Here is a 55,491-nt window from a genome sequence, read left to right as displayed (position 1 = left end):
CAACAGGCTCTGCCCAGTTCAGGTAGACATCGGCGTGACGGGCGGCCACGTCCAGCGCCGGGTCGGAGAAACCGGAGAAGTACACGCCGGGTTTGCGTTCGTTGCCCAGGTGCGGCGGCAGGGCGCCGTTCTCCAGGCGGTAGATGTTGCCGTTGTAGGAGAAGCGTTCGTTGTTCCACAGCCCTTGGATGATGTCGAGGAACTCGCCAGTGCGCTGGTAGCGCTGGTCGTGGTCGAGAAAGTCGCCCTGGGCACGCTGGCTGGCCGGGTTGCCGCCGGTGATGATGTTCCAGTCCAGGCGCCCGTGGCTCAGGTGCTGGAGGATCGCTGCCTGCTGGGCGGCGTAGGCGGGCAGGGTCCAGGTGGCCTGGAAGGCGATCAGAAAGCGCAGCCGGCGGGTTTCCCGGGCCAGGGCCGCGGCGGCGATCCACGGCTCGGGGCCGGTGGGCAACAGCGCGCCTTCGAAGCCTGCAAGTTCCGCGGCCTTGGCCACCTGGGCGATGTAGTCGATGTAGGTGAAACCGTCGGCGCTGCCGTCCTGCAGCAGGCCGGGGGCGATATGCCCGGGCGTGCGGCTGAAGCTGCCGCGGTTGTGTTTGTCGGTGCTCAGTTGCGGGCCGTCGGTGCCCAGGGGCAGACGCCAGAAGAATTCGGTGCTCATGGCTGTTCCTCGGTGAATGTAAGGACAGTGGTGCAACGCCCATGCCACGCCGCGCGGGCCCGGAATCACTGGGGGTTGAGGGCAGGGGTGTTGCCAGGGCAGCAATCGGTCAGCAGTGGCTGCGGCGGTTGCAGCACAACAGCATCGCTGGCAAGCCAGCTCCCACAGGTTTGGTGTACACAGATCCACTGTGGGAGCCGGTCTTGCCGGCGATGGAAGGCAAAGCCTTCCTGCTTGTCAGCAAGCTTCCCCCTGTAACTCGGCACTGTGCTGATAGCGCCGGTACAACGCTGCATATTCGCCACCCTTTTCCAGCAACTGCTGATGCGGCCCTTGTTCCACCAGCTTGCCCTCGCGAATCAGCACGATCCGCTCGGCATCGCGGATGGTCGCCAGGCGGTGGGCAATGATGATCGCCGTGCGCCCCTCGCACAGCCGCCGCAGCGCTCGCTGGATGCGCCGCTCGGTGTGCACATCGACCGCCGAGGTGGCCTCGTCGAGCACCAGCACCGCCGGGTCGGCCAGGTAGGCGCGCACCAGGCACACCAGCTGGCGCTGGCCCTGGCTCAGGTGGCTGCCCAGCGGCCCGACCTGGGTGTCGTAGCGATGCGGCAGGCGCTCCAGCACCTCGTCGGCACCGAGCTCGCGCACCGCAGCAATCAGGGTTTGATCATCAGCAGCAGGTGCGGCCAGGCGCAGGTTGTCGAGAATGCTGCCGTTGAACAACACGTTGTCCTGCAGTACCACGCCTACATGCCGGCGCAGTTGCTGCTGGCTGAGCTGGCGGATATCGACGCCATCCAGGGTCACGCGGCCCTGGTCGACTTCGTAGAAGCGCGTGAGCAATTGCACCAAGGTACTTTTGCCATGCCCGGACGGGCCGACAATGGCCAGCACTTCACCGGCATCGATGTGCAGGTCGAGGCCGTCGATCACCGGGCGGGTGGGTTGTGGCAGATAGGCAAAACGCACCTGCTGGAAATGCACCTCGCCACGGGCCCGGGGCAAGTCAACCGGCTCAAGCGGGTCGAGGATCTGCGGCGCCGTGTCGAGCAACAGGAAGATCCGCTGGGCCGAGGCGGAACCGGTGGCATAGCGTTCGAACAGGTCGGTCAGCTCTTGCAAGGGGCCCAGGAACAGCATCACGTAGAACAGGCTCTCGCCCACCTGGCCGACTGTGACGGTGTCCGCGGCCAGGCTGTAGCCGCCGACCAGCACCAGCACCGCCATGCCGGCCGCGGTAAGCAGGGCGGTAAAGGGCGCGAACCAGCCCGAGCGCACACTGCCGACGATCAGCGCGTTGTTGAAGGCGTGCAGCAACTGCTGGTAGCGCGCCAGGTTCGGCGCTTGCTGGCCGGTCTGCTGCAACAGGCGCACGCCGCTGACGCTCTCGACCAGGTGCGCGGTAAAGCGGCTGCGTTGTTCGGCGACCTTCGCCCAGTTGCGCTGGGCGATGCGTTTGAAGGCCCAGGTCGCCGCCAGCAGCAAGGGCACGCTACCGATCAGGCTGAAGAAGAACAGCGGTTCGATCAGCCACAGCATCACGGCCGCCAGGCTACAGCGCAGCAGGGCGCCGAGCAGCTCGGGCGGGCCCTGGATGAGTAGCGGCTCCAGGGCATCGACGTCGCGGTCGGCGCGGGAAATGATGCGCCCGGCGCGGGTGCGATCGAAGTAGCCGACGCTCAAGGCCTGGACATGGGCAAACACCCGCACCCGCAACTGGTTGAGCACGCCGATGGCGGCGCTGCCGGCAATGTACTGCAACACCCCGGCGAGCAAAAAGCGCCCCAGCCAACTGGCCGCCAGACCCAACCCCAACCACAGCACCAGCGGCTGGTCGAGCAGCCAGCGGTTGCCGTCGTGGATCAGGCCGCGGTCGAGCAGTTCACGGACGAACCAGGGGCGCAGGAACACGGTGAACACCAGCACCAGCTCCAGGACAATCACCCAGGCGATCTGCTTGCGCACCGGCCGCAGCAACGGCAGCAGGCGCTGGAACATGCTGCGGTCGAGGGCTTTTTTGGCCAGCAGTTCTTCGATTTCGATATCGCTCAGGGCGTTGCCCGGCAGTGGCTTAGCCATGGTCGATCCCCAGCAGGTCACGGTAGGTCGGATTGCGTTGCAACAGTTGCGCGTGGGTACCGCTGTCGGCGATGGCGCCGTTGTCGAGCAGCAGCACGCGGTCGGCGCGTTGCACGGTGGAAACCTTGCTGGCGATCAACAGCAGGGTGGTGGCCTGTGGTTGCCGGCGCAGGTTGTCCAGCACCCGGCCTTCGCTGTGCGCGTCGAGCGCGCTGGTGGCGTCGTCCAGGCAGAGGATGGCGGGCGCTGCGAGCAATGCCCGGGCCAGGCACAAGCGCTGGCGCTGGCCGCCGGAGAGGGTCACGCCGCGATCGCCGAGCGGGCTGTCGAGGCCATCGGGCAGGCGTTCGAGGATATCCTCGGCGGCGGCCTGGTGCAGGGCCTGGAGCAGTTGCTCATCGCTGGCGCCGGGTGCGCTCAGGCGCAGGTTGGCGGCCAGGCTGTCGGCGAACAGGAAGCTCTCCTGGGGCAGTACGTGCACGCGCCGGCGCAGGTCGCTCAGGTCCAGTTCGCGAATGTCCTGCCAGCCTGACTGCGGATTGCCCAGCAGTACACGCCCCCCGGCAACGTCGGTCAGGCGCGGCAGCAGGCTTGCCAGCAGGCTCTTGCCGGTGCCGGTGGCGCCGACCAGGGCGACGGTTTCACCCGGCGCCAGCTGGAAAGAGCAGTGGCGCAGGATCGCCTGGCCACCGCCGGGGGCGGCAACGCTGACGTTTTCCAGCTTCAGCCCCAACGGTCCTTCGGGGAGGCGCTGACGCCCCCCGACAATCAGCGCCGGTGCATCCAGCAACTGCCAGATACGCCCGGCCGAGGCGCGGGCGTCGGCGAAGGTCTGTATCACCCGGCCTACGCCTTCGATGCGAAACACCAGGGTGGTGGCGATCAGCAGCGAGGTCACCAGTTCGCCAATGCCGATCCGGCCTTCTGCGACCAATCGTGCACCGATCACGAGTATCCACACATGCCCCAGCGCCACCACCGCCTGCGGCAGCGGAATCCGCGAGCTGGCATAGGCCAGGGCCTGGCGCGCCAGGGCGCTGAACTGCACAACCTGGCGCTCGAAGCCGTCGATGCGCTGGGCCTGCAGGCCGAACGACTTGATCACCCGCACCGCGCCAATGCCTTCGGCCAGGTCCTGGTTGACCCGGTCGTAGGCGGCGCCGACCGCGCGGTCGAGGTTGACCAGGCGCTCGGTCTGCAACACGAAAATCCACACCCCGACCACCGTCAGCAGCAGCGGCCCGAGTGCCAGCAACGGGTCGTACCAGGCCAGCAGGCCGACGGTGGCCAGTATCACCAGCGGCGTTTCGACCAGTTGCCGCCAGAAGCTCACCAGCGCATCGCGAACCTTGTCGGCATCGCGGGTGGTGCGGGTGACCATCTCGCCCATGCCGTGTTGCCAGTGATAACCCAGGTGCAGGCGCAGCACTTGTTCGAGCAGGCGCTCGCGCAGGCGCGTCAGCAACGCCTGGCCAAGGATCAGCGAGCCGATGGCGGCGGCGTACTGCAACAGCGCCCGGCCCAGGGCCACGCCGAGGATCAGCCAGAACCAGCCCCAGGCGCGCTGGCCGTCGAGGCTGCCATCGGCCAGGCGCTGCACCGCCGTGCCGGCGCTGACGTCGTTGAGGGCGTGGCCGATCAGCCATTGCTGCCAGACCAGCCCGAGGTTGATGGAAACGAACAGCCCGGCGACCAGGGCGAAACGCCAGGGCATTTCGCGGTAGATCGCCAGGCTGCGCAGCAGCGGGTGTCGAGGGCTCATGAAGGACTCGCGGCAGAAGGAAAGTGTGTGCTCAGCGGCTGGCGCCGGCCTTTTGCTTGGCATTGAGGATGGCGGTGTATTCGCCCGGGTCGATGCCGTTGAGGTAGTAGTTGCCGACGTGGTGCAGGCGCCAGCGGATCGGGTCGTGGGTGGTGTGCACCCGGGCGTTGCGCCAGAAGCGGTCGAGGTTCCACTTGCTCAAGGAGGAGCTGGCACCGAGCAGCGAGAAAATGTCACTGGAGATCTTCAGCGAAGCGCCATCGGAATGGGCACGGGCGGTGGCCACCGAAAGGATCAGCTCATCTTGCAGGGCCTTGTTGTCCGGGTCCTGCTCATGGGCGTCGAAGGTCCGCGCGGCGTCGCGCAGCAACGATTCGGCGGCGCGCAGGGCCACCGCGTACTCGCCGATCTGGCGGATGATATGGGGCTCTTCACTGGCCCGTTCCACCTCGCTCTCGACCCACGGCCGGGCGTGCTGGTTGAGGTAGTCGATGCCGGCCTGCAGGGCACCGGCGGCGATGCCGGTGTCGATGGCGGCGTGGAGGATCTGCGGGAAGGTCAGGCCGGTGCGCTTCATCGGGCCCTGGCGGCGCAGCACGTAGCGCTCGTCCAGTTCGATGTTGTCGAAGATCACCGTGCCGCTGACCGAATTGTTCTGGCCGAAGGCGTCCCAGTCGTCGACCAGGGTCAGGCCGGGCGTGTCGCGGTGCAGCAGCACGCCGGCGCCGCCGTCATCGCTGGCGGCGGTCAGCGAAATCCACTCGGCGAGATAAGAGCCGGTGGAGTAGAACTTGCTGCCGTTGAGGATCAACTTGCCGTCGGCGCGGCGCTCGACCCGGGTCTTGAGGGCGAACTTGTTCTTGCCACCGACCTCGGCCAGGGCATTGCCCAGGCGTTTGCCGGCCAGCACGTCGCTGACGACGCGATCGCGTACTTCGTCCGGATAGCCGCTGAGCACGCCGCGCAGCATGACGTTGTGAATCTGCAGCAACTGGCCGACGCCGCCGTCGGCGCGGGAGATGATGCGCACGGTTTCAACGATGGTTTCTACCGACGCGCCCAGGCCACCCAGCGCTGCGGGTACACCGATGGCGGTGATGCCGCTGTCGGACAGCAACTGCGCCTGGCGCCGGGGCAGTTCGCGGTTGAGCAACGGGTCGGCGGCGAGGGCGGCGATTTCCTCGGCAATCTCATGGGCCGCGGCGATGGCCTGGGCGGGGCTGTGCAGGCGACGGGGCAGAGTACTCACGATAGGGCTTCCTTGAATGAACGGGTACCCAGGGCCTTGAGCAGGTTCTGTGCCAGTGGCCGCAAAGCCCCGTGCAGCAAGGCTTACGCCGAATTTGCCGAAGGCGGGTGTTGCTGGGGCAGCAATCGGCTGCCGATTGTTGCTCTGGCAGCAGCAGGGCTGCGCCAGCACTGCTGGCAGATCAGCAGTCAACCTTCACGCAAAGGCGCAAAGCCCAATGAATTCAGGGCTTTGCCGAGTTGGCACGGGCGCTGCAATACCTCAGGCAAAGGCCAGCCGGCCGATTCGATCCGCTTGATGGAGCATGCCCATGACAATCGCCGCCACCTTGCCGCTGCCCACCGCAACGGCGCTGGAGCAACTCTGGTTCACCCGCTGCCCGGTGCCGACCGCTTCCGGTATCGCCTACACCCTGGGCTGGCTCACGGCAGAGTTCGCCGCCGACGGCCTGCCGGTGGAAACCCTGCAGGAAGCCCGGCAGCTGGGCCATCACCACTACGATCACCAACTGCCCGGGCTGTTTCGCGAGGGCGGTAATGTCCCGGCCCTGGCGGCGCGCGCTGCTGGCGCCCCGAGCCGGCTGATCGGCCTGACCTGGATCGAGGAATGGCAGACTATCCTGGTTCGCCCCGACTCAGGCATTCGCAGCGCCGCCGACCTTAAAGGCAAGCGTCTGGCCCTGCCGGCCTGGGGCGCCAACCGCCCCGGCAGCATCGCCCGGGCCATGAGCCTGCACGGCTACAAAGGCGCCCTGAGTCTGGCCGGGCTGAGCTTCGATGATGTCCAGCTGGTGGAAGTGGCGCTGCAATCCCAGGACGATGCGCCGACCCCGCAGCAGGGGTTGCAGCGTCTGTGGTCGGGCCTGGATTACCTGGTGCGCGGGGAGGTCGATGCGGTCTACGTCAAGGGCGCTGCCGCCGCCGATGCGGCCCGGCGCCTGGGCCTGGTGGTGGGGATCGACCTGGACCAGATCGCAGACCCGCGCTTGCGCATCAACAACGGCACGCCACGGCCGATCACCGTGCACCAGAGCCTGCTCGACGATCACTTCGACCTGGTGGTGCGCTTTCTCGCCCAGACCCTGCGCGCCGCCGACTGGGCCCGCGACAACCGCGACGGCCTGCTGCGCATCCTTCAGGACGAAACCCGCGCCGGCGCCCAGGGCGTCGATCAAGCCTACCGCGGCGACTTCCATACCACCCTGGCCCCGGACCTCTCGAGCGAGCGCCTGGCGTTTCTCGATATCCAGAAAACCTTCCTCAACCTGCACGGCTTTCTCGAAGCCGATTTTGCCCTGGCCGACTGGGTCGACCCGCGCCCACTGCAAGCCGCCCAGCAACTGCTGGCCGAACGCCGCGCCCGCGCTTAAAGGAGCAATGCCATGACCGTACTGACTACCGAGCACCTGATCGATGCCGCGCTGAACACCTTCATCGAGCAGGTGATCAACGAGGCCGACCAGGCCTTCACCGTGTTCCGTGAAACCAACACCATCACCGCCAACGGCACCGTCGGCTTTATCGAACGGGTACCGGGCCGCGAGTTGCTGGTATCGGTCAACTACCCGGGGCCGTGGGAGTACCGCAAGCCGCTGCAGGCCACGGTCAGCGACCTGGCCGGCAACCTGGTGCATGGCCAGGGCAAGGGTGGCCTGGGCCGTTACGCCAAGCTGTTTCGCGAACAACCGCAGATCACCACGGTGTCGCATGTGCACTCGCCGTACCTCGGTGCCTGGGCCCAGACCCAGCGTACCTTGCCGTTCAACTACGTGCCGGTGCAGCGCTTCCAGCTGGCCCGCGAGCTGCCGACCTACATCGACCGGCGCCAGGACGAGGTGGATTTCATCCTCGAACGCCTGGCCGAGAACCCGTTCACCCCGGCCATCCTCGAAGCCAACGGTGGCGCCACGGTCTGGGGCCAGCAGGGCTTGCGCGCGACCGCCGAGTTCATCGTGCTGCTGGAGGAGGGGGCGCAACTGCAACTGCTGGCCGAAGCCATCGGCGGCTCGCGGCCCTTCGGCCCGGGCGTGCTCACCCAGCAATGGCGGATGAGCAAGCTGATCGACAAGGCCAACGAGCTGGGCCTGATTCCCGCCACCGACCGCATTCGCGCCTGAGGAAAGACCATGGCTGTCAAGATTCTCTGGTACCTCACCAGCCCCGATGGTCCCTATCCGTGGGAGCCGCAAGGACGCTGGAAAACCGATTTCGCCCACCTCAAGCAACTGGCGGTGGCCAGCGACCGCCTGGGCTATTACGGCTCGCTGCTGGGCTCGAGCCCCAACGAGAGCCTGGCGGTGGCCGCCGCGCTGATCGACGCCACCGAGCGCCTGCGCTTTCTGGTGGCCCAGCATCCGGGCGAGTTATCGCCGGCGGTACTGGCCAAGTGGGCGCTGACTTTTGATGAGTTCTCCAACGGCCGCCTGTTGTTCAACGTGGTCAACGGCAGCGACGCCGGCCTGGCCACCCTGGGCGTGCATTATCCGCACGATGAGCGCTACCAGTTCAGCCTGGAGTACTGGCGCGCCTTCCAGAGTATTTATGCCGGTGAAACCGCAGGCTTTGACGGCCAGTACGTCAAGCTGGCGCCACGTCCGGCTGCGGCGGCACGTCACCCGCTGGGCGGCTGGCATCCGCCACAACGCGCCTCCGTGCCGCTGTGGGGGGCGGGCACTTCCGGCCCGGGCGTGGCCCATTCGGTGCAGTTGCTGGATGTCTACCTGAGCTTCGCCGACACCCCGCCAAGGCTGGGCGAGAAGTTCCGCCGGGTAGCGGCAGAGGCCGCGAAGATCGGCCGCGAACTGAGCTTCGGCACGCGCCTGCAGATCATCGTCCGCGAAACCGCAGAAGAGGCCTGGGCCCACGCTGAAAAGCTGCTGCAACAGACCTCGCTGGCAACCGCCCGCGCCGCCATTGAACGCCAACTGCCTGCGGGCCAGACCCTGGAGACCTTCAGCAGCGACAATCCGCAAATCCAGCGCAATGTGCAGAGCATCCGCGACGGCCGCCTGCCCACGGCCCGCGAGCTTGAGATCTACCCCAACGTCTGGACCGGCCCGAGCCTGTTCGGCTTCAACATCCTCGGTCCTGCGGCCGGCACCTACCTGGTCGGCAGCGCCGAGCAGGTGGCCGCACGGATTCGCGAGTACGAAGCCCAGGGCACCTCGGCGTTCATCCTCTCGGGTTTCCCGCTGATCGATGAAGCCCACCGGGTCGCCGACCTGCTGTTCCCCTTGCTCGACCTGGACCACGGTTTCGACATTCCGCGCCTGAGTGCGCGCACGGTTGCCGAACCGGCTTAAGGAGTTGCCCATGCCAAACGAATTTTCCCGCCGGGTGTTCCTCGGCAACAGCCTGGCCGTCGGTGGCGGCCTGTTGCTCGGCTCCAGCCTGCTCACAGGTTGCGGCGGTGCTGAACCGGCCGCAGGCGCAGCCATCGCCCGGCCGACCCAGCCGGTGCGTGGCGGGCGCCTGCGCGTCGGCATCATCGACGGCGACCAGACCGGCAACCTCGATGCGCACAAGCCGTCTGGTGGCGGGATCATTCGCGGCTGGGCGCTGTACAGCAAGTTCTGGGAGTGGAACGACGACGTCAGCACGCGCCTGGGCCTGGCCGAATTCGCCGAGCCCAACGCCGATGCCAGCGCCTGGACCATCCGCATCAAGCCGGGCCTGGAGTTCCACCACGGCAAGAGCATCACCGCCGATGACATGCTGTTCTCGATCCTGCGCCTGACCGACCCAAAACTGGCCTCGCCGTTTGCCGGGCTGGTCGGCGCCATCGACCGCCAGGCCTTGCGCAAGCTCGACGAGCGCACCATCGAGATCCGCTTCAAGCAGGGCCGCAGCTTCTTCCCGCTGGATGAAACCCTGATCGCCTTCGGCGGCATCGTGCCGACCGATTACGACCCGGTGAGCAACCCGGTGGGGGCGGGGCCGTACCGGCTGAAAAGCTTCGTGCCGGGCCAGCGCGCGCTGTTCACCCGGTTCGAGAACTATTTCAAACCCAACCAACCGTATGCCGACGAGCTGGAGATCATCGAATTCAAGGACCAGGTGTCGCGGGTTGCGGCGTTGCGCGCCGGGCAGATCGACGTTGCCAGCGGCGTGCAGGCCGAGCACAGCGCCTTGATCAAGGCCGACCCGCGGCTGCAACTGGTGGTGTCGCCGAGCACTTCGTTCAGCGGCTTCAACCTCAACACCGCCAAGGCGCCGTTCCAGGACGAACGGGTACGCCAGGCCTTCCGCCTGCTGGCCGATCGTCAGGAGCTGATCGGCCGTGGCCTCAATGGCTTCGGGCGCATCGCCAACGACCTGTACTCGCCGCAGGACCCGACCTACAACCACGCCATTGCCCAGCGCGGCTATGACCTCGACCAGGCCCGCTCGCTGTTGCGCCAGGCCGGCGCCAGCGACCTGCGGGTCGAGCTGACCACCACCGCCAACGAAGTCAACGCCGCCCTGGTGTTCGCCCAGCAGGCGAAGAAGGCCGGGGTCGAGGTCAAGGTCACCCCGGTGGACAGCTCGGTGTTCAACGGCCCGCAGAAAGAGCAGTGGCTGATGTCGCCAGGCTCCACGCCGGCCCGTGGCTTCCTGGCCACCGGCCTGCACAACGACGCGCCGCTGGCGATCTACAACCGCAGCAATTTTCGCGACGAGCGTTTCTCTGAGCTGTTCACCCAGGCCCTCGGCCAGCCTGACCTTGAGCGACGCAAGCAACTGGTGCACGAGGCCCAGACCATCCAGCACCAGCGCGGCGGCTTGCTGATCTGGGGCTTTACCGACGTGCTCGATGCCGCCTCCAGCAAGGTCGGCGGCTTGCACGGCGAACAGACCACTTTCGCCTCCTGGCGCTTTGACAGCCTGTGGTTGAACCATGCCTGAACCTTGCGCACGCACTTCCCGACTCCCTGCCTGGTTGCCGTGGTTCATCGGCCGCCTGGGCTACGGCCTGCTCACCGCCTGGGTCATCAGCCTGGTGGTGTTCATCGCCACCCAGGCGCTGCCCTCGGACCCGGCGCGGGTCATCCTCGGCCCCGAGGCACCGCTGGAAAGCGTGCTGACCCTGCGCGAGCAACTGGGCCTGAACCGACCGATCCTGGTGCAGTACTTCAGCTGGCTCGGCCAGGTGCTGCGCGGCGACCTGGGGATTTCCCTGGACTCCAACCAGCCGGTGGCGGCGATCATCTTCAGCCGCTTCGGCAATACCCTGGCGCTGCTGGCCGGGGTGCTGGTGCTGGTGGTGCCGCTGGCCTTGAGCATCGGCGTCAGCCTGGCCCTGCGCCGCGACAGCCGCCTGGACCGCTTTGGCCTGTCGGCGCTGATTTTCCTCAAGGCCACGCCGGGCTTTCTGCTCGCCATCGGCCTGGTGCTGCTGTTCTCCATGCCCCAGGTCAACCTGCTGCCGGCGGTGTCGATCCTCGATCCGGACAAAGCCCTGTGGCAGCAGCTTGAATACCTGTTGCTGCCGATCTTCGCCCTGAGCCTGTCGTCGCTGCCGTACCTGGCGCGCATGGTCCGCGCCTCGATGATCGAAGCGCTGGACTCGGATTACGTCAGCGCGGCGCGCCTGCGCGGCATCGCCGAATGGCGCATCGTCTGGCGCCACACCTTGCCCAATGCCCTGGTGCCAGCGATCCAGGGCGTGGCCCTGACCCTGCGCACGCTGATCGGCGGCGCCTTGCTGGCCGAGGTGATCTTCAGCTACCCGGGCATCGGCACCCAGCTCAACAGCGCGATCCAGATGCGCGACCTGCCGCTGGTGCAGGGCGTGGTGCTGGTAATCACCCTCGGGGTGGTGCTGATCAACCTGGTGGCTGACCTGCTCACCGTCTTGCTCACCCCGAAACTGCGCACTGCCCGCCGCGCCACGCTGATCCAGCGCAACCGCCGCGGCATCCAGAGCTGGTGGCGGCGCCCGGCGGCCAAAGCCCCTTGAGAGGAGTAGTCCATGTTCAATGCACGCTGGTGGCGTGAGCCACAGATTCGCCGCGGCGGCCTGGTGACCCTGGCCATCGTCCTCCTGGCCCTGGTCGGTCCCTGGCTGGCGCCCCATGCCCCCACCGACATGGTTGGCGGGGTGTATGGCGCCCCCGCCGGCGACGCACCGCTGGGCCATGATTTTCTCGGCCATGACGTGCTGTCGCGGTTGCTCAATGGCGGGCTGTCGATCTTGTGGATGTCGCTGGCGGCGGCCGCCATCGCGCTGATTGCCGGTACCGTGCTGGGGCTGCTGGCCGGTTTGTCGCGCCAGCGCCTGGATCAGGCGATCACTTGGCTGGCGGATGTCTGGCTGGCGTTTCCCGACCTGATCCTGGTGCTGTTGATTGTCTCGATGCTGGGCCGGGCGCCGTGGCTGATCGTGCTCACCGTGGCCATCGCCTTCACCCCCGGGGTGATCCGCCTGGCTCGTGGCAGCGCGGTGGCGGTGGCCAGCCAGGAGTTCGTCGAGGCAGCGCAGATGATGGGTTTCTCGCGCACGCGCATCCTCTTGCGCGAGATCCTGCCCAACGTGTTGACGCCGTTGCTGGTGCACTTTGGCAACATGCTCACCTGGGGCATCGGCATGCTCTCGGGGCTGAGCTACCTGGGTTACGGCGTGGCGCCACCGGCCGCCGACTGGGGCCTGATGATCAATGAAAACCAGGCTGGCCTGCTGGTCCAGCCCTGGGCAGTGTTGGCCCCGGCGCTGCTGATCGGGGTGTTCGCCTACGGCACCAATATCTTCGCCGAAGGCATTGCCCGGCACAGCGCGGGAGAACGTCGATGAACTCATATGCCCCACTGGCCCCATCGCTGGCAAGCCAGCTCCCACAGGATCCTTGGCCTGCTGCCGAACCTGTGGGAGCCGGTCTTGCCAGCGAGAGGCCGGCCCTGCAAGTGCAAAACCTGCGGGTTGAACTCAACACTAGTGCCGACATCATCGACCACATCAACTTCACCCTGGCCCCCGGCGAAATCCTCGGCCTGGTCGGTGAGTCCGGCTCGGGCAAGACCACCCTGGCCACCGCCTTGCTGGCCCATGCCCGGCGCGGTGCGCGCATCGCCGCAGGCCGCATCCAGGTCGCCGACGCCAGCCTGCTCGAGCTGCGCGGCGAGGCCCTGCGCCAAGCCCGTGGCGGGCTGATCGGCTATGTCGCCCAGGACCCGGCGCAAGCCCTGAACCCGGCCCTGCGCATCGGGCCTTTATTACTGGAAACCCTGCACGCCCATGAACCGCAGTTGCAAAAAAATGCGCAGCAACAGCGCCTGCAACAGACCCTGATCGACGTCGGCCTGCCCGGCGACGCGGAATTCCTGCGGCGCTTCCCCCATCAACTGTCCGGCGGCCAGCAGCAGCGGGTGATGCTCGCCCTGGCGTTCGTCCTGCGCCCGCGGCTGATTGTCCTCGACGAACCGACCACGGCACTGGACGTCAGCACCCAGGCGCACATCCTGCAAACCCTGCGCCGGCTGTGCAAGGAGCAGGGCGTGGCGGCGGTGTATGTGTCCCACGACCTGGCGGTGATCAAGGACCTGGTCGACCGGGTGATGGTCATGTACGCCGGGCGCATCGTTGAAGTCGCCAGTCGCCAACGGCTGTTCGCCCGTCCCAGCCATCCCTACACCTTGGGCTTGCTGGCGGCGATCCCGGATGTTGCCCGCCAGCACCCGCTGCAGGCGATTCCCGGCCATGCCCCGGCGCCGGGCCAGCGCCCCAACGGCTGTGCTTTCGCGCCACGCTGCCCGCGGCGTACGGCGGCCTGCGAGCAGGCTGAGCCGGGCCTGCAAACACTTGAGCCCCATCAGCAAGTGGCTTGCCTGCATCCACAGCTTGAGGCGCCGGCGCCCACAGCGGCGCTGCAGGTACGGGCGACGCGGGTGGATCAGGCGCCATTAATGGTGATCAGCAACCTGAACCTGACCTACGACCGCCAGGTGCTGTTTGACCTGGCCCTCGAAGTACAGGCCGGGGAATGCCTGGCAGTGGTCGGCGAGTCTGGCTCGGGCAAGACCAGCCTGGCTCGCACCCTGGCAGGCCTGGGCGACAATGCCAGCGGTGAGCTGAGCTTCGAGGGCCAGCCGCTGAGCCTGCTGGCCCGGCAACGTCCCGGCACAACCCGTCATCGCATCCAGTACATCTTCCAGAACCCGTACCGGGCCTTGAACCCCCGGCAGACTGTGGCCCAGTGCCTGCAGGCACCGCTGGAGCACTTCTTCAAGCTCAAGGGCCAGGCGTGCCGGGCGCGTATCGAGGCGGCGCTGCAGCGGGTGGCCTTGCCGGTTTCGGTGGCCGCCAAGTATCCCCATCACCTCTCCGGTGGCGAGCGCCAGCGGGTGGCGATTGCCCGCGCGCTGGTGTGCGAACCGAGCGTGCTGATCTGCGATGAAGTGACTTCGGCACTGGACGTTTCAGTCCAGGCGGCGATCCTGGCCCTGCTCAAGCAATTGCAAGGTGAGGGCATGACCCTGGTGTTCGTGACCCACGACCTGGGTGTGGTGCGGGCGATTGCCGATCGGCTGGTGGTGATCAAGCAAGGACGGATTGTCGAGCAGGGCCCTGTGGATGAGGTGCTGGACCGGCCCGTCGACCGCTACACCCAGAGCCTGCTCGCCCATACGCCGAGATTGGCAGCAGCGCTTTAGCGGCTGCGCCAGGGCGCGCCGTTGGCAAAACGCGCCTCGATCCACTGCTTGAAGGCGAGGGTCGCGGCACTGTTGTAGCGGGCGCCCGGGCGCACCAGGTAAATGCCGGCGTCGGCATCCAGTTGCCAGTCGGGCAGCACCGGCAGCAGGCGGCCGCTGTCCAGGTCGTGCTGCATCAGCCAGTCACCGCCGGCGAGGATGCCGACCCCGGCGCGGGCGGCGGCCAGTAGCGCTTCGTTGTCGTTGCTGACCAGCGAGCCGCGCACCTTCACCGTCTGCTGCTGGCCCTGGCTGGCCAGGCGCCATTCCGGGTACGAGCGCAGCCCGGTAAACCCCAGGCAGTTATGGTTGGCAAGGTCGGCCGGTGTCTGCGGCTGGCCGTGCTGTTGCAGGTAGGCCGGCGCCGCGCAGAGGATGCGCCGATGCTCACAGAGCTTGCGCGCCACCAGGCGGCTGTCGGCCAGTTCGCCAATGCGGATCGCGGCATCGAAGCCTTCGGCGACGATATCGACAAAGCGTTCGGCGTATTCGGTCTCCAGCTGTACCTGGGGAAACGCCAGGGCAAACTCGGCGAGCAGCGGGCTCAGCCACAGGCGGCCCATGGATGAGGGCAGGGCGATGCGCAGCCGCCCGCGAATCTGCGTAGCGCCTTGGGCTGCTTCGCGTTCGGCCTCGCTGATCAGGCTCGCGGCCTGGCGCAGGCGCTCCACCAGCCGCGCGCCTTCATCGGTGAAACGCAACTGGCGGGTGGTACGCTCGACCAGGCGAATACCCAGGCGCTGCTCCAGTGCGCCAAGGCGCTTGGACAGCACCGAGGGATGGCGCTGCAGCAGGCGCCCGGCAGCGGCAAAGGAGCCTTGCTCGAACAACGCCAGGAGGGTGGCAAGCTCATCGGCCTGGCGACTGTCGAACGGGTCCATGGGGGTTACCTCGGTGGGTCAGGGCGTCAGGATGACCGCGCCCTGTGAGCGTCCTTGTTGCAAGTCGTCATGGGCCATGGCGGCGTCGGCCAGTGCATAACGCTTCCAGATCTGCGGCCGAATGATACCTGTCGCCACCGCCGCCAGCACCTCCCCGGCACGTTGCTGGTACTCGCCGGCAGTTGCCGTGTGCGCGGCCAGCGACGGGCGGGTGATGAACAACGAACCCTTGGCGTTGAGGGTACTGAGCTCGATGGCCGGCGGCGCGCCCGAGGCCATGCCGCAAGACACCAGCAGGCCGCGCGGCCGCAAGCTGTCCAGCGAAGCCTCGAAGGACACCCGGCCGATCGGGTCGTAGACCACATCGAGTTTTTGCCCGTGGGTCACGTCCAGCACCTGCGCGGCCAGGGTGGCGGCGTCGAACACCAGCACTTCATCGCAGCCGGAGGCGCGGGCGACACTTTGCGGCTTCGATACCACGCCGATGACAAACGCGCCCAGATGTTTGGCCCAGGGCACCAGCAACTGCCCCAGCGCGCCTGCCGCGCCGTAGATCATCAGCCGCGTGCCGGGCCCGACCGGGTAGGTGCTGTGAAGCAGGTAGTGGGCGGTGATGCCCTTGAACAGCAGGGCGGCCGCTTCGTCCAGGCCGAGATTGTCCGGGAGTTTGACCAGGCGCTCGGCGGGGTACAGCCGGGCGCTGGCGTAGGCGCCGAGCGGGCCGGTGGCATAGCCGACGCGGTCGCCGACATTGATCCCGGTGACCTGTGCGCCGATTGCGGCCACGGTTCCGGCACCTTCCAGGCCAAGGCCCGAAGGCAGGGCGATAGGCACATCGCCCTTGCGCTGGCTGACGTCCAGCGGGTTGACGCCGATGGCCGCCTGTTCGAGCCAGACCTCGCCGGGGCCGGGTGCTTGCGCGCTGGTCTGTTCGAGGTGCAGGACGGCGGGGGCACCGGTTTGCTGAAGGCGGATTTGCATGACCATGATCGGGTTCCTGGAGCACAGTGTGAGTGTGGTCGAGGGTATTGATCCGGTCATGGCGCAGCAATCGGGTTGGTTGCAGATCATTGCTGCACCTGATGCATGGGTTGTGACCCTATCGCGGGGCAAGTCGAAGCCCCGCGATGCTCAACCCAGCACCTCGACAATCCGCCGGGCAATGTGCGCCGCATGGGTCTCCAGGGCAAAGTGGCCGGTATCCAGCAGCTCCACCACGGCGTTGGGGTTGTCACGCTTGTAGGCCTCAGCCCCTGGTGGAATGAAGAACGGGTCATGCTTGCCCCAGATGATCAGCGACGGCACCGGATACTCGCGGAAAAACGCCTGGAACTGCGGGTAGCGCCCAAGGTTGTTGGCGTAGTCGAGGAACAGGTCGAGCTGGATCTCCTTGTTGCCCGGGCGCTCCAGCAACAGTGCATCGAGGGTGTAGGACTCCGGGGCGACCAGGGTCGGATCGGCCACGCCATGCAGGTACTGCCAGCGAGTGCCTTCCAGATGCAGAACCGCATCGCCAACGGTCTTGCGGTTGGCTGCCGACGGGTCAGCCCAGTACTGGCGAATCGGCGCCCAGGCATCGCCCAGTCCTTCGAGATAGGCGTTGCCATTTTGCGACACGAACCCCGTGACCCGCTGCGGGTGCGCCACGGCCAGGCGCAGGCCGGTGGGCGCGCCGTAGTCGAACACATACATTGCATAGCGCTTGAGGTTCAGCGCATCGACAAAGGCGCCCAGGGTCTGCGCCAGGGCATCGAAGCTGTAACGGTACTCGCGTTCGGCCGGTACTTCAGTGAAGCCGAAACCCGGCAGGTCCGGGGCGATCAGGTGAAAGTGCGCGGCCAGCAGCGGGATCAGGTCGCGAAACTGATGGGATGAACTGGGGAAGCCATGCAGCAGGAGCAACACCGGGGCACCGGGCTCGCCGGCTTCACGGTAGAACACGCGAACGCCGTCGGCGTCGACGAACTGGTAGCGCACGGTTGGGGCAGGAGTGCTCATCGGACTGGTCCTCTGTAACCGGGTAAATTGATTTATTAGGTTACTGCGCAAACAAATCTTGCATGGAGTTTGTAACCTGTCAAATATAATTTAAGAGGTTACCATGGTGCGGTGATGATCGGCCGTGTAACTTGAACCGCTGAAAATAAGGGTTACCATGGAGCAACGCCCGCTGCCGAGAACGGCCATGACCGACGCCATCACCGAACCCTATGTCCTTGCCGACCACCCGGTGCTGGACATGCTCAACACCGTCGCCATCGTCGACGGCCAGCGCACCGATTTCTGGCACAGCGATGCCGACGTACTGGCCTGGCTGCAACGTATGGGCGTGCTAGAGGGACCCGCGCCACGCCTGGCCAAGGGCGCGTTGCTGGAGGCGGCAGTGACCTTGCGCGAGTCGTTGCGCGCGCTGGTCGAGCAACGCAAGGCGGGCGGCCGCGGCGATCCGGCTACCCTGAACCGCTTCCTGGCCCAGGGCGCCAGCCATGCGCAACTGGTGTGGGACAAGGACGACCAGCCGAAGCTGAGGCGAGTGGCCGAGCAGCGTTCGGCCGAGCAACTGTTGGCGCCCCTGGCCGAGCAAGCAGCCGAGCTGCTGGCGGGCGGCGACTTCAGCCTGGTCAGAACCTGCGAACACCCGGACTGCATCCTCTGGTTCTACGACCGCACCAAATCCCACCGCCGGCGCTGGTGCAGCATGGCGGTGTGCGGCAACCGGCATAAGGTCGCCGAACACCGTAAGCGCCTGCGCCAGGAGTAGCCGCCCGTAGGCAGGGTCTGATGCCCAGGTTTAAACACGCGGCAACCGGGCAGCGCTAAACCGGTGCATGCCCGCTGTTTAAACAAACCCCTCCAGCGCGCCATCTTGGCCCGCTATGTGCTTTGCCTCACCCATCGATTACTGATCGATTGGTCAAACCTGCACGTCGCCGCATTCGCTTGAGCGCGCAGGTTGTTTCTTGCAAATGCGTCTGCACCCGGAGAGGTGCAGCGTTTACTGGAACCTGAGGCATGTCGCTCCCCGAAACCCCCGACCTGGTCACCGCTGACGCCGGCTGGCGCGCCGAGCTGAGGCTGCGTTTCGTCCGGGGCGAGACCAGGACCTGTATTGGTGCGCGGCGGCATTTCGGTCCTCTTTTGGTGCAGCGACCGTTCTATCCCGAGGGTGCGCCGTGCCACGTCTATGTACTGCACCCGCCTGGGGGTGTGGTCGGTGGCGACAAACTGCTGCTCGATGTGCACCTGGAGCCAAGTAGCCATGCGCTGCTGACCATGCCCGGGGCGACCAAGTTCTACCGCAGTGGCGGCCCGACCTCGGTCCTCCAGCAGCATTTTTACCTGGGCGAAGCCAGCATTCTCGAATGGCTGCCCCAGGGCAGCATCTGCTTTGCCGGCGCCAGAGTGCGCCTGGAAAACCGTTTTACCCTCGCGCCCGGCGCCCGCCTGCTGGCCTGGGAGACCCTGTGCCTGGGCCGCCCGGTGATGGGTGAGACTTTCAGTCACGGCGCGCTCGACAGCCGCCTGCAGATAGAAGTGCCCGATGACCCGGGCCTGCACGAGCGCCTGCGCATCGAAGGCGGGCACCTGGAAAAACTCGCCGGCTTCCCCCTGCAAGCGACCTTTTGCGCCTATCCGGCCAGTACCGAACTGCTTGAGCAGAGCCGCGCACTGATTGAAGACCTTGGCGCCCCCGCCGGCGCGACCCTGCTCGGCCAACTGCTGGTGGTGCGCCTGCTCGACCACGACAACCAACGCCTGCAATCCACCTTGCAGCGGCTCTGGTATGCCTTGCGACCCGCCGTGGTCGGCCTGGCGCCATGCCCGCCGCGTATCTGGGCCACTTGAGAGAGCACCATGGAGCTGACCCCGCGAGAGAAAGACAAACTGCTGCTGTTCACCGCCGCGCTGCTGGCCGAGCGGCGCCTGGCCCGTGGCCTGAAGCTCAACTACCCGGAGGCGGTGGCATTGATCAGCGCCACGGTGATGGAAGGCGCCCGCGATGGGCGCACGGTGGCCGAGCTGATGAACCTGGGCCGCGAGGTGCTGCGTCGCGACCAGGTGATGGCCGGGGTCAGCGAAATGATCCCCGATGTGCAGGTGGAAGCGACCTTTCCCGACGGCACCAAGCTGGTCACCGTCCATGACCCGATCGTCTAGGAGCACAGGATGATTCCCGGAGAAATACAGGTTGCCGACGGCGACATCGAACTCAATGCCGGCCTGGCGCTGATCAGCGTCACCGTCGCCAACCACGGCGACCGTCCGGTGCAGGTCGGCTCGCACTATCACTTTTTTGAGGTGAACAACGCCCTGGTGTTCGAGCGCGAGCCCACCCGCGGCTTTCGCCTGGACATCGCCGCCGGTACCGCCGTGCGTTTCGAGCCGGGTCAGGCGCGCACCGTCAACCTGGTGCCGTATCGCGGCAAGCGCGAGGTCTACGGCTTTCAGGGCAAGGTCATGGGCAAGCTGGAGGCGCAGGCATGAGCCGGATTTCCCGCAGGGCCTATGCCGACATGTTCGGCCCCACGGTCGGCGACCGCGTGCGCCTGGCCGACACCGAGCTGTGGGTCGAGGTCGAGAAGGACTTCACGATCTATGGCGAGGAGGTCAAGTTCGGCGGCGGCAAGGTCATCCGCGACGGCATGGGCCAGGGCCAGATGCTCGCCAGCGAGGCGCTGGACCTGGTGTTGACCAACGCGCTGATCATCGATCACTGGGGCATCGTCAAGGCTGATATCGGCATCAAGAACGGGCGCATCGTCGGCGTCGGCAAGGCCGGCAACCCCGATGTGCAACCGGGAGTGACCCTGCCGGTGGGGCCGGGCACCGAGGTGATCGCCGCCGAAGGCAAGATCGTCACCGCTGGCGGCATCGATTCGCACATTCACTTCATCTGCCCGCAGCAAGTTGAAGAGGCGCTGACCTCGGGCATTACCACCTTCATCGGCGGCGGCACCGGGCCGGCCACGGGCACCAATGCCACCACCTGCACCTCCGGGCCCTGGTACCTGGCGCGCATGCTCCAGGCCGCCGACCAGTTGCCGATCAATATCGGCTTGCTGGGCAAGGGCAACGCCTCGCGGCCCGAAGCCCTGCGCGAGCAGATCGAAGCCGGGGCCGTGGGCCTGAAGCTGCACGAAGACTGGGGGTCGACCCCGGCGGCCATCGACTGCTGCCTGAGCGTGGCTGAAGAACATGACGTGCAGGTGGCGATCCACACCGACACCCTCAACGAGTCCGGCTGCATCGAGGACACCCTGGCGGCCATCGGCGATCGCACCATCCATACCTTCCACACCGAAGGCGCCGGCGGTGGCCATGCGCCGGACATCATCCGCGCCGCGGCCTTTGCCAACGTGCTGCCGTCCTCGACCAACCCGACCTTGCCCTACACCCAGAACACTGTCGATGAGCACCTGGACATGCTCATGGTCTGCCACCACCTGGACCCGAGCATTGCCGAAGACGTGGCCTTCGCCGAGTCGCGCATCCGCCGCGAGACGATTGCCGCCGAAGACATCCTCCATGACCTGGGCGCCTTCTCCATGACTTCGTCCGACTCCCAGGCCATGGGCCGGGTCGGCGAAGTGGTGCTGCGCACCTGGCAGGTGGCCCACCAGATGAAACTGCGCCGTGGGCCCCTGGCACCGGATAGCGCACGCAGCGACAACTTCCGGGTCAAGCGCTACATCGCCAAGTACACCATCAACCCGGCGCTGACCCATGGCATCGCCCACGAAGTGGGTTCGGTGGAGGCTGGCAAGCTGGCCGACCTGGTGCTCTGGGCCCCGGCGTTCTTCGGGGTCAAGCCTGCGCTGGTGATCAAGGGCGGGATGATCGCCATGGCGCCCATGGGCGATATCAACGGTTCGATCCCGACCCCGCAACCGGTGCATTACCGGCCGATGTTCGGCGCCCTCGGTGCCGCGCGCCATGCCACGCGCATGACGTTTCTGTCCAAGGCGGCGATCGACCGTGGCGTGCACCGGCAACTGGGGCTGCACAGCCTGATCGGCGAGGCCCGGGGCTGCCGCACGGTGCGCAAGGGCGACATGGTCCATAACGGCCTGTTGCCGATGATCGAGGTCGACTCGCAAACCTACGAGGTGCGCGCCGACGGTGAACTGCTGGTGTGCGAACCCGCCACGGTGCTGCCGATGGCCCAGCGTTATTTTCTGTTTTAAGGAGCGAGCATGATCCTGTTGACCCGTCGCCTGAGCGACGCCGCCACGGTAAGCGGCACCGTCACCCTCACTGTCGACACGCGCATCAAGAGCCGTGTGCGCGTCACCCTCGACGATGGCCGCGAGGCCGGCTTGATGCTTGAGCGCGGTCAGTTGCTGCGCGGTGGCGAACTGCTCGGCGAGGCGCAGGGCGGCGAGGTGATCCGCGTGCTGGCGGCGGCCGAGCAGGTGTCCAGCGTGCGCTGCGCCGATCCGCTGTTGCTGACCCGCGCCGCCTATCACCTGGGCAACCGCCATGTACCGCTGCAGATCGAGGCCGGGCTGGTGCGTTATCAGCACGACAATGTGCTGGACGAGATGGTCCGTGGCCTGGGCCTGCAGGTGACGGTCGAGCAGGCGCCGTTCGAGCCTGAAGCCGGTGCCTACCAGAGTGCACCGCACAGCCACGCCCACAGTGACCACCTGTTCGTTCGCGTCGCTCACCACTGATTACTGATAAGGAGATTGCCCCATGAAAAAACTCGTCCCCCTCGTACTGCTGCTGGTGGCCGTACCGGCTTTCGCCCACCCTGGCCATGACGCCAACCCGCTGCAGGACGGTTTGCTGCACCCGCTGACCGGCCTTGATCACCTGTTGATGCTGCTCGGTACCGGCGTGCTCGCAGCCCTGACCGGGCGCACCCTGGCACTGCCGTTGCTGACCTTGGGCGCGATGTTCGGCGGGGCGCTGATGGGCCACCTGTTCGGTGGTGTGATCGGCATGGAAGCAATGATCATCGGTTCACTGTTGGTGGCCGCCGCCGCGCTGCTGTTGCCCAGCCGTCAGGTATTGCTGGCCTTGGCCATGCCGCTGTTTGCCCTGTTCCATGGCTGGGCCCATGGCGTTGAAGCCAGCCCGGGTGCGTTCTGGGTGTTCGGCGCAGGTTTCGTCACTGTCAGTGGCTTGTTGCTGCTGGTCGGCTTTGGCGCCGGTTGCCTGCTGCGCCGGCACCAGGGCCTGCAGAAAGCCTTCGCTGGCGGGCTGCTGGCCGGTGCCGCGTTCGTGCTGGCTGGCTGATGGGCAACGACCTCAAGCTGCTGCGCCTGCTGCAACTGGCCAGCCCGAGTCTGCCGGTGGGTGGTTTTACCTATTCGCAAGGCCTGGAGTGGGCGGTGGAGGCCGGCTGGGTGCAGGGCGCCGAAGGCTTTCGCGCCTGGCAACGCCAGCAGGTCGAGGACACCTTGTGCCACCTCGACTGGCCGCTGCTGGCGCGGCTGTATCAAGCTTGCCTCGATGACGATGCCGAGGCGTTCGCGCGCTGGAGCCGCTTTTTGCTGGCCAACCGCGAAACCGCTGAACTGCGCCTGGAAGAGCGCCAGCGTGGCATGGCCCTGACCCGCCTGCTCGATGGCTGGCAACTGGGCCAGGCGCCCGAATGGCGTGCGTCGCTGGAGCTCAGCCAGCTTGGCGGCATGGCCTGGCTGGCGGTGCACTGGCGGCTCCCGTTGCCTGATCTGGCCCTCGCTCACGGCTATGCCTGGCTCGAAGGTGCAGTGATGGCCGGGGTCAAGCTGGTGCCGTTCGGCCAGCAAGCGGCGCAAACCCTGTTGCGTGATCTGAGCGAAGCCTTGCCCGATGCCCTGGCAACCGCCCTGGCCCTCGGCGATGACCAGCTCGGCGGCGGCCTGCCGTTGCTGGCCATCGCCTCGGCGCGGCACGAAACCCAATACACCCGATTGTTCCGATCCTGAGGAAAGCCCCATGCAAAGCTATCAGCAACCCCTGCGCGTCGGTGTCGGCGGCCCGGTCGGCTCCGGCAAGACCGCGCTGCTCGAAGCGCTGTGCAAGGCCATGCGCGACCATTATGAAATCGCCGTGGTGACCAACGACATCTATACCAAGGAAGACCAGCGCATCCTCACCGAGGCCGGCGCCCTGGAGCCGGAACGTATCGTCGGGGTGGAAACCGGCGGTTGCCCGCATACGGCGATCCGCGAAGACGCCTCGATGAACCTGGCGGCGGTGGAAGCGCTGGCGCGCAAGTTCGGCAACCTCGAAGTGATCTTCGTCGAGAGCGGCGGCGACAACCTCAGCGCCACCTTCAGCCCGGAACTGGCGGACCTGACCGTGTATGTGATCGACGTCGCCGAGGGCGAGAAGATCCCGCGCAAGGGCGGGCCGGGCATCACCAAGTCGGATTTCCTGGTGATCAACAAGATCGACCTGGCACCTTACGTCGGTGCTTCGCTGGAGGTGATGGAAAAAGACACCCAGCGCATGCGCCCGGAACGGCCGTGGACGTTCACCAACCTCAAGACCGGGCAGGGCTTGCAGCGGGTGATCGATTTCATCGTCGAGCGGGGGATGTTGAAAGTGCCGGTGTAGCCAAAAGCATCGCGGGGCCGCGCAATCCTGTGGGAACGGGCTTGCCCCGCGATAAATCTATCTACGCCCCAGAAACGGCAACAACATCCCGACCTTGCGCTGATACTGCCGATACTGCTCGCCAAACAACTGCACCAGGTCCTTCTCCTCCAGCAGCGTGCCAATCAGGATGTACAAGGTACTCACCCCGGCAAACAGCAAGTGGCCAACCGTCATGTGCGGTGTCGCCCAGAAGGTCATGACAAATCCCAGGTACAGCGGATGACGCACCAGCTTGTACAGCCAGGGCGTCTTGAAGGTGCGGGATTCACCCCGGTGCGGGCGAAACACGTCCAGCGCCTGCTTGAGGCCGAACAGTTCGAAGTGGCTGAGCAGGAAGGTGGCCAGCAGGGCGATGATCCAGCCGAGCCAGTAAAGGCCGTTGATCAGCCCGCGCGCCGCAGGTGTCTCGATATCCCAAAGGGTCAGCGGGATCGGTTGCCAGAGCAGGAACATCAGGCTCAGCGCCAGGCTGCTGAACAGCACATAGGTGGCCCTTTCGATGGGGGCCGCTACCCATTGCAACCAGAATGATTTGAAGCTTTTGCGCGCCATGCCACTGTGTTGCAGAGCGAACAGGCTGATCAGCGCTACGTCGATCAAAGCCGCGAAATACCAGGCAGTCGCCGGTCCCGAGTCGATGTCCTTGGGCACCTGCGGCGGCCCGATGAAGCCCACGAAATACACCAGCACCAGCATCGAGTAGACATAGCAGAACAGGCTGTAGAGCAATCCGAGGCATTTATGCAGCAGCGGTTTCTCGTCCATGAGGCATTCCTTTCAATGAGCACCTGGGCGTCCTGCGCAGGTGGGTTGCAAGGGCTGAACCTTTAACCATAGACCAGAAAACCGGCGGCTTGCCGAGTAGGGCAATTAGCCGCAGCTCAACATTGCGCTGCCGGCCTGATAAAGTCGCCCCCCTGATGACTCGACCCATTGCAGGAGGCAGCTTTGAACACGTGCAGTCAGTGCGGCAAGGACCATGCGGATGACCTGGGGGAACTGGCGTTTCGCCGCCCCGATGCGCTATTCGAACTTTCCCCCGAAGAACGCGAGCACAACGTCAAGCAAAGCAACGACTGGTGCGTGATCGCCGGCGAGCGGTTTTTCCTGCGGGCATTACTGCCACTGACCGTGGTGGAGCTTAACGACAGCTACTGCATCGGCATCTGGGTCGAACTGCAGCCGAGCGCCTTTGAGCGCGTCTGCGAGCTGTGGCGCGATGAACGCCAGGCGGCCGAGCCGCCCTTTACCGTACGCCTGGCCAACAGTATCCCGACCCTGCCACAGACCCTGGGGCTCGAAGGCCTGCTGCAATTGAGCGGCCCGACCTCGCGCCCCAGTGTGACGCTGAGCACCAGCAGCCACCCGTTGGCCGTGGAGCAGGCCAAGGGCATTTCCCTGCACCGCGCTCATGAGTACAGCGTGGTGTTCGCCTGAAGGGCTCAGGCCTTTAGCGTGGCCATGTCAATCACGAAGCGGTACTTCACATCGCCGGCAATCATGCGGCTGAAAGCCTCGTTGATGTTGCCGATATCAAGCATCTCGATATCGCAGATGATGCCGTGTTCGGCGCAGAACTCCAGCACTTCCTGGGTTTCAGCGATGCCGCCGATCAACGAACCGGCCAGTACCCGGCGCTTCATTACCAGGTTGGCCGCATGCAGCGCCGGGTCGACCGGTTCGATCAGGCCGACGAGGATGTGCACGCCGTCGAACGTGAGGGTTTCCAGGTAGGGGTTGAGATCGTGCTGGACCGGGATGGTGTCGAGGAGAAAATCAAAGCAGCCGGCGGCGGCCTGCATCTGCGCTGCGTCAGTGGACACGATCACATGGTCGGCACCCTGGCGCCGCGCTTCTTCGGCCTTGCCCGGTGAACGGGTGAAGAGGGTGACCTCGGCGCCCATGGCCTTGGCGAACTTGATGCCCATATGGCCCAGGCCGCCCATGCCGAGGATGCCGACGCGGTCGCCGGCCTTGACCCCGTAATGCTTGAGCGGCGAGTAGGTGGTGATGCCGGCGCAGAGGATCGGCGCGGCGCTGGGCAGGTCCAGGCCTTGCGGAATGCGCACGACGAAGTGCTCGCTGACCACGATGCTGCTGGAGTAACCGCCCATGGTGTTGCTGCCGTCGACCCGGTCGGGGGTGGCGTAGGTCATGGTCGGGCCTTCCAGGCAGTATTGCTCAAGGTCCGCCTGGCATGCTTCACAGTGACGGCAGGAGTCGACCATGCAGCCGACGCCGACCAGGTCACCGACCTGATAGCGGCTGACGTTGGCGCCGACGGCGGTGACCTTGCCGACGATTTCGTGGCCGGGCATCAGCGGGTAGACGGCGATGCCCCATTCGTTGCGGGCCTGGTGAATGTCGGAGTGGCACACGCCACAGTAGAGAATCTCGATCGCCACATCGTCGGCACGCGGGCTGCGGCGCTGGAAGGTCATGGGCGCCAGGGGCGCGGTGGCAGACTGGGCGGCGTAACCGATGGCTGTGTACATAGGGCCTCAAAAACGGTGATCAGTGAAGGCTGCGCATTCTGCGCATCAAGCGCCGCGCCGCCCATCGTCATTCCTCCGCCTGTCATGCCTAAAACTCCGTAGTTGGTCGCCGGGCCCTGGCGCCTGGCTGTGAAGCTGCGATGATGTCAGTGTCCAATCCTCCGTGCGGTTCTTCATGCAGCTCACTCGCCACTCCGATGCCAACGCCACCCTGTGCTCCCTGATCCGCTCCCTGGCGCTGCGCCCGGGCTTCGTCGACACGCGCCTGGCGCAGGTGCAGGTGCTGTCGGCCAGTCACTACGTGGCCAGCAGCCCGCAGATCTACGAACCGAGCCTGATGATCCTCGCCCAGGGCAGCAAACTGGCGCGCCTCGGGCCGCGTACCCTGGAATACGGCGCCGGGCATTACCTGGTGCAGGCGCTGTCGGTGCCGTTCATGTGCGAGACCTTCGCCACCCCGCAAGAGCCGTTGCTGGGGGTGTCGGTGGCCATCGACCGGATCGTCCTGGGTGAGCTGGTGCAGAGCATGGGCCTGGCGCCGGACCGGGCGATCAAGGCGCAGACCCCGGAGTCGATGACTTCGGCGGCGCTGGATGAGGCCATGCGCGACAGTGTCGAGCGTTTGCTGCGCTGCCTGCACGACCCGCTGGACTGCCAGGTAATGGGCCAGGCGCGGGTGAGGGAAGTGTTGTATGTGGCCTTGCGCGGGCCGCAATCCGGGGTGTTGCGGGCCCTGGTGGAGCAGCAGGGCCACTTTGCCCGCATCGCGGCGGCGCTCAGCTACTTGCGCGAGCACTATGCCGAGCCGCTGAGCGTCGAAGCCCTGGCGGCGTGTGCAAACATGAGTGCCTCGACCTTTCACGAGCATTTCAAGCGCAGCACCTTGCTGTCGCCGATGCAGTACCTCAAGCGCCTGCGCTTGCTCAAGGCCCAGCAGATGCTGATTGGTGAAGGCCTGGGCGTGGCCCAGGCGGCGCACCGGGTGGGCTACCAGAGCACGTCGCAGTTCAGCCGCGAGTACAAACGCCATTTCGAGCGCAGCCCGGGGGAAGAACAGCTGTATCGGTAGCGCTTCACCTGTGGGAGCGGGACTTGCCCGCGATCGAGCGCGAAGCGGTCGCAATCCAGGCGACAGATGATGTGCTGGTTGCACGGGCCTCATCGCGGGGCAAGCCCGCTCCTACCCATCAGTCATAATGCACGGCGAGCCACACCGTGGCCTGGGTGCTGTCGGTCCACTCCACCCGATGCCGGCAGTGCGCCGGAATCTCGACAAAATCCCCCGGCCGCAGCACTCGCTCGGCAGGCTCATGCTCCAGCCGCAACCCGGCAGACCCCGCCAGCAACACCACCCATTCCCCCTGCGCCTGGTTGTACCAGAACCCCGGCGGGCTGGCCTGGCCATGGGAGACGATACGCTCGATGCGCAGCCCCGGCCGGGCCAGCAGGGCTTCGAAGTGCTCTTGCGCGCCGGGAGTGGGGAGGGGGTTGAACAGGTTGTCGAGCATGGCGGCCTGGCTCTCGTCTGGTTGCAGATTGTGGTTTAAGGTGGGCACCTGCTTCTCATGACAGGGATCGATCATGAAACACCCGCTTTTGCAGCCCCTCGTTGTCGCGATGTTGCTGGGCACTGCGCTGCCAGCCCTGGCGGCCTTGCCCAGCGCACCGTCCTACATCGACGATAGCCTGTATTCGCCGGCTGCCAAGCAGCGCATCCTGCCGCCGATGTTCGCCCAGACCCTGGCCAGCACCCGCTACCTTGCCAAACCGGACAACCCGCTGATCACCCAGGCCGAAGCCAGCGAATTCCGCCAGACCAGCAACTACGATGAAACCCGCGCCTACATGACCCGCCTGGCCGCCGCCTCCGGTGGCAGCATCGTGCTCAACGACCTGCCGGAGAAAAGCGCCGAAGGCCACCCGATGTTGATGGCCATTGCCTCCCTTGAGGTCGACAAATCACCCGCCGGGTTGAATGAGTCCGGCAAGCCGACGATCTTCGTCGAAGCCGAAATTCACCCGGGCGAGGCCAATGGCAAGGACGCGATGTTCATGCTCCTGCGTGACATGACCACCGGTGACAAGCCGCTGGCCGCCTTGCTGGAGAAGGTCAATATCCTGTTCATCCCCACCGTCAACGTCGATGGCGACCTGCGCCGCAGCGCCTACGGGCGGATCAACCAGAATGGCCCGGACGAAACCGGCTGGCGGGTCAATGGCCTGAACTACAACCTCAACCGTGACTTCACCAAGCTCGACAGCGCCGAGATCCGTAACGTCGCCTGGGTGTTCAACACCTACCAGCTGAGTTTTTTTGCCGACACCCATTCCACCGACGGCGCCATGTACCCCTACGACAGTTCCTATTGCCACAACGGCAACGGCTGGTCGCCGGCCAGCAGCGCCTGGATGGACAACGTCATGCGTGCGCCGGTGTACCAGGCGCTGGAGGCCGACGGCCATGTGGTGCATGAGTGCATCAGCCTCAACAGCAACCAGGACCCGGGCCAGGGTTACTACCCGTACCGCACCGACTATGCGCGCTTTTCCAACCAGTACGGCGACATTCGCAACGTACCGTCGATCCTGATCGAGCAACATGCCTTGCACCCTTACCAGACCCAGGTGCTGGGTAACTACGTGATGCTCAAGAGCATGTTCCAGGTGATCGGCGATCAGGCAGTGTCGCTCAACGAAGCCATCCGCCAGGACCGCGAGCGCCTGGAGGCCCAGGAGCAGGTGACCCTGACCTGGAAACCGGGCAAGGCCCAGACCACGGCGTTCACCGTCGGTGACTACCGCTATGAGCAGTCGCCGATCACCGGCGCCAGGACTATCGTCTGGAGCAACACACCGAAAAAACTCAACGTGCCGGTCACCGGCAACACCGAGCCCGACCTGGTGGTCAAACGGCCCCGGCAGTACGTGGTGCCGGGGCAGTGGCGCGAGGTGATTGCCCGGCTCAAGGCCCATGGCATTCACATGACTACCCTCGACAAACCGACGCCGATTGCGGTGACGCTGTATCGCATGGATGAGGTGAAAGTGGCAGGTGGCTTCGAGCCCGATCGCACGCAAAGCAACCAGATCCCGGGTTACGAAGGGCGTTTGCTGGTCAGCGGCGTGGCCAAACCGCTGGAGCGCTTGCAGACCTTCCCGGCGGGTTCGGTGGTGATCGATACCGACCAGCCGTTGGGCGTGCTGGCGGTCAACCTGCTGTACCCCGAAAGCCCGGACTCGTTCTGGGCCTGGGGCTTTTTCAACGCGACCCTGGTGGCGGCTGAAGAGCCCGAGGAATACGTGATGGAGCCAATGGCGCGCAAGATGCTCGCCGAGAGTCCGGACTTGAAGGCTGAGTTCGACAAGAAACTCAAGAGCGACAAGGCCTTCGCCGCCAGCCCCAGCGCCCGCCTGCACTGGTTCTACCAGCGCACGCCGTTCTATGACGTCAATGCGTTCGTCTATCCGGTGGGCGCGGTGTACTGATTCCGGTATCAATCGGTCTGAAATCGGTATTGGTGTTCAGCAAAACCTGTGGTCTATAAAGGCTCTGGTCTTCCGGCCAGAGCCTTCACTGCATGAACATCCGTCGCCGTTCACTGTTCGCCGCGAGCATGGCCCACGCCGTGCACGATGGCCTCACCGACGTCATCTACGTATTGCTGCCGCTGTGGCAGGCGCAGTTTGCCCTGAGCTTCGTCCAGGTCGGCCTGCTGCGTGGCGCCTATGCCGGGATGATGGCTGGCCTGCAGCTGCTGGCCAGCCGCGCAGCGAAACGCTGGGGCCGGGAGCGGCTGTTAGTGGGCGGCACCGCCCTGGCCGGGCTGGCTTACCTGGTTGTCGGGCAGGCCGGTGGCCTGGGCATGCTGCTGTTCGCGTTGTTGCTGGGCGGCCTTGGCGCCAGTACCCAACACCCCCTGGCGTCCTCGTTGGTCACCGACACCCATGAGGCCGGGGGCGGGGTCAAGGAGGCGCTGGCGCATTACAATTTTGCCGGTGATATCGGCAAGATGCTGGTGCCCGCCGGGGTCGGCTTGCTGTTGCTGGTGACCAGCTGGCAAACCAGTGTGACCGTGCTGGGCCTGCTAGGCCTGGCTGTCGCTGCCGTGCTCTGGTGGCTGGTTGCACCGCAGACCTCGTTGGCGTCGAGCCCGCGCAAACCCGTCATTGCCAGTGGCAACGAGTCCAGCAATGGCCTGGCCGCATTGCTGCTGACCGGCACCCTCGATAGCGCAGTGCGCATGGGTTTTCTGACCTTTCTGCCGTTCCTGCTGCAAGGCAAGGGCGCAGGCTCTGCGGGTATCGGCCTGGCGTTGATGCTGCTGTTCGTCGGCGGCGCTTTCGGCAAGCTGCTGTGCGGCTACCTGGGCGCGCGCATCGGCATGATGAAAACCGTGTGGTGCACCGAGTCGCTGACCGCGCTGCTGATCGTGTTGATGCTGTTTTTGCCGCTGACGGCGATGCTGGCGCTGTTGCCGCTGCTGGGCCTGGTGCTCAATGGCACTTCGTCAGTGCTGTACGGGGTGGTGCCGGAACTGACGGGGGCGGGCAAGCGCGATCAGGCCTTTGCCTTGTTCTACACCGGCACCATCGGCGGTGGCGCGCTGGCACCGGTGGTGTTTGGGCGGGTAGGCGATGGGGCCGGCATCACGGCGGCAGTGATGACGCTCGCGGCAATCCTGCTGCTGACCCTGCCGCTGTCCTGGTGGGTAGAGCGGCAACTGCAATCGGGTTTGCCGACGACCGTTTAGCCACAGCGGCGCAGGCTGGACGCTATCCCACCCCCTGTGGCACTGTCGGCGCCACAGATCGGCAGCAAGCGGGGTTGGCCAATGCTCAGCAGTACCCAGTTCAAGGCATTCAATCGTTGTGTCCTGCAACTGGCCAGCCTTGCCCGCGAGCGCGGCGGTTCGCATTTCATCGCCGAGGGCCTGCAGGCGTTTCGCGCGCTCGTGCCGTTCGCCTCGGCCTGGTGGGGCGAGATGTCCGGCGCTGTCGCCAGTGCGCCGCCGCAAAGCTGGATGCACGGGCGCATCGACCTGCCGCCGGCCTTTGCCCGCGAATGGAGCGAGGTCGCCGGCATCGACTGCTTCGCCCACACCACCCTGGAGCGGCCGGGGCAGGTCGTGCGCGACAGCGAGTTCACCGACCCCAACGAAGCGGTCAATGTGTTCGCCCGCCGTTACGACCTCTACCACCTGATGTGCATCACCTTCGAGTTGCCACAGAGCGGTCTGAATTTCTACGTCTGCCTGTACCGAGGCCAGCACGACGCTGCTTTCAGCGACAGCGAGGATGAACTGTTCGCCGCCTTCTGCGAGCAGCTGCTGCAACTGTGGCGCTTTCAGGTGCAGGACATGATCCGTCTCGATACCGGCAACGCCGCTGCCGATTTTGGCATTGCCCGTCTGGATGGCAGCCTGCTGTATGTGGGCGCGCGCGTGTGCGCGGCGATCGAGCAAGCGCTGCCGGGCTGGAGCGGCTCGCTGCTGCCGCCGCAGGTGAGCGCGCAACTTGCCAGGGCGCCCTGCGTGATGCGCCTGGGCCGCAGCAGCCTGACCCTCAGTGGCAACGGCGAGCATGTAATCCTGTCGCTGGAGGCGCCACCCCCAGGGGTGCTGTTGGCCCCCCGCGAGCGCACCGCAGCCATGCTGTTCGCTGCCGGTCACTCCTACAAGGAAATCGCCCGGATCCTGTCCTTGAGCCCGGCAACCGTGCGCACCTACCTGCGCAATTGCTACGTGCAACTGGGGGTCAAGAGCAAGGTGGAACTGGGCGCGGCCTTGCGTGCGGCGCTGCCGGTGGCGGAAAAAACTGCCTGACCCTCCTCATTTGCAGAGGTCCCTTGCCTTGCTGCGCTCTATAGGGTGTGACCAGCCCCGATAACAACAAGAGAGCGCTGCAATGCAACGATTGATTCCCACGCTGTTGGCCACTGCGCTGGCCTGTTCTGCGCTGCCGGCATTGGCCGCTGCGGACCTGGTGCTGTTCAACGGCAAGGTGTTCACCGCCGAACCCGGCCAGGGCCTGATGCAAGCGGTCGCGGTCAAGGATGGCAAGGTCCTGCAAGTGGGCAGCGACGCACAGATCCAGGCCCTGGCCGATGCCCACACGCAACGTATCGACCTGGCGGGCAAGGTGCTGATGCCCGGCATGATCGACAGCCACAGCCACCCGGTGGTGGCGGCCTTCGACAGCCTCGGGGCCAACCTGCAAGATGAGGTCAAGCCGCTGCCCGAGCTTGAGCAGTGGATCCTGGCCGAGGTCGAGCAAGGCCGCGGCAAGGCGGGTGAGGTGATCAGTATCGCCGGGGTGAGTTCGGCCTACTGGGACAACAGCCGCGAGCTTGGCCAGCTGTTCAACCAGGGCCGTTGGGCCCGCCAGCCGCTGGTGCTCAGTGGCATCGACGGCCACACCGGCTGGGCCAACCAGGCCATGCTCAAGCGTTTGCAGATCGATGCTGCGCTGGTCAAGGGCCTGTCCGAACAGGACCGCAGCTATGTCGGGCATGACGTCGACTTCACCCCCAACGGCTACTTTGCCGAAGCGCGCTGGGACCAGGTACGCAGCCAGATTCCTGCGGCCAGCCAGGAAGTGATGCTCAAGGCCGCGCGCGAGGCGGTCAGGGTCAACAACCAGTACGGCGTCACCGCCTGGATGGATGCTGCGGCCAATGCCGGCAGCGGTGACTCGCTGTTCGACTTCAAGGCCACCGCGCAGACGGTTGGCGTGCTGCCGTTGTACCGGGCACTGGCCGAACGGGGCGAGCTCAATGCCCATGTCGCGGCGCTGATGATCACCAACCCCAAGAGCCGGCCGGCGGACCTTGAGGTGCTGGCCAAGGTCGTGAAGCAGTTCGAAGGTGTGCCCAACCTGAGCTTTCCGGGCATCAAGGTGTTCGTCGATGGCGTGCTGGAATACCCCGGGCAGACGGCGGCGGTGATCACCCCGTACAGCAACAGCCACAAGAATGGCCAACTGCTGATCGAGCCGCAGCACTTCGGCGAGTTGGTGGCGGCGGCCGAGCAGCGTGACTGGATCGTGCACATGCATGCGGTCGGCGACCGGGCGGTGCGCGAGTCGCTCAATGGCGTCGCCTATGCGCGCACGCTGCAGGGCACGCCGCTCGCCCACAGCATCAGCCACCTGCAATTGGTCGACCCCAAGGACTTTGCGCGCTTCAAGCAACTGGGGGTAATCGCCTCCATGCAACTGCTGTGGGCAACCGGCGAGAACTACACGGTCGAGCTGGTCAAACCTTACGTCAGCGCCCAGGCCTACGCCTACCAATACCCGGCGCACTCGCTGCAACAGGCCGGTGCAGTGATCGCCGGCGCCAGCGACTGGCCGGTGTCCAGCCCCAACCCGTGGAACGCCATTGCCCAGGCCATGACCCGCAAGGGCCCGCTGGGTGTGCTCAACGCCGGGGAAAGCGTCGATCGCCAGGTCATGTTCCAGGCCTACACCCTCAATGCCGCCAAAGCCCTGCGCCTGGAGCGGCAGATCGGCTCGCTGGCGCCCGGCAAGCAGGCCGACCTGATCGTGCTCGATCGCGATGTGTTCAAGGTCAGCGCCGAGGACCTGTTCGAGACCCGGGTGCTCAAGACCTACTTCGCCGGCAAGCAGGTCTACGCCAGCGAGTCCTGAAACCGCCGTTACCCGCACACTCATAACAACAAGGGTCTGGTATGAACACACGCTTGCTCATTGCTTTCGCCTGCCTGGCGCCGCTGACGGCCCAGGCACTGCCACTCAACGATGACTTCAGCCTCGACATGAGCCTTGCCGCCACCAGCGACTACCGCTCCCGTGGCATCTCGCAAAGCCTCGGCGACCCGGCGCTGCAGGCCGGTGCCACGCTGATGCACAGCAGTGGCCTGTACGTCGGCGCCTGGGCCTCGACGGTGGATTACGGCTTCGACTACAAGACCCGCCAGGAAATCGAGTACTACGCCGGCTGGTACTGGCAGGCTACCGAGGCCATCAGCCTGGACCTTGGTTATCTCAAGTACAGCTACCCCAAGGAAGGCCAGTTCAACATGAGCGAGGTTTACGCCATTGTTGACCTCTATGGGCTCAAGCTTGGCGCCTACTATTCCAATGATGCGCCAAATGCCTTTGGCAAGGACCAGGACACGTTGTACAGCTATGTTGCCTACAGTTTCGCCTTGCCGGCCGAGGTTGGCCTGGAGTTGCGGGCAGGGCGCAACGATGTCAAGGACCCGGCGTTCTGGTCGGCCAGTGGTGATGAGCGCAATACGTACTATGAGTGGGAGGCCAGGCTGAGTCGCGAGTTCGTCGGCGTGACCTGGGGCTTGAGCTATATCGATACCGACCTGTCCAAAAGCGAATGCAGCAGTTGGTATGGCTATGACGACCTGTGCTCGGCGACCGTGGTGGTGAGTGCCAGCAAGGCGTTCTAAGCCAGCATCAATCCAATCCTGTAGGTAGCGCCAAACCTGTGGGAGCGGGCTTGCCCCGCGATCGAGCGCGCAGCGCTCGTAATTTGCTGGCTGCACAAAGCCCATCGCTGGCAAGATGGGCGCAGTCCGGTAAAACGAGCGTCGTATGCCCCACGCCAACGATCACACGCCCTGGCAGGTATTCCTGATCTTCCTGCGCCTGGGCCTGACCTCCTTCGGCGGCCCCATCGCCCATCTTGGCTACTTTCGCGACGAGTTCGTCAGCCGCCGTCGCTGGCTGAGCGAGCGCAGTTATGCCGATCTTGTGACGCTTTGCCAGTTTCTGCCGGGGCCGGCCAGCAGCCAGGTCGGCATCGCCCTGGGGCTGTCGCGCGCAGGTTATGCCGGAGCGCTGGCTGCGTGGGCCGGGTTTACGCTGCCCTCGGCACTGGCGCTGATCCTGCTTGCCCTGGGGCTGGCCGGTTACGCTGAAGCGGTACCCGCCGGCATCCTCCATGGTTTGAAAGTGGTGGCTGTGGCGATCGTCGCCCAGGCGGTCTGGGGCATGGCACGCAACCTGTGCCCGGATGTGCCACGGATCTCCCTGATGGCAATTGCCACCTGCCTGGTGCTGCTGGTGCCTGCGGCCTGGGCCCAGGTAGCGATAATTGCCGCCGCTGGCGTCGCCGGCCTGTTGCTGTTCAAGCCGGGCAACAGCGTCGAACACGATCCCTTGCCGATCGCCATCGGCCACCGCGCGGGCAGCCTCTGGCTGCTGCTGTTTTTTGCCCTGTTGCTAGGTTTGCCACTGTTGGCCGAACTCTGGGCCAGCCCGACCCTGAACATGATCGATGCCTTCTACCGCACCGGCTCCCTGGTGTTCGGTGGCGGTCACGTGATGCTGCCGTTGCTGCAGGCCGAGGTGGTGCCCACTGGCTGGGTCAGCAACGAGACGTTTCTGGCGGGGTACGGCGCCACCCAGGCAGTCCCCGGCCCGCTGTTCACCTTTGCCGCCTTTCTCGGTGCCTCGATGCACGGGCCGCAGTCCGGCTGGCCGGGGGCCGTCCTGTGCCTGCTGGCAATCTTCCTGCCGTCGTTTTTGCTGGTGCTCGGTGCGCTGCCGTTCTGGGAGCGCTTGCGCACCAACCAGCGCATGCAGGCGGCGATGCTCGGCATCAATGCGGCGGTGGTGGGGCTGTTGCTGGCGGCGCTTTATCAGCCGGTGTGGACCAGCGCCATCCTCCAGCCCCTGGACTTTGGCCTGGCGCTGCTGGCACTGGTGGCGCTGCTGTTCTGGAAACTGCCGCCCTGGCTGGTGGTGATTGCTTGTGGCCTGGGCGGCCAGTTGTTGAGCCTGCTCAGATGAAGATCGTACCGCGCATGAACAGCGCAGCCTGACCGCTGATGATCACCCGGCCGTTGTCCTGCACTTCACAGTGCAACTGGCCCTTGCGCGCACCGCCTTGCTCGGCTGTCAGGCTGCGCTTGCCCAGGCGCTCGGTCCAGTAGGGCGCCAGCGAAGTGTGGGCGGAACCGGTGACCGGGTCTTCGTTGACGCCTACCCGCGGGCCGAACCAGCGCGAGACGAAGTCGAAGTGCGTGCCGGCGGCAGTGACCGCAATGCCGCGCACGTCAAACGCGGCCAGCGCTGCAAAGTCGGGTTCAAGACCGGCAATCAGCGCTTGATCCTCGACCACTACCAGGTAGTCATCGGTGCGGTACAGCGTCTCGATCCGCTCCAGGCCCAGGGCCTGCAACAAGCCATCGGGCACTGCCACGGCTTGTGGCTGCTTGGCCGGGAAGTCCATGGCCAGGCGAGCACCGTCACGGCGAACCCGCAATTCGCCGCTACGGGTGGCAAAGCGCAGGGTGTCGCACTGTTCACCCAGTTGCTCGAACAATACCCAGGCGGTCGCCAGGGTGGCGTGGCCGCACAGGTCGACCTCTACCGTCGGGGTAAACCAGCGCAGCTCGAACAGCTCGCCGTTGCGTACTACATAGGCGGTTTCCGACAGGTTGTTCTCGGCAGCAATCTGCTGCAGCGTGGCATCCGGCAGCCAGGCTTCCAATGGGCACACCGCGGCCGGATTGCCGCCAAACGCCGTGGCCGAGAAAGCGTCTACCTGGAACATTTCAAGTTGCATGCTGATCATTCCTGTCCGTTATCTGCTGCCCGGATCTGCTCCAGGTAGTTGTAGATGGTGTAGCGGGTTACGCCGAGTGTGGCGGCGGCCTTTTCGATGCCGCCCTTGACGATGAACAGGCCGCGCTCCTGCATTTGCCGCACGGCCTCGATTTTTTGCGCTTTCTTCATGCCGAGCACGCCACCGGGGCAGGCGTCCTGGATGATCTCGGCCATCAGTTGCGTCATGTCTCTGGATTCATCCGGTGCTGGCGCAGGTGCGCTCGCCAGCCCCAGTAGCCCACCGAGCACTTGATGCGCGGCAGTGATTGCGCTGAGGTCAGTGTTGATGCACAGGCTGGCAAACGGCTGCCCGCTGCTGTCGCGATACACCACGGTAGCGCTGCGCAAGGGACGGCCGTCGGGGGCGAGGGTGGCGTAGTTCTCGATCACGACGGGATCGCTACTTGAGCGATCGTCCATAGCCCGGCGCACGGCGGCGAAACCCAGGTCATGGCGGGGCCCGCCCAATACCGAACCACCGACCTGGCGTCCGGTGACATGGCCGTTGGCGATGGCGAGGATGGAGCGCTGCGGCTTGAGCAGGTCATGCAGGACAATTTCGGTGTGGGAGCCGAGTGCATGGCTGAGCATTTTCAGCGTGCTGTGCAGTACGCCAAGAATCAGCCGTCGTTCGCTGCTCAATGCGCTGGAAACCTTCATCAGGGCCTTCGAGAGAGTTGAATAATGGCGATCAAGCTATCAACAGAGAGTTGAAATATCAACTTACTGTAGAATATTTAACCTGCATTTCCATCCGGTAGGGCCCTGGCGGATTGCGTCCGCCCGGCTCAGGCACTTAAGATATAACCATTCTCATTTAATGCCTGCGCCAATGAACGTGCCTCCTCCTGCTGACAGTCTCGACACCTTGTACAAGGGCTATCACGGCTGGTTGCTGGGGTGGCTGCGGCGACGCCTGGACTGTCCGCACAATGCCGCCGACCTGGCGCAGGACACCTTCGTGCGCCTGCTCAGTGCGGGTGCCTACGTGGCGCCGCGCGAGCCGCGGGCGTTTCTGGCCACGGTGGCGCGACGGCTGCTGGTCGACCGCAGCCGTCGGCAAAAGCTCGAACAAGCTTACCGTGAAGAACTTGCCCGGTACGTCGAGCACCTCGACCAGGCCCCATCCCCCGAACAACTGCTGGCGGCGGTAAATGCCCTTGAACACATTGCCCGCGCCCTGGAACAGATGAGCTCTCGCGTACGTCAGGTGTTCATCCTGCGTCACCTGGAAGGCCTGAGCCATGCGCAAATCGCCGAGCGCTTTCAGGTCTCGAGCAAAACCGTGCAGAACGATCTGGTCCAGGCCCTGTTGCAGTGTCACGCCGCCAGCGAGTCGGCACGATGAGCCCGTCACCCAGCGCCGCGGTATTGCGCGAGGCTGCCGAATGGTTGGTGCGCCTGGACGATGAGCCGAGCGCTGCCGACCAGCAGGCGTTCGGCGCCTGGTTGGCTGAATCCGACGAACACCTGGACGCCGTGCAACGCTTGCAAGGTAGCCTCGCGTCGCTGCGCCAGCTGCCTCGTGCCCCGGCCCGCGCTGCCTTGCAGCGGGTGACGGCAGCAAGCCCCGGCAAGCACGCACTCAAGGCGCTGGCCGTCGGCCTGGCACTGTTGTTGCCGACCGCGGCGTTGCTCCAGCATTATCCGCCAGCCTACCTGATGGCCGATCTGCGCACGGGCACTGGCCAGTGGCGCAGCGAGCAATTGCCGGACGGCAGCCGCATCAGCCTGGATGGCCGTTCGGCGGTCGACCTGCAGTTCGATGCACAGACCCGCACCTTGCGCCTGGTCAGTGGCGAGATCCTCGTGGAAGTGGCCAAGGACGCCACTCGGCCATTCAAGGTGGTCACCGAGCACGGCAGTATTCGCGCGCTGGGCACGCGCTTCGTAGTGGAGCGCCTGGGCGATAGCACGCGCCTGGTGATGATCGAGTCGAGCACCGAAGTGCGCAGCGGCGCCAGCCCCCAGACGGTGAGTGCCGGGCAGCAGGTGCAGTTCAGTGCCGCGGGCATGCAGGCGCTGCAGGCAGTGGATGCCTCGGGCCTGGAGCAGGCATGGGCCAGGCAGCAGATGCTGGTGCGCGAACAACCCTTGAGCGAGGTGCTGGAGCGCCTGGCCCGCAATCATCAGGGCTACCTGCTGTTCGACGCCAAGGCCCTGGCGCACCTGAACGTCACTGCGGTGCTGCCTGCCGACGACAGTGAGCGGGCCTTGCGCCTGCTGGCGCGCAGTTTCCCGATCCGGGTGGAGCACTACACGCCTTGGCTGACCCGTGTCAGACTCGAATAAAAATTATTATCAAGCGCTTCCAGTTCTTGTTACCCGAGCGTCCTTGTATTAGCCCAATACATCGGAGAGTCGGGAACATGTTTTCACCCAAGCCATTCAAGCCTTGCCGTGCGTTGACCCTGGCGGTCCATTTCGCCCTTGGCGCCGTGCCTCTGCTGGCAGCCCAGCCGCTACAGGCCCAGCAGCAGATAAAACGCTACGACATTCCTGGCGGCCCTTTGGGTGACGTGCTGAGCCGCTTTGCCCGCGAGAGCGGCCTGGCCATCTCGTTCAATGCCGGACAAGTGGCAGGCCTTGCCAGTGCCGGTCTGCAGGGCAGTTACGCGGTGCAGGAAGGGTTCGCCCAGGTCCTGCGGGGCCATGCATTGCAGGCACAGGCGAGCAGCGATGGCTATGTGCTGGTCGAGGTGCCCGCCGCCAATGGGGCATTGGAACTGGGCGCCACCAGTATCAATGGGCAGATGCTGGGAAGCATCACCGAAGACAGTGGCTCCTACACCACCGGGCCGATGCAGACGGCGACCAAACTGCCGCTGACTATCCGCGAGACGCCGCAGTCAGTGACGGTGATCACCCGTCAGCGCATGGACGACCAGAACCTGCGCAGCCTTGAAGATGTGCTCAAGAGCACCCCGGGCATGTCGATGACCAAGGATGGCCCGCAGCGCCCGACGTTCTACGCACGTGGCTTTACCGTGGAAAACCTGATGAACGACGGGCTGTCCAACGACCTGTCGCATTACCTGTCGCGGGACATGAACTCGGCGCCGGACATGGCCATCTACGACCACGTCGAAGTGGTGCGCGGCGCCACCGGGTTGATGCAGGGGGCGGGTACGCCGTCGGCGGCCATCAACATGGTGCGCAAGCGCCCGACCGCGGACCCGCGCGTGAGCATCACCGCCAGCGCCGGTAGCTGGGACAACTACCGCAGCGAAGTGGATGCTTCCGGGCCACTCAACGACAACGCCACCTTGCGCGGGCGGGTGGTCACGGCGTACCAGACGCGCAACAGCTTTCAGGATGTCACCGACAGCGAGCGTTCGGTGTTCTACGCCATTGGCGAAGCCGACCTCAGCGACAACAGCACCCTGACCCTCGGCGTCTCCAACCAGCGTGTCAACAACACCGCGACCTGGGGCGGCTTGCCAACGGCCATCGATGGCAGCGACCTGCATTTGTCCCGCAAGACCTACCTGGGCAATGACTGGGAGTACTGGGACCAGGACAACACCACGGTGTTCAGCCGCCTGGATTACCGCTTCGACAACGACTGGAAACTGCTGTTGGCCGCCAGCCGCACCTGGTCGGACCTGAAGATGCTGGGCAGCATGACCGAACGCATGGGCGATGAGGGCGAGGTGTTCGGTCAGTACCTGGGCCAGTACCACTATGACGATGAGCAGAGCAGTTACGACGCCTACGCATCGGGGCCTTTCCAGTTGCTCGGGCGGACCCATGAACTGGTGGTCGGGGCCAGCCGGCGTGAGCTGACCTTCGAAGGCAAGGGCAACTACAGCGACGACGCAATCGGCATGGATATCTACAACTGGGACCCGGGCTCGCTGCCCAAGCGCGAGCTGGACCTGAGCTACTGGCATCAGGACCGCGAGACCTCGCAGACCGGCGCCTACCTGACCACCCGCTTCAACCTGGCCGATGACCTGAAGCTGATCCTCGGCGGGCGCCTGGACTGGTACGACAACGACACCAGCACCCGCAACGGCAGCCGCGCGCCAACCGGCAGCGACTACTCGGTGACGCGCCATGTCACGCGTTACGCCGGCATCATCTATGACCTGGATGTGCACCATTCGCTATACGCCAGCTACACCGACATCTTCAAGCCGCAGTCGGAACTGGACGCGGCGGGCGCCGCGATCGAGCCGATGGAGGGCAAGAACTATGAGCTCGGGATCAAGGGCGAGTACTTCGACGGCAGCTTGAATGCCAGTGCCGCAGTGTTTCGCATCGACCAGCAAAACCGCGCCAAGACGCTTGAGCTCGATGAGTGCTCGGCGCTGGTGCCCAGTTGCGCGGAGGCTGCCGGCAAACTGCGCAGCGAAGGGATCGAACTTGAACTCAACGGCACCGTTCTGCCGGGCTGGGAGTTGGGCGCGGGCTATACCTTTGCCCAGGTCAAATACGTCAAGGACAGCAACCCGGCCAACGAGGGACGCCTGTTCGATACTGACATTCCCCGGCATGTGTTCAAGGCCTTCACCACCTATCAACTGCCGGGTGAACTGCAACGCTGGAAGGTCGGTGGCGGCCTGTACCGGCAGAACCAGATCTACAACAAGGGCAACAATTTCTATGCCACCGAGAGCCGTTACCGTATCGAGCAGGAGGCCTATACCCTGGTCGATCTGATGCTCAACTACCAGGCTTCCGAGCACCTCGATGTGCGCTTGAACCTCAACAACGTGTTCGACAAGAAGTACTACCAGAGCATTGCCGGCAATACCGGCTACGGCGGCAACCTGTACGGCGATCCGCGCAACTTCATGCTGACCACGCGCTGGAGCTTCTAAGGCCAGGGCTGGTGCCAAGATGAGGCCGGTGCAGCCAGCACATCAGCTTCGGTGCATGCCGCGCTCAAGTTTCGCCATCTTGCGCCGAAGCACTCTGGCCCTCCGCTCAAAAATAAGGACATCCCGTGTTGAGAAAGCTGCTCCAGGCCACCGCTATCATCGCCACCCTGTCGATGACTGGCTGCGTGTCCTACAACGTCACCGGCCCATTGGGCGCCCCGCAACATCCTGCCGCCAGCACCAGCCCGCGCACGGCGCAAGTGGCCGATGTGGCGGTCACCGCACCGGGTATCGACGAGGCCACGCGCAAGGCCATCAGCCGCTCGCTGACCGCGCAGCTCGACCAGTACGTCGAGGCCGGCAAGTATTTCAAGCAGGTCAGCGAATACCCGACCCGCCTGGATGAGCAGGACGTGATGCTCAAGTTCAACATGACCTCGCTCAAGGGCCATCGCGGGCCACATCCAGGCTACGTGCCGGGGGCCTTGCTGACCCTGACCGTGTGGATCTGGGTCAACGGCCCGATCTATGTCGACAGCTTCGACGTCGCCGGTGACCTGGTGATCGAGGATCGCAACGGCAAGACCCTGGCCAGCTCCCGCCAGGCGCTCAAGCTCGAGCGCAATGTCGGCCTCTACCGCCGCGAATACTGGGCCCCGACCCTGGGTGCGCCGCAACTCAACGAAGTGGTTGCCAAGCTGCTTGACGACGCCACGCTGAAACTGGCCAAACAGTAATTTCCAGGAAGATTCCCATGCTGCGTATCATCAAGGCCAACCTGCTGCTCGGCGCTGTGCTGCTGACTGGCTGCGTCTCTTACTCGCAACACGAATTGGCGCCGGTCCAGAGCTGGCCGCCACAGGCACAAGCGCAGGCGGTTAAGCCGACCGCCTACGTACGTACCACCGCCCAGTACCAGGTCAATCGCGGCCAGCCCAATGCCACCGCCGGCGGGCCGGCCGAAGCCTGGGAGAAAGCGCTGGTCGAGACCTACAATCAGTCCGGGCGCTTCGCCCGGGTGAGCACCGAGAAAGTCGCGGCGGATATCTACGCCGAATCGACCCTGACCAACCATGAGCAGTACAGCGTAGCGTCGGCGATCATTACCGGGGCGACCTTCTTCATCATCCCGTCGACAGCGCGCAACACCTTTACCCTCGACACGGTGTTCAAGGACAAGGACGGCAAGGAGCTGGGGCGCATCAGCAAAAGCGAGTCGGTACGCACCTGGATGCACCTGGTGCTGATCGTCGGGATTCCGTTCCAGCAGGACACCCGCGAACTGGTCCGCCAGTTGACCCAAAGCACGCTGGACGAGGCGGTCAAGCGCCAGTTGTTGTAAGGCCTCATTGCTGCAAGCCAGCTCCTACAGGCCCTGCACCAACCCTGTGGGAGCCGGCCTTGCCGGCGATGGGCTACGCAGTAGCCCCGCGCAACAAGCGCTCGACCTGCGCCAGCTCCCAGGTGCTGAGCAAACTCACTGGATCGGTGCCCCATTGCCAACGGTCCAGCGTGCCCTCACGGCCGTCACTGCTGCAGCACTTGAGGCAATGGTGCAGGTGGGTACCGTCGAAATCCAGGCTCAGGCGCCAACCGTCGATGTCGACTTCAGTGCCGACACGCCGCAACGGACGAACGCCCAGGGCGGCATCACGCAGTTGCTGGCAAACCTCACGGGCGCTCAGGGCTGGCATCGGTTCCCCCTCTCAAGGTGCATGGCATAGGCAAAATGGGGTTCGAGCATAAAGCCTGCCGGCGCCAGTGTCAGCCAGTGCGCCAGGGCTTGATCTGCCGCGGCCAAGTGCGTAGCGTCCGCGCCTTGGCCTTTTGAGTAACCGCTATGACCCTGATGGAACGACTCTTCACCTGCGCGTTTGGATTGAGCGCAATGGCCCCGGCCCTGGCTGCCGACAACCTGGCCATTCAACACTGGACCCAGCCCAGTGGCGCGCGGGTCTACCTGTTGCCTCAAAGCCAGGCCAGCGACCTGCAGATCCAGGTTGACTTCGATGCCGGCAGCCGCCGCGACCCACTGGACCAACCGGGCCTGGCGGTGCTTGGCGCAGCGCTTGCGGTGGAAGGTATCCATGCTCAGGGCGATGCCCCGGAGCTGAACGGCAACGCGCTGCGAATGGCCTGGATGCGCCTGGACAGTGAACTGAATACCCAGGTCGATGCCGACCGCTTCAGCTACATCCTGAAGATCACCGACACCAGTGCCCAGCGCCAGGCCGAGGCCACGGCGTTGCTCGGTCGGCAGATTGCCGAACCGGCCTTTGCCGGCAGCATCTGGTTCCGGGCCAAGCCGTATTACATTCGCCAGGTCAACGGCGAAACCACCCGGCGTTTTGCCGGGGTAGGGCAACGCTTTGCCCAGGCGGTGTATGGCGACCATCCCTATGGTCGCGAACTGCCCCGCCCGGGGCTGCAGCGCAACAAGCAGATCGACCTGGACGAGTACGCGCTGCCGTTCGGCTATGCTCTGACCCCGGCCATGCTCGAGCGCACCCGCATGGAAGATTTGCGCACGCATTACCGTGCAATGATGCTGCCATGCCGGGCCACGGTCAGCCTGGTCGGCAATCTTGACCGGGCTCAGGCCGATGCCGTGGCCAATGCAGTGCTTGGGCGCTTGCCGAGCGGTGATTGCACCGCGTTGCCAGCGCTGCCCAAAGTGCAGGCGTTGAGCCAGGCCAGCCGCGAGCAACTGGAACCGCAGCAAGGTACGATCTGGATACAGATCGGCCAGCCGGCAGTGCCACGCAGTGACCCGGACTTTTTCCCGTTGCTGCTGGGCAGCGACATTCTCGGTGGCGAGCACTGGCCGACGCGGCTCAATCGGGCCGTGGGCGCTGAGCTTGGCGGCGATGTCAGCTGGGAATCGGCCAGCTACTTCGCCATGGGCCAACAGGCCGGGGCCTTCGTGATCTCGCTGGAAGTCCCTGCCGGGCATCAGGAGCAGGCACAGAAGGCGGCCCATCAGGCGTTGACGCGCTTTGTCAGCGAGGGCCCGAGCGCCGAGGAACTGGCTGAGGCCAAGGCGCGGCTACTCGAGCTTTTTGCCGGCACCAGCCGCCACCGCCTGCTTGAGCATGTTGCGCAGATCGCCTTGAACGGCTTGCCGGACGATACCCTGGTGACCTGGCGCCAACAGCTTGAAGCGGTGACGCCTGCGCAAGTCAAGGCGGCGTTTAAACGCGTCGTTCAGCCACAGAAGCTGGCGACCGTGGTGGCGGGGCAAGATCTGTAGGAGCGGCGGTGCGGCGATCCGACTTGCCCCGCGAAAAGGGGATTGTGAAATTTCCCACGCATCATGATAATGAGAGTAATTACCATTAATGTGTGATCACCCTCGTGCCGAGCTCTGTCGACTCCAAGGCTATCGTCGCCCACCTCTATAGCGACCATCATCGCTGGTTGCGCGCCTGGCTGTACCGCCGGCTGAACTGCCCGCACGATGCAGCGGACCTGGCCCAGGACACCTTTGTCCGGGCCATGACCAGCAGCGCCTTGCCCGCCCTTGAAGAACCCCGCGCCTTTCTCGCCACCGTCGCCCGCCGCCTGCTGAGCAACTTGTTTCGGCGTCGTGCGCTGGAGCAGGCCTACCTCGACGAGCTGGCGTGCCTGCCCGAACACTGCATGCCCTCGGCCGAAGACGTGGTGCTGGTGCGTGAAGCGCTGGCCGAAATCGACCGCGTGCTCGATGGCCTGCCGGTGCGGGTGCGTCACGCCTTTATCCTGCATCGCCTCGAAGGCATGAGCCAGCCGAGCATTGCCGAGCATCTGGGGGTGTCGCTGGCCACGGTCGAGCGCGACCTGCGCCGGGCCTTCGTGCATTGCCTGAGCGCGAGGCCGGAATGAGCAACACACAACTGGACCGCGCCACCCACGAAGCAGTGGACTGGCTGCTCAAGCTGGAGAATGTTGCTGCCGGCAGCCCGTTGCTGGTGGCGTTCAACAGCTGGCTCGAACAGTCTCCCGGCCATCAGGCCGCTTGGCAGCGGGTCAATGCCTTGCTCGGCGACCCCCTGGCCGATCTGCAGCAAGCCGAACAGCGCAACCCCGGCCAGCTGGCCATGGCCAGCCGCAGTTTGCGTGCCTTGCCTTCGCCGTCGCGGCGCAAGGCACTGGGCGGCGGTCTGGCGATGTTGTTGCTGGGGCTGGGCGCCGGGGCAATTGGTAATCGGGTGGCGCCGCTGGGCGATTTGCTTGCCGACCTGCGCACCGGCACCGGTGAACGGCGTACCTTCACCCTGGCCGATGGTTCGCGCCTGTGCCTGAACGCGCGCAGCGCGGTGGATGTGCGTTTCAGCGCCGGGCAGCGGCTGGTGCTGCTGCGCGACGGTGAGCTGCAAGCCGATGTGGCCGCAGAGCCGGGCCGACCCTTTATCGTCGCTACCCGCGAAGGCCAGGTGCAAGCCCTGGGCACGCGCTTTAGCGTGCGCCAGGAAGAGCGCCAGAGCCTGGTTTCGGTGCAACAGCACAGCGTCATGCTCAGCAGTGGCAGCGCGCCAGCCCAGCGTGTGGAAGAGGGCCAGGCCTTCCGTTTTGATGGCCACGGCAGCCAGCCTGTGGCGGCCTCACTGCGCACCCGGGCGAGCTGGGCCGATGGCCGTATCGATGTCCGCGACGAGCCTCTGGGCGAGCTGATCGAGGCCTTGCGCCCGTACCGCGCCGGGCTGTTGCGCATCAGCCCGCAGGCCGCGCAGGTGCGCGTCTATGGCAGCTTCCCGCTGGATGACAGCGAGCGCACCTTGCGCTCCCTGGCCGAGACCCTGCCGATCCGGGTCGACAGCTTTGGCGGCTGGCTGACCCGTATCGATGTGATCTGAATAAAAATAATTACGATTTCGCTGAGGGGATTCGGTCACTGGCGTGTCCTCGTTATGGACAACAACCTCGAACGAGCCAACACCTCCATGCCCGACTCCATGATCCGCCCCAGCCTGCTGGCCCTTGCCATCGCCCTGGGCAGCAGTGTGCCGCTGTACGCGCAGGCGCAAACCGACAGCAGCGTCAGCGCCAGCCAGCGTTTTGATATCCCGGCCGGGGACCTGGGCGAAGCCTTGAGCCACATTGCCCGCCAGTCCGGCCGGGTGCTGTCGGTCAAGCCGGCACTGTTGCAGGGCAAGCGCTCGGCAGCGGTCAGCGGTCAGTTCACTCCCGAGCAAGCGGCGACGCAGGCCCTCAATGGCAGCGGTCTCAACCTCAACATCACCGCCGGCGGCACCTGGAACCTGGTGCCGGCCGAGCAGAGCGGGGCGCTGGAACTGGGCCTGACCCAGATCGTTTCCAACGCCGGCGAAGAGGCCTGGGGGCCGGTCCAGGGCTATGTGGCCAAGCGCACCGGCACCGCGACCAAGACCGACACCTCGGTGCTGGAAGTGCCGCAGACCATCAACGTCATCACCCAGGATGAAATCAAGGCGCTTGGCTCGCAGACGGTCACCCAGGCCCTGCGCTACACCCCGGGTATCACCGGTGGTGGTTTCTCCGACCGGGTCGGGATTTTCGACGAGCCGACCTCCCGCGGCTTCAGCCCGACGCCGCTGTACCTGGACGGCCTGCACCTGCCTTATGGCGGCGGCAGTACCGGCGGTGCGCTGCAGATCGATCCGTACGCGCTGGAACGTATCGAGGTGATGAAGGGCCCGGCCTCGGTGCTCTATGGCCAGAACCAGCCAGGTGGCCTGATCAACATGGTCTCCAAGCGCCCGACCGCGACGCCGCTGCATGAAGTCAAACTCGGTGGCGGCAGCCAGGACCGGCGTTACGGCGCGTTCGATTTTGCTGGCCCGGTGGATGACCAGGGCGAGTACCAGTACCGCGTGACCGGCATGGGCCTGGACAAGAACGGCGAGGCCGACTACGTCGAACAGCAGCGCTACATGATCGCCCCGAGCCTGACCTGGAGCCCCAACGAGCAGACGCGCCTGACCGTTTACGGCCACTACCAGCGCGACAACGGTGTGCCGGAAGCCCAGGGCCTGCCGGCGGTGGGCACGGTGTTTGCCAGCCCCAATGGGCGGATCAAGCGCAGCCGATTCATCGGCGAGCCGGGGGTCAACTCCTACGATCGCGAGCAGTACACCTTTGGCTATGAAGTCAGTCATGAGCTGGACGACGTCTGGACCTTCAAGCAGAACACCCGCTACGCCTACGTCGATGACAAATACCGGGCGCCGCTGCACGGCTACGCCTTCGTGCCCAACCCGGTCACCGGGGCCGACGACCAGAGCGCCATGACCCGCTACGGGGTCGACTGGGCCCAGCGCAACAAGGTGTTTGGCATCGATAACATGGCCCAGGCCAAGTTCAACACTTTCGACGTCGCCCACACCCTGTTGATCGGCGTTGATTACTACCACTCCAACTCCAAATTCCTCGGCCTGTACGACCGCAATCCGCCGGTCATCGACCTGTACAATCCGGTGTACGGCAAGCCAATGAACTTCGGCCAGCCGTTCAAGTGGGACCGCACCATCAATCAGACCGGCCTGTACGTGCAGGATCAGCTCAAGTGGGACAACTGGTTCCTGACCCTCGGTGGCCGCTACGACTGGGCCGAGGCCGATAACAAGGAGCCGATCGCTGGCACCCATACCACCGTCAAGGACGAGAAGTTCACCGGCCGCGCGGGGCTTGGCTATGCCTTCGACAATGGCGTGACGCCTTATGTCAGCTACTCCGAGTCGTTCCTGCCGCTGAGCGGTGCCGACTACGCGGGCAAGGCGTTCGAGCCGTCCACCGGCAAGCAGGTCGAGGCGGGTATCAAGTACCAACCGCCTGGCCAGGACAGCTTCATTCAGTTGTCGGTGTACGAGATCAACCAGCAGAACATCCTCACCGCCGACGTCGGCAACCCCGGCTTCAACAGCCAGGTCGGCGAACTGCGCTCGCGCGGCGTCGAGCTTGAAGGCAAGGCCAACCTCACCGATAACCTGGGCCTGATCGCTTCGGTATCGCGCAACGACGTGGTTTACACCAAGGACAACGATGGCCGTGAAGGTCGTCATCCGTCGGGCACCCCGCCGATGACCGCATCGCTGTGGCTGGACTATCACTTCACCGGTGATACCCCGATTGCCGGCCTGGGCATGGGGTTGGGTGCACGTTATGTGCGCGGCAGTGACGGCACCGATTTTGCCGATGGCCACTTCAGCATCCCGTCCTACACCGTGTACGACGGCATGGTCTCCTACGACTTGCAGCAGTCGCCATTGCGCCTGAAAGGGGTGAAGTTGCAGGTCAACCTGCAGAACCTGGAAGACAAGGTGTATGTCAGCCGTTGCACCAGTGACGTGGATTGCTACTACGGCGAAGGGCGGACCATTACCACTGACCTGACCTATAACTGGTAAGACCGACTTACCCGGCGATGGGCTGCAAAGCAATCCCTGCTAGCGACAAGCCAGCAACCACTGACGAAACCCGGCCACCTGCGGCCGTTCCAGTGCCGTCGCCGGGTACACCAGGTAATACGCCAGCTCACTGGCGATGCCCTGTGCAAAGGGCGTCACCAGCATGCCTTCATCCAGCTCCCGCTGGACAAAGCCGCGGCGCACCAGCGCCACGCCCAGCCCCGCTTTGGCCGCTTCAATCGCGCCGTTGCTGTCTACGAACAAGGTACCGCCACTGGCCTCCACCTGTGGCGCCCCGGCTGCATCCAGCCACATCCGCCAGTCGTGGCGGTGCTCATCGTGCAGCAGGTGCACGCTGGCAAGGTCGCCGGGTTGGTGCAGGGCGTGGATGTTGCGCAAGTGCGGGCTGCACACCGGCACCAGATCATCATCCAGCAAGCGTTCGGCGACCAGCCCGTCATAGCGGCCATAGCCATGACGCACCGCCAGGTCGATGCCGTCGCGGGCGAAATCCACCAGGCGCTTGCAGGCGCTGATGCGTACATCGACACCGCTTTGCTGCGCCTCGAAACCGCCTAGCCGTGGCAGCAGCCACTGTACGGCAAACCCGGGTGTGCAACTGAGCGTCAGTACCTGTTGTCTGGCGCGAGCAGTGAGGGCACTGGTGGCCTCACGAATCATGCGAAAGGCGCTGCGCAGGGTCGCGAAATAGTCCTCGCCCTCCGGGGTGAGGCTGAGGCTGCGCGGGCGGCGGACGAACAACTGCACGCCCAGGGCCGCTTCCAGTTCCTTGATCTGCAGGCTGACCGCACCGGGGGTGACGCACAACTCGCGGGCGGCAAGGGTGATACTGACATGCCGGGCGGCGGCTTCGAAGGCGCGCAAGGCGCTGAGTGAGGGGAGGGTCATGATGCTTTAGTTCACCTCAATCATCTGGCGAAAAATGCTCGTTTGTCGTGGTGCTGGGTGCCCATGAATACTGGCATTGAAGGGCTCCAGAGGCTGCCAATTGACCTTAGCAGAGCTCAATCTCGATCGCCCGTTTGAGGAGTTAGTCACGATGAACAAAGTCATGAGCCTGAGGGAGTGGGGCCTGTTGATTGCCCTGTCGCTACTGTGGGGTGGTTCGTTCTTCTTCAATGGTATTGCCGTGAAGGAACTGCCGCCTTTCACCCTGGTGATGCTGCGCGTGGGGCTGGCGGCGCTGGTACTGCTTGCGCTGGTACGGCTGCTGGGGCTGTACATGCCGCGAGAGTGGCGGATCTGGCGGGCGTTTTTGGCCATGGGGCTGCTCAACAACCTGCTGCCATTCTGCCTGATCGTCTGGGGCCAGGCCCGCATCGGCAGCGGCCTGGCCTCGATCCTCAATGCCACCACGCCGCTGTTTGCGGTGATCGTTGCGCACCTGCTGACCGAGGACGAAAACATCAGCGTCAACAAGCTGGCCGGTGTTGCGCTGGGCTTTGTCGGAGTGGCAATCATGATTGGCTCGGCGGCTTGGTCCGGCCTGGACGGCAACCTGTGGGCACAACTGGCAGTGTTGGCGGCGGCCTTGTCATACGCCGTGGCCGGGGTTTACGGGCGGCGCTTCAAGGTCATGGGGGTGGCGCCGCTGATCACTGCCGCCGGACAGATCAGTGCGTCGGCCGTCTTGTTGGTGCCGCTGGCGTTGCTGATCGACCTACCCTGGAAGCTGGCCGCGCCAAGCCTGACAACCTGGGCGGCGGTGGCCGGTTTGGTGTTGCTTTCCACCGCGCTGGCCTATGTGGTGTTCTTTCGTATCCTGGCCACGGCCGGGGCGACCAACCTGATGCTGGTGACCTTCCTGATTCCGCTCAGTGCCATCGTGCTTGGCGTGCTGGTGCTGGGGGAGCGTCTGGAGACCAGGCACTTTATCGGTATGGGGCTGATTGCCCTGGGGTTGGCGGCGATCGACGGGCGCTTGCTGAAGTGGCGGCGGGTGGCGGCGGAGGATCCGGACAGTTTTATCGGCCGGGATATTTAGGTCGCAATCAGCTTGCTGCGCTGCTGTGTCAGGTATCGCGCAACAGGTCATGGGCATCGAGCAGCCGGTAGGCAATCTCCGGTTGCTTCTCCAGCGCCCGCCGGATCGCCGCCGGAATATTCTGCCGGGTCTTGCGACACAAGCCCGGCAGGTCCTCGATTTGAATATTGATGCCACGCATGGTCCGCACTTCATTGAAGCTCGGGGTGATCTGCACGCGAATGCCCAACTGCTCATACAACCGTCGTTGCATGTGCTCCAGCTCCGCCAGGCTCTGCAGGTTTTCCAGGCGTTCGAGCAGGCGCTTTTCTTCCTGGCGGGTCAGCAGCAGGATGCGCGGGTCCTGCAGCGTCTCGCGACCGCAATCGCAGGCGCCGGGCGGGCAGGGGGTGCGGGTGGGCAGGGTGGCGTTCATGCCTTGCAGCATAGCGAGGCAAAGGGCGTTCTGCCTACGTGAGCGTGATCAAACCCAGGGCTGGGCTAATCCTGTTTCAATTTGGAAGCACAGGCCGCACGGGGTTGGCAACCTGCCGCTATATAGAGGTTGGCGTTTATTCGAAAAACAATAAGGAAAAAATAATGACGCAGAAAATAAAGCTGCTTTACTTAACTTCATATCCGTCTGTCATGGATCCAAAGCATTCAGTAAAGGTGCCAGAAATCAGTTTATATTGATCGGTATTTACGCTTTTATACTTGGAGGGTTCGACAATGAAACTTGCTGTCGGAGTAACCTGTGCGATGCTGCTTGCGATGACTTCGTTGGCCCGGGCTGAGCACCTTGAAGGCCAAGTTCGCGAAGCCATAGAAGCGGCGATGCAAGGTGAATGTTCGGAGGTATTGAGTACCATGGTAAAGGCAAGCTGTGAGGGCCAGATAGATCGCATGACGCAGGCTTTATCCCAGTTGGGCCCGTTGGCCAGCGTCGAGTTCAAAGGTAATGAAGATACGCCCTCAGGTTCGGCCGAGGTCTACCAGGCCACTCACGCCAATGGCAAGATGCTGTGGCTGGCGATCAAGGCACCCAGCGGAAAGTTGAGTATGTTCTGGTCGCCAGGCCCTCAATAACGGGGTGTTAAATATGCGCTGCCTGATGGTATTGGGTATGCTGTTCTTATTTCTTCCCGCGTGGTGTGTTGCCGGCAGTGAAGCCACGTTGATATGGGATGCTCATCATCAAAAAATAGTGCATGTCGAAGTAATTGGAAAGTTGGCGAACGGTACCAGTGAGTTGGTTCAGGCCGCCTCAGGGTTCCGCGTGGCGCAACCTTACGTTGTCACCAATGCCCACTTGTTTAGTTCGATCGGTAACTATGACTCTGTGCAGATCAATGTACGTTTGGAGTCGCGTAATACCAATCCCTACTCGGCTCACCTGGAAATTACCGACACGGATGTGGATGTTGCCCTGCTAAAGGTCGACGGTCTGCCTGTAGAAGCCGGTTGTCCGTACTTTCTGGTCACGGATTCCAACGCAGTCCGCCCGGGGGCTGACCTGTTTTTTCTGGGATTCCCTATCGATGACGTGCTGCGCATATCAGTCGGCATCCTTTCGATCAATGCCGATCCGACGCTTGCGTTATGGCAAACCGACGCCAATTTGAATGTCGGCAACAGTGGAGGGCCAGGCTTTACCAGTGGCGGCTATCTGGTCGGGATTGTCAAAGGCGCTGTAACTGGCTTCCAGGTAGGTGAGCAAACCAGTAACGTGCAAGGTATTGCGCAGTTCGTACCTTCCATCCGCTTCCAGCAGAGCCAGGTCGGTAAACGCGTGCTGGAAGAGCAGGAGGATGTCAGGTGCTTGCGCGCGGTCGCCATGAACGCTGACGGATCGTTCGGCCTTGGCAGCGATCCACTGGCGCCCATCGACAAGCCCACGCCATTGACGCTGGCCCTGCCGGTTGCGCTGAACTGGAAGGATGGTTCGCCGTTACCGACACCACGCAAGTTCAGCGCCAGCGACAACTATAGAATTACTCGTTGCAAGTTTGAAGGTGTGTCGGTTGAGGGGGCTGAAGTCTGGTGCACTGCCAGCGAATCGGGAACTTATGCCACGCTGGATCTCAAGCCTGTAGGTGCACAAGAGCCAGGTAAAGCACGACGGGTGGTCGGACGGGTAGTGTTGGATCAGATCCCGACGGCAATGGGGTCAGTTGCCCGGCTCCAGTCGCCGGTGGCGAAATGAACAGGGGACCACGAGTGCTGCTGATTCTGTTGAGCGTGATCGCCGCGACGCAGGCTGTTGCGCAGGACTGGTCGAAGCAAGCGATTCGCGTCGAACACAGCACGGATAGGCTGGCCCGTTTGCACGACAAGATTCAGAGCCAAGGGACTGCAGCGCTCAAAGACATCGCAAGCCAGGTCGAGTGGGTGATTTCAGTCAATTCCAGCAGTGAGCCAAACTCGATCTATAACGCTCAAGGGCGCAAAGTTGAGATTCCTGACGCTTTTGTTGCCAGGACTATAAACCTGGCTCGCATGGCAACCCTGGCTACCCAAAGTGGGGAGCTCAACTGCATCGCTCGCTACCGCAAGCACATGGATAGGACTGGGTCGCGCACGGTTCCTGAGAAGTACCTTGAACAGACAGGCGCCGATTGCAGCGCGATGCGGGCACGCTTGCCGCTTGGTGCGCTTCAAGAGGCCCGGGCCGAACAAGAGCTTGATGCGACGCTTGAGTTTGCTTATCTGCATGAACTCGGACACCAATATCACAACCACTATCGCGTGCCTTTACCACCTGATGTCGCGACCCCGCAACACCAGTGCGACTATCTGCGCATCAAGGCACTGTATCGGGCTATGGAGTACGAAGCCGATGATTTCGCGGTCGATGCCCTGGCCAGCCTTGGGGATTCGGCGATTGTTCTATCGATGGCCAACATGTGGTTGCCAGAGCCCGTAGACCCCGACCCGGGGAACATTGCGCGCAGCGAAATGCTCTCGCAACGGCTATCGGAGCATCCGGTTTCGATCTTGCGCTACATCCGGGTCCTGGATCGAACCTCCGGGGTGCTGGCGCGCCAACCTAACGTCAACCCCGAGATTCTGCAGATTATCCAGCAGTTCATCGACGTGCAGAAACGCGCCGAGCAATTTATTGCCGAGAGCGACGAAGAGCTCTCGCCATGTTGAGTCGCATGGCCGGGGTTGCGATAGGTCTGAGTGTTGTTCTGCTGAACCAGACAGGCGCAGCGCTCGCTCAGCCGGCTTTACCCGCAGGAAAGATCATAGAGCAGGACTTCGGCACCATAGTGCGATTGAGCAAGTGGCCCGGCACAACCATCGCGGTGTGCTGGGAGAGCCCCCAAAGTACGGACAGGCAGTTGCGGGAAGTGGTCAAACGTGCCGTTGAAGACACCTGGCAGCGTAACAGTGCGTTGCATTTCGAGGGCTGGCAAGCCTGCCAGGCTGCCAGTCCGGGCATACATATCAGAGTTGCTGAGGATCACCCCCATACCAAGCGAGTAGGCAGATACCTGGATCAGATGCAGGACGGCATGGTGCTCAACTTTCGCCCCGAACGCTGGAGACCTTCCTGTCACTGGCAACTGGAATTTTGTGTGGCGGCCATCGCGGTACATGAGTTCGGCCATGCCATTGGCTTTACCCATGAGCAGAACCGACCGGATGCTCCTGAAGAGTGCAAGGCCGATTCGCAGGGGATCCGTGGCGACTACCTGGTCACTCGCTATGACCCATCGTCGATCATGAACTATTGCAATCCGGTTTGGATTGGAGACGGAAAACTCAGCCAGCTGGACATAGCATCCGTGCGGACAGTCTATGGGGCACCTGTGGTTTCAGCTGTGCACCCAAGCCCATAACGCAGAGGGAAATGAAATGATGACCCGACGTACAACACTGGCGTGTCTTGGCGGCGCCCTGATCATGCCGATGCTTGCCTGCACAGCGAGGAAAGCCGACACAGCGGTGGACTATGCGGATCAGGGAGTGGCTGATGAGTGGATGCGTCAGTGGATGAACGAAGCTGGTAAACGCTCGCCCACTGGTGAGCAGGTACCGGTGGGGCCGTTGTTCATTGGGCGATTCGCCGACCCAGTGTACTACCTGAGGGAGCCCATCGGCTGGAGGCCTGGGCGGGGCGAAATCGGCAAGCATGAGGCGGTCGAAGTGCCTGTCGGTTTTGTGACTGATTTTGCCAGTATTCCCAGGGAGTTTTATTCACTCCTGCGACCGGACGGTCTTTATGCGTATGCAGCGGTTATTCATGACTATCTGTATTGGGACCAATCCCTTGAACGGGACGCTTGCGATGAGATCCTCAAACTGTGCATGAAGGATTTCAGGATTGACTTCGCTACGG

General features: G+C 64.5%; 54 protein-coding genes (2 of these 54 running past the window's edge). 39 read left to right on the top strand and 15 right to left on the bottom strand.

Translation table 11 applies throughout. The features are described from left to right. From ABM562_RS25505 to ABM562_RS25490, 4 genes are all read right to left on the bottom strand, one after another. Positions 1-661 carry the 5' portion of an LLM class flavin-dependent oxidoreductase gene (locus ABM562_RS25505; RefSeq protein WP_115086865.1) on the bottom strand. The gene continues 494 nt to the left of window position 1, outside the view, so 661 of the gene's 1,155 nt are visible here — the first part of the coding sequence; its start codon is at positions 659-661; its stop codon lies off the left edge, out of view. Between the two features lie 237 nt (positions 662-898). Beyond that, the gene (locus ABM562_RS25500) at positions 899-2,743 is read right to left on the bottom strand and encodes an ABC transporter ATP-binding protein (RefSeq protein ID WP_460423768.1); all 1,845 of its coding nucleotides are present in this window, start codon (positions 2,741-2,743) and stop codon (positions 899-901) included. Beyond that, a complete protein-coding gene (locus ABM562_RS25495) occupies positions 2,736-4,505 on the bottom strand; it encodes an ABC transporter ATP-binding protein (protein WP_460423766.1) in 1,770 nt (589 codons plus the stop codon). Before ABM562_RS25495 ends, ABM562_RS25500 begins: the two co-directional genes overlap by 8 nt. 31 nt (positions 4,506-4,536) lie before the next feature. Then, on the bottom strand, positions 4,537-5,754 hold the full coding sequence (locus tag ABM562_RS25490; RefSeq protein WP_460423764.1) for an acyl-CoA dehydrogenase family protein: 1,218 nt from the start codon (positions 5,752-5,754) through the stop codon (positions 4,537-4,539). 310 nt (positions 5,755-6,064) lie between these two features. On the opposite strand from ABM562_RS25490, the gene ABM562_RS25485 reads away from it, so the two are divergent. The 7 genes from ABM562_RS25485 to ABM562_RS25455 are packed head-to-tail and all read left to right on the top strand — an operon-like array spanning position 6,065 to position 14,378. Then, entirely contained in the window at positions 6,065-7,123 is a 1,059-nt protein-coding gene (locus tag ABM562_RS25485; RefSeq protein ID WP_134065134.1) for an ABC transporter substrate-binding protein, read from the top strand. 12 nt (positions 7,124-7,135) lie between these two features. Beyond that, positions 7,136-7,870, top strand: a complete 735-nt coding sequence (locus tag ABM562_RS25480) for a class II aldolase/adducin family protein (RefSeq protein ID WP_115086860.1) — start codon at positions 7,136-7,138, stop codon at positions 7,868-7,870. 9 nt (positions 7,871-7,879) lie between these two features. Beyond that, positions 7,880-9,055, top strand: coding sequence for an LLM class flavin-dependent oxidoreductase (locus ABM562_RS25475; protein WP_134065130.1), 1,176 nt, complete (start codon positions 7,880-7,882; stop codon positions 9,053-9,055). Positions 9,056-9,065: 10 nt separating this feature from the next. Further along, entirely contained in the window at positions 9,066-10,637 is a 1,572-nt protein-coding gene (locus ABM562_RS25470; protein ID WP_460423763.1) for an ABC transporter substrate-binding protein, read from the top strand. Continuing rightward, on the top strand, positions 10,630-11,691 hold the full coding sequence (locus tag ABM562_RS25465) for an ABC transporter permease (RefSeq protein WP_346617269.1): 1,062 nt from the start codon (positions 10,630-10,632) through the stop codon (positions 11,689-11,691). The genes ABM562_RS25470 and ABM562_RS25465 overlap by 8 nt, the downstream gene beginning before the upstream one ends. A gap of 12 nt (positions 11,692-11,703) precedes the next feature. Beyond that, the gene (locus tag ABM562_RS25460; RefSeq protein ID WP_258577899.1) at positions 11,704-12,522 is read left to right on the top strand and encodes an ABC transporter permease; all 819 of its coding nucleotides are present in this window, start codon (positions 11,704-11,706) and stop codon (positions 12,520-12,522) included. Continuing rightward, complete coding sequence (locus ABM562_RS25455) at positions 12,519-14,378, top strand: ABC transporter ATP-binding protein (RefSeq protein WP_460423762.1); 1,860 nt, start codon at positions 12,519-12,521, stop codon at positions 14,376-14,378. Before ABM562_RS25460 ends, ABM562_RS25455 begins: the two co-directional genes overlap by 4 nt. On the opposite strand, the gene ABM562_RS25450 is transcribed toward ABM562_RS25455, so the two are convergent. The 3 genes from ABM562_RS25450 to ABM562_RS25440 all read right to left on the bottom strand — a co-directional run bounded on the left by ABM562_RS25450 (position 14,375) and on the right by ABM562_RS25440 (position 17,296). After that, positions 14,375-15,298, bottom strand: coding sequence for a LysR family transcriptional regulator (locus ABM562_RS25450; RefSeq protein WP_115086855.1), 924 nt, complete (start codon positions 15,296-15,298; stop codon positions 14,375-14,377). The genes ABM562_RS25455 and ABM562_RS25450 overlap by 4 nt on opposite strands. A gap of 18 nt (positions 15,299-15,316) precedes the next feature. Continuing rightward, on the bottom strand, positions 15,317-16,285 hold the full coding sequence (locus tag ABM562_RS25445; protein WP_460423761.1) for a quinone oxidoreductase family protein: 969 nt from the start codon (positions 16,283-16,285) through the stop codon (positions 15,317-15,319). Between the two features lie 144 nt (positions 16,286-16,429). After that, entirely contained in the window at positions 16,430-17,296 is an 867-nt protein-coding gene (locus ABM562_RS25440) for an alpha/beta fold hydrolase (protein ID WP_346617267.1), read from the bottom strand. A 187-nt stretch (positions 17,297-17,483) separates the two neighbouring features. Here ABM562_RS25440 and ABM562_RS25435 point away from each other — a divergent pair, with 187 nt between their 5' ends. The 9 genes from ABM562_RS25435 to ureG all read left to right on the top strand — a co-directional run bounded on the left by ABM562_RS25435 (position 17,484) and on the right by ureG (position 23,848). Beyond that, positions 17,484-18,059: a CGNR zinc finger domain-containing protein gene (locus tag ABM562_RS25435; RefSeq protein ID WP_258577896.1), complete on the top strand. Its 576-nt coding sequence runs from the start codon at positions 17,484-17,486 to the stop codon at positions 18,057-18,059. 251 nt (positions 18,060-18,310) lie between these two features. Then, positions 18,311-19,144, top strand: a complete 834-nt coding sequence (locus tag ABM562_RS25430; RefSeq protein WP_460423759.1) for an urease accessory protein UreD — start codon at positions 18,311-18,313, stop codon at positions 19,142-19,144. 9 nt (positions 19,145-19,153) lie between these two features. Next, entirely contained in the window at positions 19,154-19,456 is a 303-nt protein-coding gene (locus ABM562_RS25425) for an urease subunit gamma (RefSeq protein WP_038994905.1), read from the top strand. A gap of 9 nt (positions 19,457-19,465) precedes the next feature. Further along, the gene (locus ABM562_RS25420) at positions 19,466-19,783 is read left to right on the top strand and encodes an urease subunit beta (RefSeq protein WP_115086850.1); all 318 of its coding nucleotides are present in this window, start codon (positions 19,466-19,468) and stop codon (positions 19,781-19,783) included. Continuing rightward, a complete protein-coding gene (gene ureC, locus ABM562_RS25415; protein ID WP_115086849.1) occupies positions 19,780-21,483 on the top strand; it encodes an urease subunit alpha in 1,704 nt (567 codons plus the stop codon). The genes ABM562_RS25420 and ureC overlap by 4 nt, the downstream gene beginning before the upstream one ends. Before the next feature lie 9 nt (positions 21,484-21,492). Then, entirely contained in the window at positions 21,493-21,972 is a 480-nt protein-coding gene (gene ureE, locus ABM562_RS25410; RefSeq protein WP_460423758.1) for an urease accessory protein UreE, read from the top strand. A gap of 22 nt (positions 21,973-21,994) precedes the next feature. Next, positions 21,995-22,540, top strand: a complete 546-nt coding sequence (locus ABM562_RS25405) for a HupE/UreJ family protein (RefSeq protein ID WP_460423757.1) — start codon at positions 21,995-21,997, stop codon at positions 22,538-22,540. Further along, on the top strand, positions 22,540-23,214 hold the full coding sequence (locus ABM562_RS25400) for an urease accessory protein UreF (protein ID WP_115086846.1): 675 nt from the start codon (positions 22,540-22,542) through the stop codon (positions 23,212-23,214). Before ABM562_RS25405 ends, ABM562_RS25400 begins: the two co-directional genes overlap by 1 nt. A 10-nt stretch (positions 23,215-23,224) precedes the next feature. Then, positions 23,225-23,848 (top strand): urease accessory protein UreG, encoded by a 624-nt coding sequence (gene ureG / locus ABM562_RS25395; RefSeq protein ID WP_115086845.1) that lies wholly within the window; start codon positions 23,225-23,227, stop codon positions 23,846-23,848. A 57-nt stretch (positions 23,849-23,905) separates the two neighbouring features. On the opposite strand, the gene mddA is transcribed toward ureG, so the two are convergent. Continuing rightward, complete coding sequence (mddA, locus tag ABM562_RS25390) at positions 23,906-24,655, bottom strand: methanethiol S-methyltransferase (RefSeq protein ID WP_460423754.1); 750 nt, start codon at positions 24,653-24,655, stop codon at positions 23,906-23,908. Between the two features lie 183 nt (positions 24,656-24,838). On the opposite strand from mddA, the gene ABM562_RS25385 reads away from it, so the two are divergent. Next, positions 24,839-25,327, top strand: coding sequence for a DUF2199 domain-containing protein (locus tag ABM562_RS25385; RefSeq protein ID WP_460423752.1), 489 nt, complete (start codon positions 24,839-24,841; stop codon positions 25,325-25,327). Positions 25,328-25,332: 5 nt separating this feature from the next. On the opposite strand, the gene ABM562_RS25380 is transcribed toward ABM562_RS25385, so the two are convergent. Next, entirely contained in the window at positions 25,333-26,385 is a 1,053-nt protein-coding gene (locus ABM562_RS25380) for an NAD(P)-dependent alcohol dehydrogenase (RefSeq protein WP_460423750.1), read from the bottom strand. A gap of 175 nt (positions 26,386-26,560) precedes the next feature. Here ABM562_RS25380 and ABM562_RS25375 point away from each other — a divergent pair, with 175 nt between their 5' ends. Then, complete coding sequence (locus ABM562_RS25375; RefSeq protein ID WP_115086841.1) at positions 26,561-27,454, top strand: AraC family transcriptional regulator; 894 nt, start codon at positions 26,561-26,563, stop codon at positions 27,452-27,454. A 118-nt stretch (positions 27,455-27,572) separates the two neighbouring features. Here ABM562_RS25375 and ABM562_RS25370 read toward each other — a convergent pair whose 3' ends face one another. Beyond that, a complete protein-coding gene (locus ABM562_RS25370) occupies positions 27,573-27,893 on the bottom strand; it encodes a cupin domain-containing protein (protein ID WP_167458901.1) in 321 nt (106 codons plus the stop codon). A 73-nt stretch (positions 27,894-27,966) separates the two neighbouring features. On the opposite strand from ABM562_RS25370, the gene ABM562_RS25365 reads away from it, so the two are divergent. The 6 genes from ABM562_RS25365 (at position 27,967) to chrA (ending at position 36,153) form a co-directional block, all read left to right on the top strand. Then, the gene (locus ABM562_RS25365; RefSeq protein WP_115086839.1) at positions 27,967-29,871 is read left to right on the top strand and encodes a M14 family metallopeptidase; all 1,905 of its coding nucleotides are present in this window, start codon (positions 27,967-27,969) and stop codon (positions 29,869-29,871) included. Positions 29,872-29,963: 92 nt separating this feature from the next. Beyond that, positions 29,964-31,136, top strand: coding sequence for an MFS transporter (locus ABM562_RS25360; RefSeq protein WP_460423748.1), 1,173 nt, complete (start codon positions 29,964-29,966; stop codon positions 31,134-31,136). Between the two features lie 81 nt (positions 31,137-31,217). Continuing rightward, positions 31,218-32,207, top strand: a complete 990-nt coding sequence (locus ABM562_RS25355) for a helix-turn-helix transcriptional regulator (RefSeq protein ID WP_115086837.1) — start codon at positions 31,218-31,220, stop codon at positions 32,205-32,207. Between the two features lie 82 nt (positions 32,208-32,289). Next, entirely contained in the window at positions 32,290-34,032 is a 1,743-nt protein-coding gene (locus ABM562_RS25350; protein ID WP_346617262.1) for an amidohydrolase, read from the top strand. Positions 34,033-34,073: 41 nt separating this feature from the next. Further along, positions 34,074-34,808, top strand: coding sequence for a TorF family putative porin (locus ABM562_RS25345; RefSeq protein WP_115086835.1), 735 nt, complete (start codon positions 34,074-34,076; stop codon positions 34,806-34,808). A gap of 145 nt (positions 34,809-34,953) precedes the next feature. Then, complete coding sequence (gene chrA / locus ABM562_RS25340) at positions 34,954-36,153, top strand: chromate efflux transporter (protein WP_233674144.1); 1,200 nt, start codon at positions 34,954-34,956, stop codon at positions 36,151-36,153. Here the strand turns inward: chrA and ABM562_RS25335 are convergent. Next, the gene (locus tag ABM562_RS25335; protein ID WP_460423745.1) at positions 36,146-36,931 is read right to left on the bottom strand and encodes a PhzF family phenazine biosynthesis protein; all 786 of its coding nucleotides are present in this window, start codon (positions 36,929-36,931) and stop codon (positions 36,146-36,148) included. The two genes, chrA and ABM562_RS25335, sit on opposite strands and share 8 nt — an antisense overlap. A 5-nt stretch (positions 36,932-36,936) precedes the next feature. Then, positions 36,937-37,632, bottom strand: a complete 696-nt coding sequence (locus tag ABM562_RS25330) for a helix-turn-helix transcriptional regulator (protein ID WP_460423743.1) — start codon at positions 37,630-37,632, stop codon at positions 36,937-36,939. Positions 37,633-37,804: 172 nt separating this feature from the next. Here ABM562_RS25330 and ABM562_RS25325 point away from each other — a divergent pair, with 172 nt between their 5' ends. The 5 genes from ABM562_RS25325 to ABM562_RS25305 all read left to right on the top strand — a co-directional run bounded on the left by ABM562_RS25325 (position 37,805) and on the right by ABM562_RS25305 (position 43,140). After that, positions 37,805-38,320, top strand: a complete 516-nt coding sequence (locus tag ABM562_RS25325) for a sigma-70 family RNA polymerase sigma factor (protein WP_166675755.1) — start codon at positions 37,805-37,807, stop codon at positions 38,318-38,320. Further along, positions 38,317-39,264 carry a FecR family protein gene (locus ABM562_RS25320; protein WP_460423741.1) on the top strand — a complete coding sequence of 316 codons (948 nt, stop codon included), beginning with the start codon at positions 38,317-38,319 and terminating at the stop codon, positions 39,262-39,264. Before ABM562_RS25325 ends, ABM562_RS25320 begins: the two co-directional genes overlap by 4 nt. A 77-nt stretch (positions 39,265-39,341) precedes the next feature. Continuing rightward, positions 39,342-41,798 (top strand): TonB-dependent siderophore receptor, encoded by a 2,457-nt coding sequence (locus tag ABM562_RS25315; protein ID WP_460423739.1) that lies wholly within the window; start codon positions 39,342-39,344, stop codon positions 41,796-41,798. Between the two features lie 125 nt (positions 41,799-41,923). Beyond that, on the top strand, positions 41,924-42,535 hold the full coding sequence (locus tag ABM562_RS25310; RefSeq protein WP_115086829.1) for a hypothetical protein: 612 nt from the start codon (positions 41,924-41,926) through the stop codon (positions 42,533-42,535). 17 nt (positions 42,536-42,552) lie between these two features. Continuing rightward, on the top strand, positions 42,553-43,140 hold the full coding sequence (locus ABM562_RS25305) for a hypothetical protein (RefSeq protein ID WP_115086828.1): 588 nt from the start codon (positions 42,553-42,555) through the stop codon (positions 43,138-43,140). Between the two features lie 73 nt (positions 43,141-43,213). On the opposite strand, the gene ABM562_RS25300 is transcribed toward ABM562_RS25305, so the two are convergent. Further along, entirely contained in the window at positions 43,214-43,492 is a 279-nt protein-coding gene (locus tag ABM562_RS25300) for a DUF7693 family protein (RefSeq protein ID WP_115086827.1), read from the bottom strand. Between the two features lie 194 nt (positions 43,493-43,686). Here ABM562_RS25300 and ABM562_RS25295 point away from each other — a divergent pair, with 194 nt between their 5' ends. The 4 genes from ABM562_RS25295 to ABM562_RS25280 all read left to right on the top strand — a co-directional run bounded on the left by ABM562_RS25295 (position 43,687) and on the right by ABM562_RS25280 (position 49,159). Further along, positions 43,687-45,048, top strand: coding sequence for a M16 family metallopeptidase (locus tag ABM562_RS25295; protein WP_233674141.1), 1,362 nt, complete (start codon positions 43,687-43,689; stop codon positions 45,046-45,048). Positions 45,049-45,152: 104 nt separating this feature from the next. Next, positions 45,153-45,659 carry a sigma-70 family RNA polymerase sigma factor gene (locus ABM562_RS25290; RefSeq protein WP_134065087.1) on the top strand — a complete coding sequence of 169 codons (507 nt, stop codon included), beginning with the start codon at positions 45,153-45,155 and terminating at the stop codon, positions 45,657-45,659. Continuing rightward, on the top strand, positions 45,656-46,630 hold the full coding sequence (locus ABM562_RS25285; RefSeq protein ID WP_115086825.1) for a FecR domain-containing protein: 975 nt from the start codon (positions 45,656-45,658) through the stop codon (positions 46,628-46,630). The genes ABM562_RS25290 and ABM562_RS25285 overlap by 4 nt, the downstream gene beginning before the upstream one ends. 54 nt (positions 46,631-46,684) lie before the next feature. Beyond that, the gene (locus ABM562_RS25280) at positions 46,685-49,159 is read left to right on the top strand and encodes a TonB-dependent siderophore receptor (RefSeq protein ID WP_460423737.1); all 2,475 of its coding nucleotides are present in this window, start codon (positions 46,685-46,687) and stop codon (positions 49,157-49,159) included. Between the two features lie 39 nt (positions 49,160-49,198). Here ABM562_RS25280 and gcvA read toward each other — a convergent pair whose 3' ends face one another. Beyond that, on the bottom strand, positions 49,199-50,068 hold the full coding sequence (gene gcvA, locus ABM562_RS25275; RefSeq protein ID WP_095162736.1) for a transcriptional regulator GcvA: 870 nt from the start codon (positions 50,066-50,068) through the stop codon (positions 49,199-49,201). A gap of 151 nt (positions 50,069-50,219) precedes the next feature. Here gcvA and ABM562_RS25270 point away from each other — a divergent pair, with 151 nt between their 5' ends. After that, positions 50,220-51,164 carry a DMT family transporter gene (locus ABM562_RS25270; RefSeq protein WP_115086824.1) on the top strand — a complete coding sequence of 315 codons (945 nt, stop codon included), beginning with the start codon at positions 50,220-50,222 and terminating at the stop codon, positions 51,162-51,164. A gap of 28 nt (positions 51,165-51,192) precedes the next feature. Here ABM562_RS25270 and ABM562_RS25265 read toward each other — a convergent pair whose 3' ends face one another. Next, a complete protein-coding gene (locus tag ABM562_RS25265) occupies positions 51,193-51,579 on the bottom strand; it encodes a hypothetical protein (RefSeq protein ID WP_346617258.1) in 387 nt (128 codons plus the stop codon). 296 nt (positions 51,580-51,875) lie between these two features. Between ABM562_RS25265 and ABM562_RS25260 the strand changes: the two genes are divergently transcribed. The 5 genes in view from ABM562_RS25260 to ABM562_RS25240 are tightly spaced (at most 37 nt apart) and all read left to right on the top strand, a layout consistent with a single transcriptional unit that may run on beyond the window. Continuing rightward, positions 51,876-52,232, top strand: a complete 357-nt coding sequence (locus tag ABM562_RS25260) for a hypothetical protein (RefSeq protein ID WP_038995487.1) — start codon at positions 51,876-51,878, stop codon at positions 52,230-52,232. Positions 52,233-52,269: 37 nt separating this feature from the next. Further along, positions 52,270-53,349 (top strand): S1 family peptidase, encoded by a 1,080-nt coding sequence (locus ABM562_RS25255; RefSeq protein ID WP_038995486.1) that lies wholly within the window; start codon positions 52,270-52,272, stop codon positions 53,347-53,349. 14 nt (positions 53,350-53,363) lie between these two features. Then, positions 53,364-54,299, top strand: a complete 936-nt coding sequence (locus ABM562_RS25250; RefSeq protein WP_038995485.1) for a hypothetical protein — start codon at positions 53,364-53,366, stop codon at positions 54,297-54,299. Beyond that, positions 54,293-54,991 (top strand): M12 family metallopeptidase, encoded by a 699-nt coding sequence (locus tag ABM562_RS25245; protein WP_095162742.1) that lies wholly within the window; start codon positions 54,293-54,295, stop codon positions 54,989-54,991. The genes ABM562_RS25250 and ABM562_RS25245 overlap by 7 nt, the downstream gene beginning before the upstream one ends. A gap of 16 nt (positions 54,992-55,007) precedes the next feature. Further along, positions 55,008-55,491: the 5' portion of a DUF1353 domain-containing protein gene (locus tag ABM562_RS25240; RefSeq protein ID WP_208644376.1), read on the top strand. It continues 161 nt past the right edge of the window; only the first 484 of its 645 coding nucleotides appear in the window; the start codon lies at positions 55,008-55,010; its stop codon lies off the right edge, out of view.

It is taken from the genome of Pseudomonas sp. ZL2 (assembly GCF_054788455.1).
This window is presented reverse-complemented; position numbering and strand designations above follow the sequence as displayed.

What these genes read in the sequence shown, in the direction of transcription:
- ABM562_RS25500 (WP_460423768.1), bottom strand. Translation starts at nt 2,743, where the DNA reads ATGGCTAAGCCACTGCCGGGCAACGCCCTGAGCGATATCGAAATCGAA.
- ABM562_RS25495 (WP_460423766.1), bottom strand. Translation starts at nt 4,505, where the DNA reads ATGAGCCCTCGACACCCGCTGCTGCGCAGCCTGGCGATCTACCGCGAA.
- ABM562_RS25485 (WP_134065134.1), top strand. Translation starts at nt 6,065, where the DNA reads ATGACAATCGCCGCCACCTTGCCGCTGCCCACCGCAACGGCGCTGGAG.
- ABM562_RS25480 (WP_115086860.1), top strand. Translation starts at nt 7,136, where the DNA reads ATGACCGTACTGACTACCGAGCACCTGATCGATGCCGCGCTGAACACC.
- ABM562_RS25475 (WP_134065130.1), top strand. Translation starts at nt 7,880, where the DNA reads ATGGCTGTCAAGATTCTCTGGTACCTCACCAGCCCCGATGGTCCCTAT.
- ABM562_RS25470 (WP_460423763.1), top strand. Translation starts at nt 9,066, where the DNA reads ATGCCAAACGAATTTTCCCGCCGGGTGTTCCTCGGCAACAGCCTGGCC.
- ABM562_RS25465 (WP_346617269.1), top strand. Translation starts at nt 10,630, where the DNA reads ATGCCTGAACCTTGCGCACGCACTTCCCGACTCCCTGCCTGGTTGCCG.
- ABM562_RS25460 (WP_258577899.1), top strand. Translation starts at nt 11,704, where the DNA reads ATGTTCAATGCACGCTGGTGGCGTGAGCCACAGATTCGCCGCGGCGGC.
- ABM562_RS25455 (WP_460423762.1), top strand. Translation starts at nt 12,519, where the DNA reads ATGAACTCATATGCCCCACTGGCCCCATCGCTGGCAAGCCAGCTCCCA.
- ABM562_RS25450 (WP_115086855.1), bottom strand. Translation starts at nt 15,298, where the DNA reads ATGGACCCGTTCGACAGTCGCCAGGCCGATGAGCTTGCCACCCTCCTG.
- ABM562_RS25445 (WP_460423761.1), bottom strand. Translation starts at nt 16,285, where the DNA reads ATGGTCATGCAAATCCGCCTTCAGCAAACCGGTGCCCCCGCCGTCCTG.
- ABM562_RS25440 (WP_346617267.1), bottom strand. Translation starts at nt 17,296, where the DNA reads ATGAGCACTCCTGCCCCAACCGTGCGCTACCAGTTCGTCGACGCCGAC.
- ABM562_RS25435 (WP_258577896.1), top strand. Translation starts at nt 17,484, where the DNA reads ATGACCGACGCCATCACCGAACCCTATGTCCTTGCCGACCACCCGGTG.
- ABM562_RS25430 (WP_460423759.1), top strand. Translation starts at nt 18,311, where the DNA reads ATGTCGCTCCCCGAAACCCCCGACCTGGTCACCGCTGACGCCGGCTGG.
- ABM562_RS25425 (WP_038994905.1), top strand. Translation starts at nt 19,154, where the DNA reads ATGGAGCTGACCCCGCGAGAGAAAGACAAACTGCTGCTGTTCACCGCC.
- ABM562_RS25420 (WP_115086850.1), top strand. Translation starts at nt 19,466, where the DNA reads ATGATTCCCGGAGAAATACAGGTTGCCGACGGCGACATCGAACTCAAT.
- ureC (WP_115086849.1), top strand. Translation starts at nt 19,780, where the DNA reads ATGAGCCGGATTTCCCGCAGGGCCTATGCCGACATGTTCGGCCCCACG.
- ureE (WP_460423758.1), top strand. Translation starts at nt 21,493, where the DNA reads ATGATCCTGTTGACCCGTCGCCTGAGCGACGCCGCCACGGTAAGCGGC.
- ABM562_RS25405 (WP_460423757.1), top strand. Translation starts at nt 21,995, where the DNA reads ATGAAAAAACTCGTCCCCCTCGTACTGCTGCTGGTGGCCGTACCGGCT.
- ABM562_RS25400 (WP_115086846.1), top strand. Translation starts at nt 22,540, where the DNA reads ATGGGCAACGACCTCAAGCTGCTGCGCCTGCTGCAACTGGCCAGCCCG.
- ureG (WP_115086845.1), top strand. Translation starts at nt 23,225, where the DNA reads ATGCAAAGCTATCAGCAACCCCTGCGCGTCGGTGTCGGCGGCCCGGTC.
- mddA (WP_460423754.1), bottom strand. Translation starts at nt 24,655, where the DNA reads ATGGACGAGAAACCGCTGCTGCATAAATGCCTCGGATTGCTCTACAGC.
- ABM562_RS25380 (WP_460423750.1), bottom strand. Translation starts at nt 26,385, where the DNA reads ATGTACACAGCCATCGGTTACGCCGCCCAGTCTGCCACCGCGCCCCTG.
- ABM562_RS25375 (WP_115086841.1), top strand. Translation starts at nt 26,561, where the DNA reads ATGCAGCTCACTCGCCACTCCGATGCCAACGCCACCCTGTGCTCCCTG.
- ABM562_RS25370 (WP_167458901.1), bottom strand. Translation starts at nt 27,893, where the DNA reads ATGCTCGACAACCTGTTCAACCCCCTCCCCACTCCCGGCGCGCAAGAG.
- ABM562_RS25365 (WP_115086839.1), top strand. Translation starts at nt 27,967, where the DNA reads ATGAAACACCCGCTTTTGCAGCCCCTCGTTGTCGCGATGTTGCTGGGC.
- ABM562_RS25360 (WP_460423748.1), top strand. Translation starts at nt 29,964, where the DNA reads ATGAACATCCGTCGCCGTTCACTGTTCGCCGCGAGCATGGCCCACGCC.
- ABM562_RS25355 (WP_115086837.1), top strand. Translation starts at nt 31,218, where the DNA reads ATGCTCAGCAGTACCCAGTTCAAGGCATTCAATCGTTGTGTCCTGCAA.
- ABM562_RS25350 (WP_346617262.1), top strand. Translation starts at nt 32,290, where the DNA reads ATGCAACGATTGATTCCCACGCTGTTGGCCACTGCGCTGGCCTGTTCT.
- ABM562_RS25345 (WP_115086835.1), top strand. Translation starts at nt 34,074, where the DNA reads ATGAACACACGCTTGCTCATTGCTTTCGCCTGCCTGGCGCCGCTGACG.
- chrA (WP_233674144.1), top strand. Translation starts at nt 34,954, where the DNA reads ATGCCCCACGCCAACGATCACACGCCCTGGCAGGTATTCCTGATCTTC.
- ABM562_RS25335 (WP_460423745.1), bottom strand. Translation starts at nt 36,931, where the DNA reads ATGCAACTTGAAATGTTCCAGGTAGACGCTTTCTCGGCCACGGCGTTT.
- ABM562_RS25330 (WP_460423743.1), bottom strand. Translation starts at nt 37,632, where the DNA reads ATGAAGGTTTCCAGCGCATTGAGCAGCGAACGACGGCTGATTCTTGGC.
- ABM562_RS25325 (WP_166675755.1), top strand. Translation starts at nt 37,805, where the DNA reads ATGAACGTGCCTCCTCCTGCTGACAGTCTCGACACCTTGTACAAGGGC.
- ABM562_RS25320 (WP_460423741.1), top strand. Translation starts at nt 38,317, where the DNA reads ATGAGCCCGTCACCCAGCGCCGCGGTATTGCGCGAGGCTGCCGAATGG.
- ABM562_RS25315 (WP_460423739.1), top strand. Translation starts at nt 39,342, where the DNA reads ATGTTTTCACCCAAGCCATTCAAGCCTTGCCGTGCGTTGACCCTGGCG.
- ABM562_RS25305 (WP_115086828.1), top strand. Translation starts at nt 42,553, where the DNA reads ATGCTGCGTATCATCAAGGCCAACCTGCTGCTCGGCGCTGTGCTGCTG.
- ABM562_RS25300 (WP_115086827.1), bottom strand. Translation starts at nt 43,492, where the DNA reads ATGCCAGCCCTGAGCGCCCGTGAGGTTTGCCAGCAACTGCGTGATGCC.
- ABM562_RS25295 (WP_233674141.1), top strand. Translation starts at nt 43,687, where the DNA reads ATGGCCCCGGCCCTGGCTGCCGACAACCTGGCCATTCAACACTGGACC.
- ABM562_RS25285 (WP_115086825.1), top strand. Translation starts at nt 45,656, where the DNA reads ATGAGCAACACACAACTGGACCGCGCCACCCACGAAGCAGTGGACTGG.
- ABM562_RS25280 (WP_460423737.1), top strand. Translation starts at nt 46,685, where the DNA reads ATGGACAACAACCTCGAACGAGCCAACACCTCCATGCCCGACTCCATG.
- gcvA (WP_095162736.1), bottom strand. Translation starts at nt 50,068, where the DNA reads ATGACCCTCCCCTCACTCAGCGCCTTGCGCGCCTTCGAAGCCGCCGCC.
- ABM562_RS25270 (WP_115086824.1), top strand. Translation starts at nt 50,220, where the DNA reads ATGAACAAAGTCATGAGCCTGAGGGAGTGGGGCCTGTTGATTGCCCTG.
- ABM562_RS25265 (WP_346617258.1), bottom strand. Translation starts at nt 51,579, where the DNA reads ATGAACGCCACCCTGCCCACCCGCACCCCCTGCCCGCCCGGCGCCTGC.
- ABM562_RS25260 (WP_038995487.1), top strand. Translation starts at nt 51,876, where the DNA reads ATGAAACTTGCTGTCGGAGTAACCTGTGCGATGCTGCTTGCGATGACT.
- ABM562_RS25255 (WP_038995486.1), top strand. Translation starts at nt 52,270, where the DNA reads ATGCTGTTCTTATTTCTTCCCGCGTGGTGTGTTGCCGGCAGTGAAGCC.
- ABM562_RS25245 (WP_095162742.1), top strand. Translation starts at nt 54,293, where the DNA reads ATGTTGAGTCGCATGGCCGGGGTTGCGATAGGTCTGAGTGTTGTTCTG.